General features: G+C 62.6%; 57 protein-coding genes, 1 tRNA gene and 1 pseudogene (1 of these 59 cut by a window edge). 23 read left to right on the top strand and 36 right to left on the bottom strand.

The genetic code is table 11. From position 1 onward, the window contains the following. The 3 genes from JQ597_RS21315 to JQ597_RS21305 all read left to right on the top strand — a co-directional run. Positions 1-590, top strand: partial view of an HD domain-containing protein gene (locus JQ597_RS21315; protein WP_349628866.1) — the 3' portion only. 46 nt of this gene lie to the left of the window's left edge; the window shows 590 of its 636 coding nt (coding positions 47-636); its start codon lies off the left edge, out of view; the stop codon is at positions 588-590. 80 nt (positions 591-670) lie between these two features. Continuing rightward, the gene (locus tag JQ597_RS21310; RefSeq protein WP_212266160.1) at positions 671-1,444 is read left to right on the top strand and encodes a thermonuclease family protein; all 774 of its coding nucleotides are present in this window, start codon (positions 671-673) and stop codon (positions 1,442-1,444) included. A 57-nt stretch (positions 1,445-1,501) separates the two neighbouring features. After that, positions 1,502-3,955 carry a hybrid sensor histidine kinase/response regulator gene (locus JQ597_RS21305; RefSeq protein ID WP_249148079.1) on the top strand — a complete coding sequence of 818 codons (2,454 nt, stop codon included), beginning with the start codon at positions 1,502-1,504 and terminating at the stop codon, positions 3,953-3,955. A 9-nt stretch (positions 3,956-3,964) separates the two neighbouring features. On the opposite strand, the gene JQ597_RS21300 is transcribed toward JQ597_RS21305, so the two are convergent. The 5 genes from JQ597_RS21300 to JQ597_RS21280 form a co-directional block, all read right to left on the bottom strand. Then, positions 3,965-6,679 carry a bifunctional diguanylate cyclase/phosphodiesterase gene (locus JQ597_RS21300; RefSeq protein WP_212266158.1) on the bottom strand — a complete coding sequence of 905 codons (2,715 nt, stop codon included), beginning with the start codon at positions 6,677-6,679 and terminating at the stop codon, positions 3,965-3,967. Between the two features lie 93 nt (positions 6,680-6,772). Beyond that, on the bottom strand, positions 6,773-7,282 hold the full coding sequence (locus JQ597_RS21295; RefSeq protein WP_212266157.1) for a hypothetical protein: 510 nt from the start codon (positions 7,280-7,282) through the stop codon (positions 6,773-6,775). 267 nt (positions 7,283-7,549) lie between these two features. Further along, on the bottom strand, positions 7,550-7,801 hold the full coding sequence (locus JQ597_RS21290; RefSeq protein ID WP_212266156.1) for a DUF2798 domain-containing protein: 252 nt from the start codon (positions 7,799-7,801) through the stop codon (positions 7,550-7,552). Between the two features lie 199 nt (positions 7,802-8,000). Then, the gene (locus JQ597_RS21285; protein WP_212266155.1) at positions 8,001-8,441 is read right to left on the bottom strand and encodes a PPC domain-containing DNA-binding protein; all 441 of its coding nucleotides are present in this window, start codon (positions 8,439-8,441) and stop codon (positions 8,001-8,003) included. Between the two features lie 56 nt (positions 8,442-8,497). Further along, positions 8,498-8,773, bottom strand: a complete 276-nt coding sequence (locus JQ597_RS21280; protein WP_212266154.1) for a hypothetical protein — start codon at positions 8,771-8,773, stop codon at positions 8,498-8,500. A 190-nt stretch (positions 8,774-8,963) separates the two neighbouring features. Here JQ597_RS21280 and JQ597_RS21275 point away from each other — a divergent pair, with 190 nt between their 5' ends. Continuing rightward, positions 8,964-10,802 carry an alkaline phosphatase family protein gene (locus JQ597_RS21275; RefSeq protein ID WP_212266153.1) on the top strand — a complete coding sequence of 613 codons (1,839 nt, stop codon included), beginning with the start codon at positions 8,964-8,966 and terminating at the stop codon, positions 10,800-10,802. 26 nt (positions 10,803-10,828) lie between these two features. On the opposite strand, the gene JQ597_RS21270 is transcribed toward JQ597_RS21275, so the two are convergent. Continuing rightward, positions 10,829-11,206 (bottom strand): tautomerase family protein, encoded by a 378-nt coding sequence (locus JQ597_RS21270; protein WP_212266152.1) that lies wholly within the window; start codon positions 11,204-11,206, stop codon positions 10,829-10,831. 93 nt (positions 11,207-11,299) lie between these two features. On the opposite strand from JQ597_RS21270, the gene JQ597_RS21265 reads away from it, so the two are divergent. Beyond that, complete coding sequence (locus JQ597_RS21265; RefSeq protein WP_212266151.1) at positions 11,300-12,157, top strand: LysR family transcriptional regulator; 858 nt, start codon at positions 11,300-11,302, stop codon at positions 12,155-12,157. Here the strand turns inward: JQ597_RS21265 and JQ597_RS21260 are convergent. The 3 genes from JQ597_RS21260 to JQ597_RS21250 all read right to left on the bottom strand — a co-directional run bounded on the left by JQ597_RS21260 (position 12,135) and on the right by JQ597_RS21250 (position 13,554). Continuing rightward, on the bottom strand, positions 12,135-12,389 hold the full coding sequence (locus JQ597_RS21260) for a hypothetical protein (protein WP_212266340.1): 255 nt from the start codon (positions 12,387-12,389) through the stop codon (positions 12,135-12,137). The genes JQ597_RS21265 and JQ597_RS21260 overlap by 23 nt on opposite strands. Positions 12,390-12,513: 124 nt before the next feature. Further along, positions 12,514-13,125: a LabA-like NYN domain-containing protein gene (locus tag JQ597_RS21255; protein WP_212266150.1), complete on the bottom strand. Its 612-nt coding sequence runs from the start codon at positions 13,123-13,125 to the stop codon at positions 12,514-12,516. Between the two features lie 165 nt (positions 13,126-13,290). After that, on the bottom strand, positions 13,291-13,554 hold the full coding sequence (locus JQ597_RS21250; protein WP_212266149.1) for a hypothetical protein: 264 nt from the start codon (positions 13,552-13,554) through the stop codon (positions 13,291-13,293). A gap of 572 nt (positions 13,555-14,126) precedes the next feature. On the opposite strand from JQ597_RS21250, the gene JQ597_RS21245 reads away from it, so the two are divergent. The 3 genes from JQ597_RS21245 to JQ597_RS21235 all read left to right on the top strand — a co-directional run bounded on the left by JQ597_RS21245 (position 14,127) and on the right by JQ597_RS21235 (position 16,995). Beyond that, a complete protein-coding gene (locus JQ597_RS21245) occupies positions 14,127-15,824 on the top strand; it encodes a PAS domain-containing sensor histidine kinase (protein ID WP_249148094.1) in 1,698 nt (565 codons plus the stop codon). Next, the gene (locus tag JQ597_RS21240; RefSeq protein WP_212266148.1) at positions 15,821-16,486 is read left to right on the top strand and encodes a response regulator transcription factor; all 666 of its coding nucleotides are present in this window, start codon (positions 15,821-15,823) and stop codon (positions 16,484-16,486) included. The genes JQ597_RS21245 and JQ597_RS21240 overlap by 4 nt, the downstream gene beginning before the upstream one ends. Positions 16,487-16,617: 131 nt before the next feature. Continuing rightward, on the top strand, positions 16,618-16,995 hold the full coding sequence (locus JQ597_RS21235) for a response regulator transcription factor (RefSeq protein WP_212266147.1): 378 nt from the start codon (positions 16,618-16,620) through the stop codon (positions 16,993-16,995). Between the two features lie 917 nt (positions 16,996-17,912). Here JQ597_RS21235 and JQ597_RS21230 read toward each other — a convergent pair. The 4 genes from JQ597_RS21230 to JQ597_RS21215 all read right to left on the bottom strand — a co-directional run bounded on the left by JQ597_RS21230 (position 17,913) and on the right by JQ597_RS21215 (position 19,689). Beyond that, the gene (locus JQ597_RS21230; RefSeq protein WP_192733787.1) at positions 17,913-18,092 is read right to left on the bottom strand and encodes a helix-turn-helix domain-containing protein; all 180 of its coding nucleotides are present in this window, start codon (positions 18,090-18,092) and stop codon (positions 17,913-17,915) included. A gap of 145 nt (positions 18,093-18,237) precedes the next feature. Continuing rightward, entirely contained in the window at positions 18,238-18,474 is a 237-nt protein-coding gene (locus JQ597_RS21225) for a hypothetical protein (protein ID WP_212266146.1), read from the bottom strand. An 80-nt stretch (positions 18,475-18,554) separates the two neighbouring features. Then, on the bottom strand, positions 18,555-18,704 hold the full coding sequence (locus JQ597_RS21220; RefSeq protein ID WP_212266145.1) for a hypothetical protein: 150 nt from the start codon (positions 18,702-18,704) through the stop codon (positions 18,555-18,557). A gap of 406 nt (positions 18,705-19,110) precedes the next feature. Continuing rightward, positions 19,111-19,689 (bottom strand): hypothetical protein, encoded by a 579-nt coding sequence (locus JQ597_RS21215; protein ID WP_212266144.1) that lies wholly within the window; start codon positions 19,687-19,689, stop codon positions 19,111-19,113. Positions 19,690-20,083: 394 nt separating this feature from the next. On the opposite strand from JQ597_RS21215, the gene JQ597_RS21210 reads away from it, so the two are divergent. Beyond that, positions 20,084-20,746, top strand: coding sequence for a peroxiredoxin (locus tag JQ597_RS21210; RefSeq protein WP_212266143.1), 663 nt, complete (start codon positions 20,084-20,086; stop codon positions 20,744-20,746). A gap of 100 nt (positions 20,747-20,846) precedes the next feature. On the opposite strand, the gene JQ597_RS21205 is transcribed toward JQ597_RS21210, so the two are convergent. Further along, positions 20,847-22,583 (bottom strand): methyl-accepting chemotaxis protein, encoded by a 1,737-nt coding sequence (locus tag JQ597_RS21205; RefSeq protein ID WP_212266142.1) that lies wholly within the window; start codon positions 22,581-22,583, stop codon positions 20,847-20,849. Between the two features lie 109 nt (positions 22,584-22,692). Here JQ597_RS21205 and JQ597_RS21200 point away from each other — a divergent pair, with 109 nt between their 5' ends. After that, positions 22,693-24,132: a cryptochrome/photolyase family protein gene (locus tag JQ597_RS21200; protein ID WP_212266141.1), complete on the top strand. Its 1,440-nt coding sequence runs from the start codon at positions 22,693-22,695 to the stop codon at positions 24,130-24,132. Position 24,133: 1 nt separating this feature from the next. Here JQ597_RS21200 and JQ597_RS21195 read toward each other — a convergent pair whose 3' ends face one another. Beyond that, positions 24,134-25,009, bottom strand: coding sequence for a DMT family transporter (locus JQ597_RS21195; RefSeq protein WP_212266140.1), 876 nt, complete (start codon positions 25,007-25,009; stop codon positions 24,134-24,136). Positions 25,010-25,072: 63 nt separating this feature from the next. Between JQ597_RS21195 and JQ597_RS21190 the strand changes: the two are divergent. Then, positions 25,073-25,249: pseudogene (locus tag JQ597_RS21190) on the top strand (S-(hydroxymethyl)glutathione dehydrogenase); the annotation flags it as partial. A 40-nt stretch (positions 25,250-25,289) separates the two neighbouring features. On the opposite strand, the gene JQ597_RS21185 reads toward JQ597_RS21190, so the two are convergent. Continuing rightward, a complete protein-coding gene (locus JQ597_RS21185; protein WP_212266139.1) occupies positions 25,290-25,736 on the bottom strand; it encodes a hypothetical protein in 447 nt (148 codons plus the stop codon). Between the two features lie 233 nt (positions 25,737-25,969). Between JQ597_RS21185 and JQ597_RS21180 the strand changes: the two genes are divergently transcribed. The 3 genes from JQ597_RS21180 (at position 25,970) to JQ597_RS21170 (ending at position 26,801) form a co-directional block, all read left to right on the top strand. Next, positions 25,970-26,224, top strand: a complete 255-nt coding sequence (locus JQ597_RS21180) for a hypothetical protein (RefSeq protein ID WP_212266138.1) — start codon at positions 25,970-25,972, stop codon at positions 26,222-26,224. 53 nt (positions 26,225-26,277) lie between these two features. After that, positions 26,278-26,354, top strand: a tRNA-Arg gene (locus JQ597_RS21175). A 57-nt stretch (positions 26,355-26,411) separates the two neighbouring features. Next, positions 26,412-26,801: a hypothetical protein gene (locus JQ597_RS21170; RefSeq protein WP_409363289.1), complete on the top strand. Its 390-nt coding sequence runs from the start codon at positions 26,412-26,414 to the stop codon at positions 26,799-26,801. Positions 26,802-26,857: 56 nt separating this feature from the next. Here the strand turns inward: JQ597_RS21170 and JQ597_RS21165 are convergent, their stop codons facing one another. Further along, positions 26,858-27,331 (bottom strand): hypothetical protein, encoded by a 474-nt coding sequence (locus tag JQ597_RS21165; protein WP_249133835.1) that lies wholly within the window; start codon positions 27,329-27,331, stop codon positions 26,858-26,860. Between the two features lie 97 nt (positions 27,332-27,428). Further along, positions 27,429-27,911 (bottom strand): hypothetical protein, encoded by a 483-nt coding sequence (locus tag JQ597_RS21160; protein ID WP_249148077.1) that lies wholly within the window; start codon positions 27,909-27,911, stop codon positions 27,429-27,431. Between the two features lie 354 nt (positions 27,912-28,265). Between JQ597_RS21160 and JQ597_RS21155 the strand changes: the two genes are divergently transcribed. Next, complete coding sequence (locus JQ597_RS21155) at positions 28,266-28,649, top strand: VOC family protein (RefSeq protein ID WP_192733798.1); 384 nt, start codon at positions 28,266-28,268, stop codon at positions 28,647-28,649. A gap of 9 nt (positions 28,650-28,658) precedes the next feature. Here the strand turns inward: JQ597_RS21155 and JQ597_RS21150 are convergent, their stop codons facing one another. Continuing rightward, on the bottom strand, positions 28,659-29,075 hold the full coding sequence (locus JQ597_RS21150; RefSeq protein WP_249148075.1) for a hypothetical protein: 417 nt from the start codon (positions 29,073-29,075) through the stop codon (positions 28,659-28,661). 256 nt (positions 29,076-29,331) lie between these two features. Between JQ597_RS21150 and JQ597_RS21145 the strand changes: the two genes are divergently transcribed. Beyond that, positions 29,332-29,679 (top strand): GrlR family regulatory protein, encoded by a 348-nt coding sequence (locus JQ597_RS21145; RefSeq protein ID WP_192733799.1) that lies wholly within the window; start codon positions 29,332-29,334, stop codon positions 29,677-29,679. 26 nt (positions 29,680-29,705) lie between these two features. Here the strand turns inward: JQ597_RS21145 and JQ597_RS21140 are convergent, their stop codons facing one another. The 3 genes from JQ597_RS21140 to JQ597_RS21130 all read right to left on the bottom strand — a co-directional run bounded on the left by JQ597_RS21140 (position 29,706) and on the right by JQ597_RS21130 (position 33,795). Continuing rightward, positions 29,706-30,056 (bottom strand): cupin domain-containing protein, encoded by a 351-nt coding sequence (locus JQ597_RS21140; RefSeq protein ID WP_212266135.1) that lies wholly within the window; start codon positions 30,054-30,056, stop codon positions 29,706-29,708. 16 nt (positions 30,057-30,072) lie between these two features. Then, positions 30,073-32,754: a PAS domain S-box protein gene (locus JQ597_RS21135; RefSeq protein ID WP_212266134.1), complete on the bottom strand. Its 2,682-nt coding sequence runs from the start codon at positions 32,752-32,754 to the stop codon at positions 30,073-30,075. A gap of 270 nt (positions 32,755-33,024) precedes the next feature. After that, a complete protein-coding gene (locus JQ597_RS21130; RefSeq protein ID WP_212266133.1) occupies positions 33,025-33,795 on the bottom strand; it encodes a helix-turn-helix transcriptional regulator in 771 nt (256 codons plus the stop codon). A gap of 69 nt (positions 33,796-33,864) precedes the next feature. Here JQ597_RS21130 and JQ597_RS21125 point away from each other — a divergent pair, with 69 nt between their 5' ends. Continuing rightward, the gene (locus tag JQ597_RS21125; protein WP_212266132.1) at positions 33,865-34,287 is read left to right on the top strand and encodes a nuclear transport factor 2 family protein; all 423 of its coding nucleotides are present in this window, start codon (positions 33,865-33,867) and stop codon (positions 34,285-34,287) included. 1 nt (position 34,288) lies between these two features. Here the strand turns inward: JQ597_RS21125 and JQ597_RS21120 are convergent, their stop codons facing one another. From JQ597_RS21120 to JQ597_RS21080, 9 genes are all read right to left on the bottom strand, one after another. Further along, the gene (locus JQ597_RS21120; protein ID WP_212266131.1) at positions 34,289-35,206 is read right to left on the bottom strand and encodes a DMT family transporter; all 918 of its coding nucleotides are present in this window, start codon (positions 35,204-35,206) and stop codon (positions 34,289-34,291) included. 95 nt (positions 35,207-35,301) lie between these two features. Beyond that, positions 35,302-36,126 carry an NUDIX hydrolase gene (locus JQ597_RS21115; protein WP_212266130.1) on the bottom strand — a complete coding sequence of 275 codons (825 nt, stop codon included), beginning with the start codon at positions 36,124-36,126 and terminating at the stop codon, positions 35,302-35,304. A gap of 4 nt (positions 36,127-36,130) precedes the next feature. After that, positions 36,131-37,084: a dihydrodipicolinate synthase family protein gene (locus tag JQ597_RS21110; RefSeq protein WP_212266129.1), complete on the bottom strand. Its 954-nt coding sequence runs from the start codon at positions 37,082-37,084 to the stop codon at positions 36,131-36,133. Positions 37,085-37,156: 72 nt separating this feature from the next. Further along, the gene (locus tag JQ597_RS21105) at positions 37,157-37,609 is read right to left on the bottom strand and encodes a GNAT family N-acetyltransferase (protein ID WP_212266128.1); all 453 of its coding nucleotides are present in this window, start codon (positions 37,607-37,609) and stop codon (positions 37,157-37,159) included. A 28-nt stretch (positions 37,610-37,637) separates the two neighbouring features. After that, positions 37,638-38,516 carry an SDR family oxidoreductase gene (locus JQ597_RS21100; protein WP_212266127.1) on the bottom strand — a complete coding sequence of 293 codons (879 nt, stop codon included), beginning with the start codon at positions 38,514-38,516 and terminating at the stop codon, positions 37,638-37,640. Positions 38,517-38,660: 144 nt separating this feature from the next. Further along, the gene (locus tag JQ597_RS21095; protein WP_212266126.1) at positions 38,661-39,521 is read right to left on the bottom strand and encodes a MaoC family dehydratase; all 861 of its coding nucleotides are present in this window, start codon (positions 39,519-39,521) and stop codon (positions 38,661-38,663) included. A gap of 230 nt (positions 39,522-39,751) precedes the next feature. Next, positions 39,752-40,141: a Zn-ribbon domain-containing OB-fold protein gene (locus tag JQ597_RS21090; RefSeq protein WP_212266125.1), complete on the bottom strand. Its 390-nt coding sequence runs from the start codon at positions 40,139-40,141 to the stop codon at positions 39,752-39,754. Then, a complete protein-coding gene (locus JQ597_RS21085) occupies positions 40,141-41,289 on the bottom strand; it encodes a thiolase family protein (RefSeq protein WP_212266124.1) in 1,149 nt (382 codons plus the stop codon). Before JQ597_RS21085 ends, JQ597_RS21090 begins: the two co-directional genes overlap by 1 nt. 913 nt (positions 41,290-42,202) lie before the next feature. Then, positions 42,203-42,712 (bottom strand): DUF4262 domain-containing protein, encoded by a 510-nt coding sequence (locus JQ597_RS21080; RefSeq protein WP_212266123.1) that lies wholly within the window; start codon positions 42,710-42,712, stop codon positions 42,203-42,205. A gap of 178 nt (positions 42,713-42,890) precedes the next feature. Between JQ597_RS21080 and JQ597_RS21075 the strand changes: the two genes are divergently transcribed. Then, the gene (locus JQ597_RS21075) at positions 42,891-43,493 is read left to right on the top strand and encodes a hypothetical protein (protein ID WP_212266122.1); all 603 of its coding nucleotides are present in this window, start codon (positions 42,891-42,893) and stop codon (positions 43,491-43,493) included. A gap of 266 nt (positions 43,494-43,759) precedes the next feature. Here JQ597_RS21075 and JQ597_RS21070 read toward each other — a convergent pair whose 3' ends face one another. Both JQ597_RS21070 and JQ597_RS21065 read right to left on the bottom strand, forming a co-directional pair. Further along, entirely contained in the window at positions 43,760-47,251 is a 3,492-nt protein-coding gene (locus JQ597_RS21070) for an indolepyruvate ferredoxin oxidoreductase family protein (RefSeq protein ID WP_212266121.1), read from the bottom strand. A 327-nt stretch (positions 47,252-47,578) separates the two neighbouring features. After that, positions 47,579-48,220, bottom strand: a complete 642-nt coding sequence (locus JQ597_RS21065; protein WP_212266120.1) for a trimeric intracellular cation channel family protein — start codon at positions 48,218-48,220, stop codon at positions 47,579-47,581. 162 nt (positions 48,221-48,382) lie between these two features. Between JQ597_RS21065 and JQ597_RS21060 the strand changes: the two genes are divergently transcribed. Then, positions 48,383-48,790, top strand: a complete 408-nt coding sequence (locus tag JQ597_RS21060) for a hypothetical protein (protein ID WP_212266119.1) — start codon at positions 48,383-48,385, stop codon at positions 48,788-48,790. Between the two features lie 84 nt (positions 48,791-48,874). On the opposite strand, the gene JQ597_RS21055 is transcribed toward JQ597_RS21060, so the two are convergent. Together JQ597_RS21055 and JQ597_RS21050 are read right to left on the bottom strand one after the other, a co-directional pair. Then, positions 48,875-49,687: an isocitrate lyase/PEP mutase family protein gene (locus tag JQ597_RS21055; protein ID WP_212266118.1), complete on the bottom strand. Its 813-nt coding sequence runs from the start codon at positions 49,685-49,687 to the stop codon at positions 48,875-48,877. A 66-nt stretch (positions 49,688-49,753) separates the two neighbouring features. Beyond that, positions 49,754-50,062 (bottom strand): NIPSNAP family protein, encoded by a 309-nt coding sequence (locus JQ597_RS21050; protein ID WP_212266117.1) that lies wholly within the window; start codon positions 50,060-50,062, stop codon positions 49,754-49,756. Between the two features lie 158 nt (positions 50,063-50,220). Here JQ597_RS21050 and JQ597_RS21045 point away from each other — a divergent pair, with 158 nt between their 5' ends. The 3 genes from JQ597_RS21045 (at position 50,221) to JQ597_RS21035 (ending at position 51,991) form a co-directional block, all read left to right on the top strand. Then, a complete protein-coding gene (locus JQ597_RS21045; protein ID WP_212266116.1) occupies positions 50,221-50,919 on the top strand; it encodes an ArsR/SmtB family transcription factor in 699 nt (232 codons plus the stop codon). Positions 50,920-51,101: 182 nt separating this feature from the next. After that, positions 51,102-51,365, top strand: coding sequence for a GCG_CRPN prefix-to-repeats domain-containing protein (locus tag JQ597_RS21040; RefSeq protein ID WP_212266115.1), 264 nt, complete (start codon positions 51,102-51,104; stop codon positions 51,363-51,365). A 119-nt stretch (positions 51,366-51,484) separates the two neighbouring features. Next, positions 51,485-51,991 carry a hypothetical protein gene (locus JQ597_RS21035; protein WP_212266114.1) on the top strand — a complete coding sequence of 169 codons (507 nt, stop codon included), beginning with the start codon at positions 51,485-51,487 and terminating at the stop codon, positions 51,989-51,991. A gap of 707 nt (positions 51,992-52,698) precedes the next feature. On the opposite strand, the gene JQ597_RS21030 is transcribed toward JQ597_RS21035, so the two are convergent. Next, entirely contained in the window at positions 52,699-53,013 is a 315-nt protein-coding gene (locus JQ597_RS21030) for a hypothetical protein (RefSeq protein ID WP_212266113.1), read from the bottom strand. 152 nt (positions 53,014-53,165) lie between these two features. On the opposite strand from JQ597_RS21030, the gene JQ597_RS21025 reads away from it, so the two are divergent. Beyond that, positions 53,166-54,413 (top strand): glycerophosphodiester phosphodiesterase family protein, encoded by a 1,248-nt coding sequence (locus JQ597_RS21025; RefSeq protein ID WP_212266112.1) that lies wholly within the window; start codon positions 53,166-53,168, stop codon positions 54,411-54,413. Positions 54,414-54,625 lie beyond the last annotated feature (212 nt).

The following is a 54,625-nucleotide window of genomic DNA, read 5'->3' as shown; positions in this document are numbered from 1 at the left end:
CCGCATCCGCATTGCATTACATCTTGTGGATGTCCAACGACGCATTGATCGCCGCCTATTCGGCTCCGGGCCGCCACTATCACAATCTGGCGCATATCGAGGATTGCCTCGACCTGTTGTCGTCCGTCGATAACCTTTCCGCGGCCGAGCGTGATCTGCTCGTGCAGGCCATCTGGTGGCACGACGCGGTCTACGACCCCAGAAAATCGGACAATGAAGAACAGAGCGCCCTGCTTGCCGAGCAAGCCGTCTCATCGGATATCCGAGAACAAGTCGGCCGGCTGATCCGCCTCACAAAATCCCACCACGTCACGCCCGGCGACCGCCTCGGCGCTATTCTGATTTCGATCGACCTCAGCATATTGGGGGCTGAGCCAGACCGGTACGACGCCTATGCCTCGTCGATCCGCAAGGAATTTTCCCATGTCCCGGATGCCGCCTACCGGTCCGGGCGTTCCGACGTCCTCCGGCGCTTCATGGCAAGGCCCGTCATCTTCCCCTACCCCGATTTTGCAACGCGATACGACCAGCGCGCCCGCGCAAATATGGCGAGAGAAATCGCTTCGTTGAAGGATGGTGACACCTCGTAACGCTGACAGCCCTTGGTTCCGGGATGCCGGCATGTGCTAGAAGGTTCGCGCGGATACGAAAGAGAATTGAAGTGAGACACATGCGGTCACGGGTTGTACTGATTGTTGCGCTGTTATTGGTCTCACTTTCCTCGTCCCGAACTTGGGCCGCCACCGCGACCGTCAGGGATGGCGGCACGCTTCAACTGGGAAACGTTACCTACCGGCTCGACGGGATCGACGCCCCGGCGTTCGATCAGCTCTGCATCGACGAACACGCCGACAGCTGGACCTGCGGCATCGAGGCGCGCGATCAACTGGTCAAGCTGATCGGCGGACGCCAGGTCCGCTGCGACGATCTCGGCGTCGATCCCACTTTCAAGAAGCGGCGCCTCGGCGTGTGCAAGATCGAGGGCGACCCCACCAGCCTCAGCCAGTTGCTGGTCCGCCAGGGCTTCGCCCTGAATATCGACACCTCTGCAACCGGGCGTTTCAAGACCGACGAGGCCCGCGCCAGGGACGATCGTCAGGGACTTTGGAAAGGCTGTTTCGCAGCGCCGCAAGATTTCCGCCGCGGCCAGAAGGACGGCACGCTGCTGGGCGCCGCATGCCGCGCCGACCGCGACCGCCAGATTCGCGAGGCCCTATTCCCCGAGGATTTCGTGATGCCGTCCGGCTGCAGCATCAAAGGCAAGTTCGCGGTCCGGGCCCGCGTCACCGGCAATCTCGGCATCTATCATCTGCAGGCCTGCCGCAGCTATCCGGGACTGACCAATCCGGACCGTTGGTTTTGTTCCGAAGAGGACGCCCAGGCCGGCGGGTTCCGCAGAGCCTATAATTGCCGGCCGCCGCCAAGAGCAAATGAAAGCAAATGATGCTGGCAAACCTTGCGCCTCTTGTGTGAGAGTGCCGCAAGAGGTTTGCGGGCGCGTATGACTCCTCCTGATCATTCCAACCCACTTCCTGAAGCAGCCGCTGCGGAAAGGCTGCGTCAACATCTCGAAGAAATCGCGCGCGAGCGCGACCGGGCTCATCGCGCGCTGCAGGAACGCGAGGCGGAGCTGGCGCGGATCCAGCGAATAGCCGGTGTCGGCGGCCTCGAAATCGATTTTCGCGACGGCGTCAAGAACCACCGCTCTCCGGAATACCTCCTCGTTCACGGGCTGCCGCCTGAGGCGGCCAACGAGACCTATGGGGACTGGGTCAGCCGAATCCACCCCGAAGATCGCGAGCGGACGATCAAACATCTGTTCGGCGTGCTGCGGAGCGAGAGCCAGGACTATTCGGCCGAATACCGCATCATCCGGCCGAATGACGGCGACATCAGATGGATCCGTGTCGTTGCCAAGATCGAGCGCGGCCGCGACGGTCGCGCGCTGCGCCTGGTCGGCGCCGATCTCGACGTGTCAGGTCAAATGCTGGCCCAGGAAACCCTGCGCGAAAGCGAGGAGCGCTTCCGCCTGATCGCCGACAGCGCCCCCGTCCCGATCTGGGTCACCAAGCTCGACCGCACGCGCTCTTTCGCCAACCAGGCCTATGTCGATTTCCTTGGGCTACCGTTCGAACAGGCGATCGGGTTCGACTGGCGCAAGGTGCTGCATCCGGACGATCTGCCGCGCATCCTGCAGGAATCGGTCGCCGGCGAGGCCTCACTGAAGCCGTTCGTGCTGGAGGCCCGCTACAAGCGCGCCGACGGCGAATGGCGCTGGCTGAGATCGGAATCCCAGCCGCGCTGGGACCCGACCGGAAACCACATCGGCTTCATCGGCGTCGCCCACGACATCACCGCCGCCAAGCAGGCCGAAAGCGACCTGCGGAGACTGAACGAAACCCTGGAACTGCGGATCACCGAGCGGACGGCGCAACTGGAATCAAACGAAGCCCAGATGCGCGCGATTTTCGAGACCAGCCATCAATACCAGGCGCTGCTCAATCCAGATGGCAATGTACTCTACGCCAACAAGACGGCGCTCGACGGCATTCGCGCCGACGCCGCCGACGTCATTGGCAAGCCGTTCTGGGAGACGCCGTGGTTTGGCGCCACCGAGGGCATGCCCGACGCCGTCCGCAATGCCTTCATCGCGGTCATGAGGGGCGACGAGGTGAAGACCGAGATGCGGCTGCATCTGCCGGTCGGCGAGCGCTATTTCGACTTCGCGATGCGCCCCTTGCGCGACCAGCATGGCGCGGTCATCGGTGCGGTTCCGGAAGCCATCGATATCACCGAGCGCCGCAAGGGCGAGGAAGCCCTGCGGCAGTCACAGAAGATGGAAGCGGTCGGCCAATTGACCGGCGGCGTCGCGCACGATTTCAACAATCTCCTGACCATCATCCGCTCCGCCACCGATTTCCTGCGCCGCCGCGACCTGCCGGATGAGCGGCGCCGGCGTTACATCGATGCGATTTCCGATACCGTGGAACGCGCCTCGAAACTGACCGCGCAATTGCTGGCGTTTGCCCGCCGGCAGCCGCTCAAGCCCCAGGTGTTCGATGTCGGCGCCCAGGTCGAAGCCGTCGCCCAGCTGGTTCGTCCGCTAGTCGGCCCAAGGATCAGGATCGAGGTCGATATTTCCGCGCCCGACTGCTTCGCGATTGCCGATATCGCGCAGTTCGAGACCGCGCTGATCAATCTCGCGGTCAACGCGCGCGACGCCATGGAGGGCGAAGGCCGGCTCGCGATCAGCGTCAGGAAGGCTCATTCCATCCCTGCCCTGCGTGCCCAGAGCGCGCGCAGCGGCGACTTCGTCGCCATCGCCATGACCGACACCGGCCTCGGTATCACCCCCGAGCATATCGAGGCGATCTTCGAACCGTTCTTCACCACCAAGGAAGTCGGCAAGGGAACCGGGCTCGGCCTCAGCCAGGCCTTCGGCTTTGCCAAGCAATCCGGCGGCGATATCGCTGTTATCAGCGAGCCCGGACAGGGCGCGACCTTCACCATCTACCTGCCGCAGGCCGCGGTGCCGACGCAGGCGGCGGAAGCCGCGGCCGCAGGCCAGGAGCCCGGCCCGCGCGGACGCGGCTACCGCGTTCTCGTGGTCGAGGACAATGACGATGTCGGACAGTTCTCCACCGAGCTGTTGGAGGACCTCGGCTACATGGTGCGCCGCGCCGACAATGCCGACACCGCGCTGGCGATCCTGGCCGAGGACGAGTTTGCCGCCGATCTGGTATTCTCCGACGTCATCATGCCCGGCATGAACGGGGTCGAGCTCGCCGGCGTCATTCGCGAACGTTATCCGGGCCTGCCTGTGGTGCTGACCAGCGGTTACAGCAACGTGCTGGCGGAAAACGCCCATCGCGGCTTCGAGCTGATCCAGAAACCCTATTCGGTCGAGTCGCTGTCGCGCATCCTGAGGAAGGCGATTTCAGACGCGCGGCTGTAGCGGCAGTCGTTACGCCGCATCCGCGGCCGGGCACGCGGCCAGCAGCGCGCGGATTTCCTGCGCCGGGCGCGCCGCGCTGAACAGGTATCCCTGCATCTGGGTGCAGCCCAGATTCTGCACGGTTTCGCGCTGCTGCAAGGTCTCGACGCCTTCGGCCGTCGTGATCATGTTGCGGTCGGCCGCGATGCTCACCACCGCCTTGATGATGGAGGCCGAACTCGAATTGCAGGTGACTTCCTTGACGAAGCTGCGGTCGATCTTGATCTTGTCGAACGGGAAGCGCTGCAGATATTGCAGCGACGAATAGCCGGTTCCGAAATCGTCGAGCGCGATGTGAACCCCGAGCGCGCGGAGCTGGTTCAGCGCAACGAGCGCGGCGTCATCGTCCGCGATCAAGACCGCCTCGGTGATCTCAAGCTCCAGCCGGCGCGGATCGAGCCCGGTGTCGGCGAGTACGGCGGCGACCTTCAGTGACAGCGACTGCGAGCGGAACTGGACCGGCGAGACATTGACGGCGACGCGCACATGCGCGGGCCAGGTGGTCGCTTCGGCGCAGGCGGTCCGCAGCACCCACTGTCCGATCTCCTCGATCAGGCCGGTCTCCTCGGCCACGGGAATGAAATCGGCGGGCGAAACCATGCCGCGCAGCGGATGCCGCCAGCGCAGCAGCGCTTCGCACCCCCTGACCTCGTCGTTGCGCAAATCGACCAGCGGCTGGTAGTGCAGTTCGAATCCGCCATCGACCAGCGCCGCGCGCATATCGCTCTCGAGCTCGCGGCGATGGTTGGCCTGCTTTTCCATGGTCGGTTCGAAGAAGCGATAGGTCCGGCGGCCCGCCGCCTTCGCCGCATACATCGCCAGATCAGCGCTCTTCAGCAGCGCAAACAGATCGGAGCCGTGACGCGGCGCGACTGCGACGCCGATGCTGGCGTCGCTGGAGAGGCGATGGCCGTTGCAATCGAACGGCGTGCGCAGCCGATCGTAAATCCGCGCGACCAGAATGCTGACGTCATTATCACACGTGACGTTACGCTGAACGACGGCGAACTCATCGCCGCCGAGACGGGCGATGAAGTCTTCGGGCCCGACCGACTGGCGCAGGCGATCCGCGACGCCCTTGAGGAATTCGTCGCCGATCAGATGCCCGAGCGAATCGTTGATGCGCTTGAACTCGTCGATATCGATGTAGAGGATTGCGAATTGCGCGGCTTCGGATCCTCCGAGCAGCGCCTCGGCATGGCGCTGGAACAGCGTTCGGTTCGGCAGATTGGTCAGCGCGTCGTAATGGGCGAGATGCTGGATCTTCGCCTGGACGCGCCGCCTCTCCGTCACGTCTTCCAGCGTGGTCGCCCAGCCGCCATCGGGCGAGCGCTGGTAGATCAGCTGGATCGTGCGTCCGTCAGGCGTCGTCGTCTCGGTGATCCGAGCGCCGTCGTCCGTGGGGTTGAGAAATCTTGCGCAATAGGCGTCGACGTCGCCGACAAAGCTTCCCTGCTCCTGGCGATGCAGCACCAGATCGCGAAGATGGCAACCGGGCCTGGCGACATCCGGCGACATGCCGAACATGTCGATATATTGCTGGTTGCAGACGACGAGGCGGGCCGAAGCGTCGAACAACAGCAGACCCTGGGTCATGTTGTTGATGGCGGTGTCCAGATGCTGGGTCTTTTCCGACAGCTTGTACTGGGCGGCCGCATGCTGGCTGCGCAACTGGCGCACGATCAGGAAGATCATGACGACAACGACGATGATCGCGAGCGCCGCCGCGCACAGCTGCAGCTTGGTCTGCGCCCGCCAGTCGGCCAGCGCGGTCTCGGTCTTGGTGGTCGCAACGATCAGGATCGGAAAATGCATCAGCGAGCGGACCGCACCGACCTTGTCCTCATTCTGCGACGAGCTGGTGAAGCGTCCCGAGATGTTGCCGTTCAGCGCGAGCGCCCGCTGAAACGACGGCGACTTGGCGACGTTCACGCCGAGCACCTTTGGGTTTTTCGGATAGCGGGCGATGATGGTGCCGTCACGGTGGATCATCGAAATCGCGGTATCGCTGTCCAGCGCCAGCGACGCGACAAAATCCTCGAAATGCGACGGCTCGACGCCGCGGCTGGCAAAGCCGATGATCTCGCCATCGCGGCCGACGATCTTGCGCGCGAACACCGTGGTCCAGACTTTGGTGACCTTGCTGACGACCGGTTCGACGATCACGTCGGGCGTCGGCTTTCCCGACGTGAATTCCTGGAAATAGCGCCGGTCGGAAATGTTCACGTCCCCCACCGGCCACATATGGGAAGTGTTGATCAGCCAGCCCTTGGCGTTGAACAGGTTCAGGGCGCCGACATGCGGTAACGCCACAAGCCTTGCGCGCACCATCTCATGCGCGCTCAAGGTCGACATTTTCCTTTCGAATTCGTCTGGTGTGTTGACCCCATCTGCCCGGATATAGTTGAGGACGTCGTCGTGCACATGCTGGAGATCGCTGAGCTGCTGGTCGAAATGACGCGACAGCAGCAGCGCGGTATTGTTGAGTTCGCGCTCGGCGACTTCCAGCGCCCGCTCGCGGAATTGCAGCGCGAAATATCCGGTGCCGAGCATGATCGCGATCACCATCGCCGCGGCGCACAGAATGAGCCATTGCACCACGCCCAGGCGCATCCGGGACAGCACGCCGGCGATCGACCGCCGCAGGCTCCCCGCGATGACGCTATCCGATGCACTACCCGGCATTTTGCCTGCCCCCACGGTCGCTTTTGTACGGGAAGACAACCCAAGAGGGCGTTAGCAAAATCAGTTATTGCGGGGTTAAAGCGTGCGCCCGGATCAGGCCATTTCCGGAACTTCCGCCTCTTTCAAACTGCACTCGATCAAGGCCCCGTCGATCGCGAATGCCGAGAATGGCGAAAGCTCTGTCACGACCTGCAGCGCCGCGAAGAACTGCGCATCGCCGGGGCTCTTGAGGAAGAACCGGACATGACCCGCCGACAGCGTGTCGCGCGACAACCAAACGATCCCGGAGAACAGGGCGACCATGGTCTGCGCGTATTGGCCTGCGGTAGCGACTCCGAGTTCATAGAGCGGCGAGACCACGACAAAGCGCGCGCGCAGGATCGGGGTCGGGAATTTGCTCATCATCAGGCGGCTGACCTGACAGGCCGCGTGAATCTTCTCGCCGTCCGAAAGGCAATACAGCGTCGGGTTGTCGCCATCCTTGGTCAGGGCGTCGAACGCCGCGTAGCTTCCGTTCGAAAACGTGGAAAAGTCTTCGCCGACGCTTTCAGCGTCCTTCTTCCATTGCGCCTTGATCGAACGCCAAGACTTGTCGGAGCTCATCGGCTGGAGGCGCATGATTAACCGGTGGTTAACATAGGACGTGATCACCGGTATTTTATAGGCCTCGGCTAAACGTTTGCTTACGGCCTGGGTCCGGCGGCAAATATTTGTGACGATTCGCATTTCTGCTACCTGAGAATGCACCCTACCCGCAGCGCCCCTGCCGACGTGTTCCGCGCGTCAAGCTAGCCGACGGCCCACGCCGGAAATGAGAAAGGCCGGAACGACGACAGCCGTGTCCGGCTGTCGTCGCATCTATCCTTCAGATCACCTGCGTGGGGACACAACAACCACCAGCGCCACGATCCGCCGCACCAGCGGCAATACCGCTAGCAGGGTCGGAAACGCGACCAGCCAGGATATCGCCCACGCACCCGGCCAGGTCGCGAGGAAGGCCGGCGTCGGACCCAGGCTCCTCAATGTCGAAATCATCGACACGACAAACGTCATCAGGACGGACAACACCAAGGGCATCACGACCGGCGCAAAGCGCGCCGGCAACTTTCGAATGGCAAACATGCTCTTCTCTTTGGAAAATCTGGTCAGTCGATCACGAGATAAAGGGCACTGCGCATCTATCCCGACCATGACGGGTGATGCGTTGCCTCACGTGAGACGCTTACGGCGCTTGATAGCGGCGCTGGACAGGTAGTTCAGCCGCGCCATCACGACAAGAAGAATCGGGAACTAGAGCTTACAATTATTCCAAAAGGCAACGTCAGCCGGCATCGATCAGCGCGATCCCCAGATCCGCCCTCTTCTTCCGCCGCAACCTGGCGGGGACTTCGGTCAGGACCACCTCGAGTGTCGGCCGCACCGTGCCGGCAAGCAAATGGCCGCCCCGCGTCGATCCGTCGGACAGTCCGAGCACGATGTGGACGTGAAGGCTGGCTTTGCCGTCATCTCCGACGGCGACGTCGCCGAGCGCGCTCAGGACTTCGCATTGTTCATTGACCTCGATCTTCTTGTAGCTCTTCGTTGCAAAATCGAACCAGCCGACGACGGCCTTTTCGAAGGCGCCGATCGCCGTGACGGACGCCGCCGTCATCTTTGCTTCGTTCGCAAACCGCGTCAGCGCCGCAAACGCTTCTTCGCCGGAATCCAGAATGACGACGTGGATCCGCCCACCGGGATTGTCGGAAACAAGCTGGTTTTTCATATCGATATCCTGCGTTTCGGGGCGCGGTGCATGGCCTCTCATCGGCGAGCGAGCGCCTAGGCCTTCTTGCCAGGCGGATCGCCGCCGTTATCCACGCGGCTCACCTGCTGGGCACGCGCCTTGTCCTTTGGCTGCTCCTGTCCGCGCTCGTCACGGACGATGCCCTGATCCGCACCCTCGTCTCGATCTTTGGCCCGATCCTCGGAGGGTTCAGCCTCACTCTCCGCTTCCCGCAACCGCGACTGGCCTTCTCTCACCAGCAACTCATCGCCGAGCATCTGTCCAATCACCTGCTCGGTTTGCGCCTCTGCTTTCTCTCTGAAGGTGCTCATGGCAATCTCCTTCCATGGAGAACGGCTGAAAGCAGTAATGTTTCCGGCCGAGCCAATCAAAGATCGGCATTCTGAATCGGGTTCCATCGCCACCTGAGTCGGTTCCGCCCCGGTGTAACAATGCTGTCGCAGACCAAAACTAAACGGAGGCGACCGCTATCGCCGGAATGCTTCTGATGGGGAGAGACTGATGCGCCGTACATTCGTATTGCTGTCCGCAAGTCTGATCACGCTGACCGCAAGTGCCGCGTCGGCGCAAAACGCCACGCCGCGCAATTTGATCCTGTTCGTGCCGGACGGCCTGCGCGGGCGCATCGTGACGCCGCAGACCGCGCCCGCGATGGCCGAAATCCGCGACAAGGGCGTCAATTTCAGGAATTCACACTCGCTGTTTCCGACCTTCACGATGGCGAACAGCTCCGCCATGGCGAGCGGCCATTATCTCGGCGACACCGGCACCTTCAGCAACACGATCTATACCGGCTATTCCTCGGTGCCGGCCGGCGACACCGTCGTCCCCTTCATCGAAAACGACGCCGTGCTCGCCGACATCGACGATCATTTCCACGGCGACTACCTCAACGAGGAAACCATCCTGAAGCTGGCGCGCGCGAAAGGTTTCTCGACCGCCGCGATCGGCAAGCTCGGCCCGACCTTGCTGTTCGACCACACCGACCGCGGCAAGAACACGATCGTGATCGACGATTCCACCGGCGGCAAGAACGGCGTTCCCTTGTCCGACGAGATGAAGGAAGCCTTGACCAAGGCCAACCTTCCGCTGGTGACAACGCCGCGCGGCGACAACAGCAAGGCCGGCGACGCCAGGACGCCGGGCACCACATCAGCCAACGTCGCGCAGCAGGCCTACATGGCCGACGTCGCCGCCAAGGTCGTGCTGCCGATGTTCAAGGCGCGCAACAAACCGTTCGTGCTGGTGTTCTGGTCGCGCGACCCCGATGGCAGCCAGCACAATACCGGCGACAGCCTCAACACCATCACGCCCGGGATCAACGGCCCGACCTCGATGGCCGGCATCAGGAACGCCGACAACAATCTGGCGCAGTTGCGCAAGGCGCTGGATGAACTCGGCCTCACCGCCTCGACCAACATCATCGTCTCCTCCGACCACGGCTTCTCGACGATCTCCAAGGAGAGCAAGACCAGCCCGTCGGCGAAGATCTCCTATGACGACACGCCCAAGGACTTCCTCCCCATGGGCTTCCTTGCGATCGACCTTGCGAAAGCGCTGAACCTGCCGCTGTTCGACCCCAACGACAAGAATGCACCGGTGGCCGGTAACGCCCACCCCAGGGCCGGCAACGGCGTGCTCGGCAAGGACCCCACCAAGCCCGATCTGGTGATCGCCACCAACGGTGGATCGGACCTGATCTATATTCCCAGCAAGGAACGCAAGCTCGCCGACCGCACCATCAAGGCGCTGCTGGAGCAAGACTATGTCAGCGGTCTCTTCGTCGATGACGAACTCGGGAACTTCCCGGGCACGTTGCCGATGTCGCAGCTCGGCCTCAAGGGCAAGGCCGTCACGCCGCATCCCCAAATCGTGGTCAATTTCCGCTCCTGGTCGTCGGGCTGCGACGAGCCGACCAATTGCTCGGTCCAGATTGCCGACACGATCCTGCGCCAGGGCCAGGGCATGCATGGCAGCTTTTCCCGCGGCGATACCCTGAACTTCACAGCGGCGATCGGGCCGGACTTCAAGTCGGGCTATGTCGACGCTCTGCCCGTCAGCAACGCCGATGTCGGTGCCACGGCGGCGAAGATCATGGGGCTAACGCAAAAGCCCAAGGGCACTCTGATCGGCCGCGTCATGACCGAAGCGATGCCCAACGGCGCGACGCCGCAGGCCTATACCGGCACCGTGACGTCGAGGCCGTCAGCGAATGGCTTGCGCACCGTGCTGAACTTCCAGCGCGTCGGCACCCAGCGCTATTTTGACGCCGCAGGCTTCCCCGGCCGCACACTGGGACTGGAAGTGGACGGCGGCAAACAGAAGACGGCGGCGAGATAGTCCGCCCTCCCAAGCCGCGCAGCGCCTCACGCGAATTGCGCGAGCCCGTGGCCGACGGACCAATTCTCCTTCGCGGCGTCGAGCACGTTCACGAACACGTCCTCCGGCCGTATGCCGGGGCGCTCGCCAAGCAAATCCGCGATCCGCCGGAACAGCGCCTTCTTCTGTTCCGCGGTGCGGGTGTCGAACACGGTGATCTGGATAAACACGAGATCGTCACTCCGGACGATGCCAAAGGCGGTGCCGTAGCGGAAGTTCGCTGCGTCATGCTCCGTGATGGTCATGAACTGGTCGTCTTCGGGCACGTTCAACGCTTCGCGCATCGCGCGATAAAGGCTGTCGAGAATCGCCTGGCGGTAGGCTGCCGGCTTTCCGGCGCGCAGTGAGATGTGAAGCAGCGGCACAGCTGATCCTTTCCATTTTGTCCTGACCTAGCTAAACGCCATCCGACTATTTTGATATGCTATGGATACTGATATCAGCTATAATCGTTGGAAATGACCGAACGCCCCCTCGACCTGGATGCCGTCCAGGCTTTCGTCCGCATCGCCGAACTTGGCAGCTTCACGCGCGCGGCTGAGGCCATGCGGACGACGCAGGCTGCGGTCAGCCTGAAGCTGAAGCGGCTCGAAGAGAGGTTCGGCTGCCGGCTCATCGAGCGGACGCCCCGCTACGTGCAGCTTTCGGCGCAGGGCGCAGCCTTTCTCGAACACGCCCGCGAACTGCTGGCGGTGCACGATCGCGCGCTCGCCGTATTTGCCGGTGCCCGGCAGCGCCTCACCATCGGCATCAGCGACCATGTTGCGGGGCCGGAGCTCCCGGCGCTGATCGCACGCATGAACGCGCAAGACCCGCAGCTGTTGATCGAAATCCGGATCGGGTCGTCGGGCGACCTGCTGCAAAGCTTCGACCGGCGCGAACTCGACACGGTGATCGTCCGCCTCGAGGCCGGGCGGGACGACGGGGAAGTTATTACCGAAGAGAAATTCGGCTGGTTCGCAGCGCCTGGCTGGCAGTATCGCGCGGGCGAGCCCTTGCCGCTTGCCACGATGGCCGAGCCCTGCGGCGTGCGTGCGATGGCCGGGCGGCTGCTCGATGCGGCGAACGTGCCTTGGACGGAAATCTTCGTCGGCGGCGGCGTTGCGGCGGTCGCAGCCGCCGTCATGGCCGGGCTCGGCGTTGCTGCATTGGCGCCGCGCATGCTGCCATTCGGCGCCGTTGAGGTCGGGCCCAAGCTCGGGCTTCCCGATCTGCCGCGCTTGCCGGTCCTGCTGCACTCCAGGGTCAAGGACGGCCGGCCGCGCGATGCGCTTGCCGCGCTTTCGGCTGCCTTCAGGAGCGTGGTCCGAGGTTAGCCAACGCCTCTGGTTCATGGGGCAAGACGCTGGCTCGCGAACTCGCGTCCGGCTCAAGCCGCTTCGCCGACGGCTGGCGCAGCCACTTCAGCAGCTCGCGGGCGCTGAAGGCGATCACCACCTCATGGTGCCGCATGCCCTTGCCGCCCTTGACGAGGCCGAGATCCCGCACCAGGCAAAAGCGCCCGCTGCTCATGCGGGCCAGGCGGCAACCTTTGAAGAAACCGAACATCGCACAATGATGCATCGGGACGCGATCGCGTCAATTCTTGACGGTACGCGAATCCCTTTTGCGCGCGGGGATTCGTCGTTGGAACAAACACAGCACGGATGAGCGGGACGACATCCCGAAGGCATCATGACCTGAGGTCATTTCCATTGATCGTCGCGTGCGACGGAAATTGCGACGATTGCTGGCGTATCTCACGTGCCACCGGCCGCTCAGACGGATCACGCCCGAGCACTGGCTTCAATTCGGCAAGATCGATGAAGGCGTCCGCCTGACGCCGCAGGTCGTCCGCCACCATCGGCGGCTGGCTGACAATGGTAGAGATGACGGTCACGTGGACACCGCGGCGCTGCACCGCTTCCAGCAGCGAGCGGAAGTCGCCGTCGCCCGAGAACAGAAACATCCGGTCGACATGATCGGCAAGCTCCATCGCATGGACGGCGAGCTCGATATTCATGCTGCCCTTCACCTTGCGACGGCCGCTGGGGTCGATGAACTCCTTGGTGAGCTTGGTGACGACGGTGTAGCCGTTATAGTCGAGCCAATCGATCAGGGGGCGGACCGATGTGTATTCCTGATCCTCGATAATGGTCGTGAAATAGAACGCCCGCAGCAGCGTACCGCGGCTCTGGAATTCCTTGAGCAGACGCTTGTAATCGACGTCGAAACCAAGCGCTCTGCAGGTCGAGTAGAGATTGGCGCCATCGATAAACAGCGCGATCCTGTCGGACGATAACATCAGGCACCAGCCCCCCAATTTGAGATGCGCAGCTCAGCAGAGTGACCAGCTTCGGCTCTGCGGACAAGTTGAAGGACACCGTAGCTGGCCGACGCGGGTGGCGTTGACGCCCCGGAGCAAGGGATCGTCGATGCACCACGCGTGGTTCGGGCGTGCCTTGTCAATCTAGCGGGTCTTTTCATGATTAGTCCACTTCGAGCCGCCGAGAATGGTCGCACTCGCCTCAAGGAAGGCAAGATAGTTTTCATAGCAAACCAAAACGCCAAAATCGACCAGATCAAGCGCGGCCTCCCATGAACGCTCGCCCGGCACGGATCGCGCGCCTCCAAGAATAACGTATGGTTGGAAGCTGGTGCTGTCCTGCCGGCGTTTTGCACCCGGTCGAATATCGTTCGAGCAGTGGATCAATTGCAGGCTTGGCTTTGGCATCTCAATCCCCGAATTTGTGGCGGCACGAGACGGCGGTCGTTACGCAAGCGATGTTTACAATGCGGCTATCCCGGACAGCGGCGCCGAGGTTCAACGTTCAATCAGCAAGAGCGATGGCGCGAGATTCCTGCTGCCGCTCGGCTATCGCGCCAGCCTAGTCACCGAGACTCGCCGAACCATTGAACGGAGGTTGATATGCACGTTACATTTGGGTGAGAGGAGCATACTTAAGTTTAGGATCAGCCGCCCGAGCCTTGCGAGGGACCAGGAGTGCCACCTCCTCCGCAGCGATATCCAGTTGTCGACATTGCGCGTTCCGCGATCGTCAACCGGCGCTTGCAGGCGCGACGAACGGCCGCGACCGTCAAGCGCTCTGAGCCACCTGCGTATCGCGATGCACCATACCTCCGGGCCTGGAAAAGCTGCTAGGATACGGCTCATTCGTGGGGTCACGTGTTGCCGTCGATGGTGATGATCACCTGACGACGCGGCGCGGGGCCGGACGGCCCAATGCCATGCGTAACCAGATACTAAAATCCCGGCGCTCGGCCGAGCAATCGCTGCTCGGCGGCATGGCTTTGGCATCGTTGACGGCGGCTTGCATCTGGCTCGTGCTCGGTCCCGCCCCGGAGGTTGCCGACTATCTGATTGCCGTCGTGCTGCTTTTCGCCCTGTTTCTCGCCTCATTGATCGTGATGCACCTGGTAGGCAGCACCCGCAGGCAAATGGAAGCCGCGCTTGAGAGCCGGGCAAGCGCCGAACAACGCGCAATAGAAGCCCTGCGCGAGAGCGAGGCGCAGTGGAAGGAGGTCTTCGAGCACAACCCCGTCATGTACTTCATGGTCGATGCGGAAGGCATCGTCCTGTCGGTGAACACTTTTGGCGCCGCCCAGCTCGGCTATCTCGTCAGCGAATTGCGGGGACAACCGGTGCTCGGCGTCTTCTTTGAAGCAGACCGGGACGCGGTGCGAAAAAGCGTTGAAATCTGTCTGGCGCATATCGGGCAAACGCACAGTTGGGAGATCCGAAAGGTCCGCAAGGACGGTTCGGCGCTGTGGGTTCGTGAAAACGCGAAAGCCGTGCGACGGCAGGATGACCGGCTGATCGTCCTGATCGCATGCGAGGACATCACCGAGCGCAAGGAGGCTGAAAACGCCTTGCGGCAGAGTGGGAACTATTTGGCCGAAGCACAGCGATTGAGCCACACCGGCAGCTTCGGCTGGCGCGTCGCCACCGGCGAAATTATCTGGTCGGACGAAACCTTCAGGATATTCGGCTTTGAAAAGGCACCTTCAGTCGCACTCGACATGGTCATTCAACGCATTCATCCCGACGATCGAGCGGGCGCGCAACAGACCATCGACCGGGCGTCCCGCGACGGCAGGGATTTCGATCACGAATATCGATTGCTGATGCCCGGCGGCTCGGTCAAATATGTCCATGCAGCCGCGCATGCCGTAACCGATGCATCTGGTGGCATCGAATTTGTCGGCGCGGCGACAGACGTCACGGCACGAAGGCGAGCCGAGGAGAAACTGCACGAGGCACAGGCTGAACTGGCGCATGTCACGCGCGTGACGGCGCTCGGGGAGCTGGCCGCGTCGATTGCCCATGAAGTGAACCAGCCGCTTGCCGCCGTCGTCGCCAACGCCTCGGCCGCGCTGCGTTGGCTCGACCGCGATACTCCCGAACTGCAGGAAGCGCGCAGCGCTCTGGGCTCGATTGTCGATGACGGCAACCGGGCGGGCGAAGTGATCCAGCGCGTCCGCGGGCTGGTAAGCAAGACCGCCGATCAGAAAGCACCTCTCGACATCAATGCGGTCGTCAATGAGGTGGTCACCTTGCTGCATCGTGAACTGTTCAGCCACCGGATCGTGCTGCGGAAGGAACTCGCTCCCGCTCTCGGCCAGGTCCTCGGCGATCGGATTCAGCTGCAGCAGGTCATCCTCAACCTCGTCATCAACGCCATTGAAGCGATGCAACCGGTCACCGACCGACCACGCAAGCTGGCGATCCGGACGCACCAGGAGGACGCCGACCAGATTCTGGTCACGGTGACAGACTCCGGTGTCGGATTAGCCGTTCAAAATGCTGACCGGCTGTTCGCTCCCTTCTTCACCACCAAATCCGACGGCATGGGCATGGGCCTGTCGATCTGCCGATCAATCGTCGAGTCCCATGGCGGGCGACTGTCGGCCTCCATCAATGTCGGGCCCGGCGCGACGTTTCAGTTCAGCCTGCCGATGCATCAAGAGGACCATACGCCGTGACCGGCCGCTCAAACTCGCCTCGCAACGTTGGCGGCCCGGACGAGCCGATCGTCTATGTTGTCGACGATGACGTGTCGGTGCGTGAAGCGCTCCGGAATCTTTTCCGCTCGGTGGGCTTGCGGGTCGAAGTGTTCGGTTCGGGCGCTGAATTTCTGCAGAGCAAGCTTCCGGACGTTGCGAGCTGCCTGATCCTTGACATCAGACTGCCTCGACTGAGCGGTCTCGACTTTCAGGCCGACCTTGCCAAGGCAGGCATTCACATTCCCATCGTCTTCATGACGGGCCACGGCGACATCCCCATGACGGTCAGGGCCATGAAGGCCGGGGCTGTCGACTTTTTGACCAAGCCGTTCCGCGATCAGGACATGCTGGATGCCGTGACGGCGGCCATCGAACGCGATCGAAATAGCCGGAATGAAGCAAAGATCCGCTCCGACCTGCACGCGCTGTTTGCGACCTTGACTGCCCGGGAGCGCGAGGTGATGGCGCTGGTCACGACCGGGCTCATGAACAAGCAGATCGCGGCCGAAATCGGCATTGCCGAGATCACCGTGAAGATACACCGCGGAAACATCATGAGAAAAATGGCCGCGAAATCGCTGGCCGAGCTGGTGAAGATGGCCCAGGCGCTCGAAATACAGCGCCCGGCACCGCCGCAATAGCGGCGGGTCGTTGAGCGATCCCCCCGTCCTGCAAACCTAAGTATGATTTTCCGCCCCCGATTTGCGACGCACTCTGCCCTCAAGCGGCTTGCAGCAAGAGGCATTCTGCCAGCACGTCAGGAAGCACCGCTTTGGCCCACCCACCCGTAATTTCAATCATTGACGATGACGGCTCCGTTCGCACCGCGACCTACAATCTCGTGAGAACGCTTGGATACGTCGTTCACACCTTTGAATCGGCCGGGGCGTTCCTGCGGTCGCCTCATCTGCATGACACCTCGTGCGTGATAGCAGATATTCAAATGCCGGTCATGAGCGGTCTCGAGCTGCAAGCTCACTTGGTTGCCGACGGATACCGTCTGCCATTCATTTTCATCACGGCTTTCGCGACTGAGAACGCGCGCATGCAAGCACTGAAGGCCGGCGCGAGCTGCTTTCTCACCAAACCCTTCACGGGCGAGGCGTTGATCAACTGCCTCGACGCCGCACTGCGCGGGCACGGCGCGTAAAAACAGCCGATGACCCGATCCGATCGGGTTAGCACGGCATCTGGCGCCGCTATTCCGATCGGTCCGGCGACAGGGCCAAAACAACAATTCCATCCCACCGAAATGACGGTTTCGAGCCGGTCATACCTAGGGATAAGCCGATCAACCATCTAGACAAGTTGTATATGGGGCGGGACGGAACGAGAGTGAGGCATCGTCGCCCTCCGGTAAATCCGACGGCACGACAACCAGTACACCACGATCAGTGAATGGCAATTCCTCAGGAGGAGGTCGCCATGCGTACAGGCCCACGCTGTTCCGAATGCGACAGTGAAGAACCCAAGATAGTATGTCTGCGAAATCCGGCGCGTGAACGTTACTGCGGACGTTCTTGCCTCGGCCAAGGCCAGGAAAAATTCATTCGCTTGATCCTGCGAACGAACGCGGAGGCCGCATCATGACAAATCGTTGCGACAATCCGAACTGCGACCGCCCCTTCGGGCTGGTCCGTTTCAGCTGGCGCTTCGGGCAGTTCTGCTCGTCCAGGTGCCGCGAGCACTGCAAGCGTCAGCGGGATCGTAACAAGGCCTACTGGAGATGGCTCTACAAATGCCCCGAGCCGTCTGTCGCAAACCAAAAATAATCCAGCGATGCGGCAGGTCCGGACTGCAGACCGCCTCTCGGACGTAGATGAGCCGAAACCGTTGAGGTGAAAGTTGTCGATAGAGTAAGCGGAGGAGCCATCATGACAAGCGCGCAAGCGATGTTGATCGGAGCACTACTCGCCTGGACGCCTTCGGTTCTTGTGCTCGCCTGGCTCTTGCGGGACATTCGAGACACACGCGGCCAGGATTAGCCGCGATCCAGATTCGAGCCGACATCGATTTTCGGCGCGGCGACTTGTCGTCCGCGCCGCGCCATCATCCGGCGAGCCGCCATCATCCGGCAAGCCAACGTCCCTTGTGAATGTCGAATTTCACCAGACCTTCGTCGCGCATTTTCAGAAGCAGCGACTGGCAGGCTTCCTCATTCGGAAGATTGGCGCGTTTCATGATCTCGTAGACCTTGAGCGGCTTCTCGCGAAGCGCATTCAGGATATTCTCGCGATCCTTGAGCATGACTATTTCCTGTTGACCAAAATCGACATTGATTGTTGAACGAACCATAGCGTTTTCGAGCGAAGTGGACACCGGTTCGCATAGCAATCAAGCTTACGCAGATTGCGTAGACTTATCTGCGTAGAAAACGCGTCAAAACAAGAATCTAGACCATGGCCAGTTTGATTTGACCATCGTCAAGGACTCCGGTCGCGAGAGCCTCGCGCGCCCTGCGTTCGATAACGGGCCAATTGGTGAGCAGATATTTGTGGGCCAGCGCCTGCGTCGGAAGATCGGTTTGCAGAAGGCAGCGCTGCCGCGAGTTCCCGTTCGCGATCTGAAAGGATACCGCTTGCGGCCCCTCGATGATCTCTTGTTCGGTGGGTTTGGCAACCAGCCGCATACGCTATTCCCTGTGAAACTTGTCAGGCCAAGCTGTTCGGATCGACCGCAACTGCCGCGGATATATCGTCGGGCGGCCCGTCAGGGCTGCTCGTTCTCGACCTTCGGGGAGCGTTTCGGCTTTTTGTCAGCACCGGGCTGCGTGTTGCGGACCGCGTCGGTCAGCATCTCCCGCAGTTCCGCCTTGGTCTTCGGTGGTTGCCGCGCGACAGATGCTTTCCATTGTGCCATGGGACTCTATATGGGGTGCCGGATCGGGAATTAAAGGCCTCTGGCCCGCGATGTGGTGCAATGCCCGTTCGAGGTCGGACTGGAAAGCGGCGGCTCGGGCAACGGCTTGGGCACAACGTCCCGCGAGAATGTCGAGCTGTGTTTGCCGTGCCGTCATTGCCTGCGACAAACGCAAAGCGTTTGCGCAAGGGAGCACTTGCGACGAAGCAATCCATTCTTTGCGTGGTGCGATGGATTGCTTCGCGGAGCCTGTCATCGGGCGCGCATTCGCGCGACCCGTTGGCTCGCAATGACGATTTAGTAGCCGCCGTGCTCCGTCAAACAAAAACGGAGCCGCCCTGCTCCGTCAAACAAAAACGGCGGGGAAAATCCCCGCCGTTTTGAATTCAACGATGCAAGAATGACGTTACATCATCCCCATGTCCAGCATGCCCGGCAGCTGCGCGAGCGGCAGTGCGGCGGCGCCGACCAGGGTCGCGACCATCGCCGCCAGCGCGTGGTTGGAGCGGCGCTTGCCGCGCATCTGGGCGGCAATCCACTCCAGCACCTTGGTGTCGATGTTGACGGCCTTGGCCGGGGCCCAGCTTTCGATGTCGGTGTCCGGCGACAGGGCAATCGTGCGCGGCGGCACGGGCAGGCCAGACTCGGACGCCGCATGATGAGCGACCGCCTTGGCGAGCAGATCGTCGAAACGGCCGCCGTCGCTGCGCTCGGCGGCGGCGTCGCTGATTTCGAACAGCGCCTCGGCTTCGGCGCGGCTGACCGGCTGATGCTCGACGGCGGTCGCGGTCAGGATGCGGGCGCACCAGGCGGCATCATCGGCATCGAGCGCGCGGGAAAAATGGATACGGCCCTTGGTGGTCGGGCCCTCGCCGGTGATGACGCCGTCGCGCACGATGGTCAGCGCATGGGCGGCGGTCTTGCGGCAGGAAGGCTGGAGAACGGCGAACGCTTCAATAGATTTGGTAGTACTAGGGGCAGACATAGCTTGCACTTCTCAATTTCTTTTTCTGGTCCAGCATTGCGATGCCGGCGTAAACGAGTGGTTAACGATTCGGAACTTGCATTCCGAGATTTTTAGATGGTTGCCAATTAGTCGCTGTGACTGATGTCACGGTTCGGTTGAACGACCGATGAACGTCCCCGGCAACCGGGACCGGGGTCTTGCGGACCATAAAAGGCGATATCGGGGCGATCCGGGCGATTACCGCCGCTGTGGATTTTTCGTCGCAGGGGCGCAGATCGAAAGAAGGTGCTAGGAGTTCCCTATTCGCGGAGAAGGATCTCTCCTTTTTTGGCCGGAGGTTCACTTCCACCCTGCTAGGGCTTATACAGATCAACAGAAATTCTCCTGCAACTTTAATGAGATGAGGTGTACCATGGCACTCCAGATTGGCGCAGTCGCCCCGGACTTCGAAGCCCAGACCACCGAGGGCAAACTCAAATTCCACGACTGGATCGGCTCAAATTGGGCGCTGTTGTTCTCGCATCCGAAGGATTTCACCCCGGTTTGCACCACCGAACTCGGCGCTCTCGCAAAGTTGAAGCCTGAATTCGACAAGCGCGGCGTCAAGCTGATGGGGCTCAGCGTCGATCCCGTCGACAAGCATTCGAAATGGTCCGAGGACATCAAGGAGACGCAAGGCGCGGCGCCGAACTATCCGATGATCGGCGACACCGATTTCAACGTCTCAAAACTCTACGACATGCTCCCCGCCTCCACCTCGGGGGATGCCGCAACGCGGACCGCTGCCGATAACCAGACCGTGCGCAACGTCTTCATCATCGGACCGGACAAGAAGATCAAGCTGGTGCTGGTTTATCCGATGACCACGGGCCGCAATTTCCAGGAAATTTTGCGCGTGATCGATTCCCTGCAGATGACGGCCAAGCATCGGGTCGCGACCCCGGCCGACTGGAAACAGGGCGAAGACGTCATCATCGCAGGCTCAGTCACCGACGACGAGGCCAAGACGATCTATCCGCAGGGCTGGAAGTCGCCGAAGCCCTACATCCGGATCGTGCCGCAGCCGAAACAGTAACGGTTCATCGCGCTTTCAAGGCGTCAGAAAAAATATGACGCCGGTTTTGATGTCATCAGAACCGGCGTCAAGGAAAAGATTGGTAGCAGCCAGATTGCGATCAGGCCGCGCGAACGCGGTCCAGGAACTTCTCGACCTCGGCCTTCAGATGCAGGCTCTCGCCCGACAGCGCCTGCGCCGAGGCAAACATGCGGTTGGAAGTCTCGCCGGTCTCGCCCGCGCCCTGCGCAGCGTTGCGGATGTTGACGGCGACGTCGGCGGTCCCGCTCGCGGCGGCCCGGACGCTCTGGGCGATGTTCGCCGTCGCACCGCGCTGTTGTTCGACCGCGGCCGAAATCGAGGTCGCGATATCGCTGATGCGCTCGATGGTCTGGCCAATCGCCTTGATCGCGCTGACCGACTCTTCGGTCGCAAGCTGCATGCTGCCGATCTGACTCGAGATCTCCTCAGTGGCCTTGGCGGTCTGGCCGGCGAGGCTCTTGACCTCCTGGGCCACCACCGCAAACCCGCGGCCGGCATCGCCGGCGCGGGCGGCCTCGATGGTCGCGTTGAGTGCCAGAAGATTGGTCTGCTCGGCGATCGAGGTGATCAGCTTCACCACGTCGCCGATCCGCGCGCCCGCCTCCGACAGCTCGTTGATGCGCTGGTCGGTGGCCGCGGCCTGCTTGACCGCGTCGGCCGCGATCCCGTTCGATTCCTGGACGCGGCGGGTGATCTCGGCAATCGAGTTGGAGAGTTCATCGGATGCAATTGCTGCGGTGCGGACATGCTCGGAGGCGGTCTCCGACGCTCCCGCCGACTGGCCCGAAAGCCCGGCGGTGGTCCGCGCGGTCTCGGTGAGTTGCTTGGCCACGCGCTCGAATTCACCCGAGGAATTCAGCACCTTGTCGAGGATACCGCCGACGCTGGTCTGGAACTCGTCGACGAACCCGCGCAATTCGGCCTTGCGCTGTTCGACGGCGGCAGCCGCCGCCGCGGTCTGTTCATCGCGAAGCCGGCGGCGCTCGAGCGAGTTGTTCTTGAACACCGCTACCGTGCGCGCGATCTCGCCGATCTCGTCCATGCGCTCGTGGCAATCGATCTCGACGTCACTGTTGCCGTTGGCGATGGCGGTGAGCGAGGCCGTGACCGAGATCAGCGGCTTGGTCACGCGGCGCACGATCAGCATCGTCAGCAACATCACCAGAAGCGCTGCAATGGCCGCTGCGATCGCCATGTTCTGAATGGCATGCGACAGCATGGTCTCGAACTGCGCCATCGGAATGCCGACATAGAGAACGCCAATCACCTTTCCGGTCGAATTCGCGATCGGGTAATAGGCCGTCATGAACGTCTTGCCGAACAGCGTGGCCGGCCCCTTATAGGCCTCGCCGCGACGCAGGATCGGTTGTCCGGGATGGTCAGGTGCAAGCTGGGTGCCGACGGCGCGGTCGCCATTTTCCTTCTTCACGTTGGTGGAGCGGCGGACGAACTGGTTGCTGGCCTCGTCGTAGACGAACAGCGTCGCGTTGCCACCGACATAGCCAACCGAGCGATCGACGATCGCGTGGTCCTTGAATTCTGGCATCTTTGCCGCTTCGGCCTTGGCGACCATGCCGTCTTTCAGCGTGATCTTGGCGTCGGGGTAGGTCTCGGCAAAGGACAGCGCCAGCGTTCGCAGATTGACCTCGATGTCGCGAAGCGCCCGGTCGCCGAACTCAGAGTTGAGCGACCAATAGGCCGCGCCCACCACCAGCGCGGTATTCACCGCGATCAGGAGGACGGCCGAGATGACCGCTTTGGTGCCGAGACGAAGCTTCAGCGACGGCAGGAATTTTCCAAACGACGGCATGGACATGTGCAATTTTCCCCAAAATCTGGCTCAATTTGACGGTTCTTGCTTACGATCGCATTAATGGATGCAACCCTAGGCAAAGGCTTGGGAATTTGATGAAATCTATACGCGCATGACGAGTCTTCGCCCGGCCATCGTCTGGTACCGCGAGGATCTGCGCCTTTCAGACCACCCCGCCCTGCATGCGGCCGCCAAAGCACAAGCGCCGGTTGTATGCATTTTCGTGCTCGACGAGAGGACGCCGGGCGTTCGTCCGCTCGGAGGTGCTGCCCGCTGGTGGCTGGCGCGGTCGCTGCGCGCCTTGCAGGAGAGCCTCCGGGATCGGGGCGCGTCCCTGGTATTGCGCCGAGGGTCGGCCTCCACGGTCATTGCCAGCCTTGCGCGCGAGGTCGATGCCGGCGCCGTCTATTGGAACGAGATTGCACAGGCACCCCACCAGCGGGTGGCGGATCAGGTCGCGGCGGCGCTCGGTGGTGTTGCCACTCACAGATTTCCCGGCGACCTGCTGGTGGCGCCGAGCCAGATCCGCAACAAGGAGAACCGCGGCCTGCGGGTGTTCACGCCGTTCTGGCGGCGGGTGCAATCCCTCGGCGATCCGCCAAAGCCGCTGCCGGCGCCGAAGAAGCTGAACGGCAAATCCGATATTGCCAGCGATGCGCTGGAAGACTGGCATCTCGAACCAACCCGCCCCGATTGGGCTGGCGGCTTGCGCGAAAACTGGCGGCCTGGCGAAGCCACGGCGCAGGCGCGGCTCAAGGCATTCCTCGCCGGCGGTATCGCCGGCTATTCCGGTGATCGCGACCGCCCCGACCGCGAGGGCACCTCGCTTCTGTCGCCGCATCTTCGCTTCGGCGAGATCAGCCCGCGTCAGGTCTGGCACGCCGCAAGATTCGCCGCCGCCGAGCACCCTCGCCTGTCATCCGATATCGATAAGTTCCTCAGCGAACTCGGCTGGCGCGAATTCTGCCGTCATCTGCTCTATGACGTACCGGATCTCGCAACGCGCAATCTGCAGCCATCGTTCGACGCGTTTCCCTGGAAGCACGACACCAAGGCATTGCGCGCGTGGCAACGCGGGCAGACCGGATACCCCATTGTCGACGCCGGCATGCGCGAACTCTGGCACACCGGCGTGATGCACAACCGTGTGCGGATGGTGGTGGCCTCGTTCCTCGTCAAGCATCTCTTGATCGACTGGCGCGAGGGCGAGCAATGGTTCTGGGACACGCTTGTCGATGCCGATGCCGGCAGCAATCCGGCCAACTGGCAGTGGGTCGCCGGCTGCGGCGCCGATGCCGCCCCCTACTTCCGCGTGTTCAATCCAATCCTGCAGGGCGAGAAGTTCGATCCCGATGGCGTTTACGTCAGGCGCTGGGTGCCGGAGCTGAAGCAACTGCCTGACAATTTGATCCATCAACCCTGGACCGCGACACCGCTTGAACTGGCAAGCGCCGACATCGAACTCGGCAAAAACTATCCGCGGCCGATCATCGAGCACAAGGTTGGTCGTGAACGCGCGCTCGCGGCCTATGCGAGCATTCGCAATCGCTGAACTAGGCAGTGCGCCGGTTGACCAGAAACACCGCAGCCGCGCACGCGGTCATGCCGACAAGCGCGATTCCATCGAGCTGCTCGCCAAACAGCACATAGGCCATCAGCGCCGTCACCGCCGGCACCAGATAGAACAGGCTCGCCACCGACGTCGCGGCCGAGCGGCGGATCAGCCAGTACAACAACCCGATCGATCCGATCGACAGCACCACGACCAGCCAGCTCAGCGCGAGCACGAACTCCGTGGTCCAATGCACCACATTGTTCTCGAACAGCCATGCCCCGAGCCCGAAGAAGATCGTAACTGCGATGTATTGCACGAGATTGCCCGCACGCCAGTCGATCGCGTTGCAGTACCGCCGCTGGTAGAGCGTGCCGAGCGTAATGCTGATCAGCGACACGCCGGAGGCAAGCCAACCCCAGCCCGCGTCGCCGCTCATCGGCCGATTGTGCAGGATCAGCACCACGCCCGCTAGCCCAAGCAAAAGTCCGGCCCATTGAATGGCCGTGACGCGCTCACCGAGCCAGCGGTTGGCGATGGTCGAGGTCAGGATCGGCTGCAGGCCGGGGATCAGCGCGGACAGCCCCGCGGGAATCGAATGCGCAATCGCAATCGCGGTGCCGCCGAGATAGAACCCGTGCACCAGAATGCCGGCGACGGCGCTGTGGAAGATGCCGATCCGATCCGGCCAGCGGGGCCGTGCGATCGCGACGATGCCAGCCATCAAGGCGACCACCAGCGCCATCCGGATCGCGAGATAGGTCAACGGATCGGCGTTGTTGACGACGTATTTGGTGGCGATGAAGCCTGTGCTCCACAGCACGACGAAAATCGCCGGCGCCGCCCGCGCGGCAAGATCTTCAAGGTCACGGTTCATTTGCGAAAGCGTAGTGCCCGATCATATGCCATGCGGCAAGGACTGATCGCGCGGATCCGTCGCACCGCGTTCGGCGGCGCGCGCGGCCGCACCGACGTGCCGAAGATCGTCGACTGGTACATGCAGGGCAAGATCCAGATCGACCCGATGATCACGCATGTGATTCCGCTGAGCGAGATCAACAACGCGTTCGAACTGATGAAGCGCGGGGAATCGATCCGTGGCGTGGTGACGTTTTAGGGAGTGGTGATGACACACAGCCAGCGCGATTGCGCTCGGTTCAAAACGCTTCCGGACAGGGATCGACGATCTTCCAGAGCTCGCCACCGTTCTTGATCTTCTTCATCTCGGTGGTGAGCCCGCCATTGCGGCGGATCCAGTCCTTCACAGTATCCGGATAATAGGACATCAGGTCCGACGTTCCGTCGGAGCTCGTGACCTTGATGCCGAAGGTGAAGGCCTTGTCGTAATAGGCCTGGTGGAAGCCGAGGCTTGCCTTGGGCGTCACGCAGATCTTGTTCATCGGCACGATGCCGAACACCAGTGTGCAGGCCGAGTTGCAGATGCCGTCGATGATGACGCGTTCCTTGCGCTCGCGGATCCGCTTGTACTTCGTCTTGTATTCCTCGACGTAGCCGCCATGGTCGCGCGTGATGTGCAGATCGGCCCGCGCCGGGGTCGCGACCAGAACCGAGAGGGACAGCAGGGCAAGGGACGTGATGCGCATGGGTCGATTGGGAACCAGATAGCCTTGTCAAAGCGGAAGGTGGTCCTTGAGGTCCAGACCACACCGCAGAACCTTGGCCGGACTGTGTTGGGATTTCGTTAAGCATCCTTTAGGGGCCAAAAATAGGCAAGCTTCCGCCAGTTTTCCGGAGCTTTTCCTGTCGTTTTGCGTAAAATTCCCCCCGAACCGGCCAAAACTGTCTAGTTTCCAGTGGGATTTTCCGGAGAATCAAAATGCCCAAAGCCAAGTCTTTAATCGCCGCCGCCCTCTTTGCTGCCGCGGCCCTGGCGCCGAGCCTGGCGGACGCCCGCCATAACCGGCACCACCGCCAGCACTGGCCGTTGCCCTACCCGATCAGCTACCTGCACAATTACGGGCCCGGCCCCCAGCCCGGCACTTTTGCCTATTATGACGGCCCCTCGACCAACCACTGCCGCCAGGGCGCGGCCGCCTACATCGGCCAGGGCGGCCGGCACCCCTGTTACTAAACGTTCCGCTGCTGGCCCTGCCCGGACAAGTCTGATAATCGGGCGGGCTACAGGCACTCGTAGCTCAGCTGGATAGAGCATCGGATTTCGATTCCGAGGGTCGGGAGTTCGAATCTCTCCGAGTGCGCCATTTCGGCGCAAGGCCGGGCCGCCCACCACGCATTCGAGAGCGATTGATATGAGAAAGATGATCCTGGCGCTGGCGATCCTGTATCCGGCCGCGGCGTTTGCTCAGGGAACTGCCACGCCCGCCCCCGCGAACCCGGCCCCTCCTCCGACGGTTGGCGACAAACCGCTGGTGCAGGTCGGGTCGAAAAAACCTCCTGCCGAGAAGAAGTCGGCAAAGGCGGCGCCCGCCAAGCCCCTGTCCATCGCGCAGAAGCTGCAAGCCTGTCAGGATATCGACGACGCGACAAAGGAACGCCTGACCTGCTATGACGGCGTCTATGCGCCGCAGCCGAAACCCAAGCCGCCGGCCGCCAAGAGCGCCAGTGAATGCCGGTTCGTGAAGGAGGAAGACGAGCGGCTGACCTGCTTCAACCGTTTTGTCGATAAAATCCCGCAGTTGCCACGGTAACCGTCAAAACCGCCCGGTCTGAGGGCGGCGCATGTCGCAGGCGGCGCATGAGACCCTTACCAGGTGTTGTTCCCGAATAAGCCAAAGCCAAAGTGCTGCTGCTGGGCAACGCGCACCGGCGACGGCTGAACCGAGCGAGCCTTGGCGACCTTGCGCTTGCGCGGAGCCTGCGGCTCAACCTTCTTGGCTTCAGCCGGTACGAACTGGGCAAAGGTGTCACGCACCCGAGCCTGGGCGTTGATGTCGGCAATCGGCGCAGCCGGAGCCGCCGCAACCTGGGTGGTCACAGCCGGCGGAACAATGGTGGGAAGGCTCATGTCATAAACCACGCGTTCCGGCGGCTTCTGGTCGGAACGGATCCGCACCACGGTCTTGTCGATCGAGCCTGTCGAATTGCTGGCCACGGCGACCTGTTGTGGGGCAAAGGCATCGAGCGCGAACAACAACGCGAGCAGCGCTGCGCCGACAAACAGGAAATAACGCGCTACGGGCATTGGCGTGGCTCCCCCCGCACCATTCGCGCGGTTCATTCGCCTAACTGGAGATATAGTGATTAGTTCCTGGGGCATCCCCAAGGTTCAACGGCGGCGATCACATTTTCGGGTTCGCAAGGTTGGGTTCGCAGCGCTAGGTTCGACTTGCCGTCACCAGCGCACATTTCGCCTTGTTTGCGTTAACATTGACGAAGCCGACCAGCACACTTGAATAGTGCTTCCGGCTCCTGGTGTTCACGGTGTCCGGGATCACCCGCCGCCGCTCGGTCAAATGGCTGCCGTCCCTGCGGGTAAAGGCACAGGCAATTTCGACATCCTTCACCGGATAATCATTGGCGTTACGCAGCGTGAAGGTAACGAGCGCCTTCGAGCCGAGGCCGCCCCTTCGCCATGATTGCGAGGAAATCCTCAAACCCTCGATCGGCGACTTCGATTCCGGCGCAATCGACAACGGTGCGGTCACCGCGGCGGGCGTCGCCATCTGGTCCGGATTTGCCAAGGAACTCGCGGCGGGAGCCGCCCCATCTTCGACCAGGGATACATTCTGCGCGTAGGTGGTCGGGGGAGGTTCCGCTGTGGCGTGGCCCTCGGCGTCGCTCGGTCCGGGAAGCATCATCCAGATCGTGCATCCCGCGATTGCGATGGCCGGCAAAACGAGCAGTCGCGCTTGCGGGGCTCCGAACGACCGTCCAGCGATCATCATGGCGATGCCCTCACCCGGCGGCGATATCGGTCGCCGCACCCGCACATGAAAAAGGCCCCACGGGCGTTACACCGTACGGCCTCTCACACGACTGCCGCTGTACGGTTCCGCCGCTAGCTCAATAATCACCCACGGCCCGAATGGTTGCACGCAAGCTCGACAATTCTGCGGTGCCAGGTGCACGACAGGGGATGGAATTGCGGACGGCCGGCCGCTAGATTGGCGGCGCTGCAATGCTAGCCGCGAAGACGCTTGGGGGAGACGAATATGCCGACAGTAACTTGGGACCATGTCCATTTGCGCAGTCCCGATCCGGAAGCGACCGCAGCCTGGCTTGCCGACATTCTGGGCGGCGAGATCGTCCGCGGACCAGGCAGGATCGACGTCAAGCTCGGCGGCGCCAACGTGTTCATCGCCCCTGTTGCGGCCGGAGACGGCGTCAACACGCCGCCGGTGACGCCGTATCAAGGCCTCGATCATTTCGGGCTGACGGTAAAGGACATCGACGCCGTCGCCGCCGAGATCAAGGCCAAGGGCGTCGAGTTTACCAAGCCACCGACCACGATCCGGCCCGGCGTACGCATCTGCTTCATCCGCGGACCGCAGGGCATTTCCATCGAGCTGCTGGAGCGCGACCAGAAATACGCGTGATCCACCGCGCTACGTCATTGATCCCGGCATAAAGCAGCGGATGGTCAATCCGGCGTAGCCACGAATCGGCCACACCATGGTTCGGCCGACGCGGTTGGGTTCCGTAATCACCGCGTCTTCGGGCACATCGAACCATTCGCCCTCGATGCGCACGCGGTAACGGCCGTTGCTCGATTCCCAATCGACATCGCTGACTGCGCTGCCGTCGGCATCGGAGCAACACGGCCCCTTCCCGCTTCTCAGGGAGTCGAACCATTCCTTGAGCGGCGAAGGGGCGTAACGGCCGTCCAGATCGCGCGTATGCCCGACCTGCGCGGCAATCGCCCACAGCGCCACGACACCCGATCTCAGCAGTGTCTTTCGCCAGCCCGCATGGCGGTTGCCCGGAGTTCCGCGGTTGTCATTCGGTGGTAAGACGCGGCGCATGGCCGCCGGAATTGATCCAGTTGCTCACCTGTCTGTTGCTCCACACCCACCGGCCGGTGCGCAACAGGCGATGCATTTCGCGGGCCAACCTGATTCGGAACCCGCCGCCAGTCATCCTCGTGTCATGGCGGCGTTGGGCTCGCGCCAGTATATTTGCGGCCGGTATTTTGCGGCCTGCCACGTTGACGCCGCGGGTTCCGCTTTGGCATAAAAGATAACCGGGTTCCGTGGGCGCGGAGGCCGGGATTGGGACGTCATGAAGAACGGTCTGTATTCGATCCACGTCAGCCTGCTGGACGGGCGATCCGGCAAGGGCAGCGGTGTGATTCTGTTCCGGGATGGCCAGATCCTCGGCGGCGATGCCTATCTGTTTTACACCGGCAGCTACACCGTGAAGGGCGATACCTTCAAGGGCGAGGTGCTGGTGCAGCGTCACACGTCGAGCCCCGATGCCAATCCGCTGTTCGGCGGGCCGGCCCCCGTCGGCATTGGCGTATCCGGCACCTTCACCGATACGCGCGGAACCATGAACGGGACGGCGCTGGTCGGCAAAGCCAGCCAGATTTTCGGCGCCACGCTGCGCAAGCTGGCCGATACCAACTAGGCTAACCGCCGCTCATCGGTAGAATATCACACCCTCCTGCGCGGTGCGGCTGTTGCAGCATCGCCGGTGTTGGGCGTGCCGGTGGGCTCGATCAACAGTAGATGGACCTCTTCCCTCGCAACGGGCCGATGCTCGACGCCCTTGGGCACCACATACATCTGCCCCGACCCGAGCGTGATCGTTCGATCGCGCAGCTGAATATCCAGCACGCCCTTCACGAGAAAGAAATCATCCGTGTCATCGTGCTTGTGCCAGACGAATTCACCTTTCACTTTCACAACCATGACGTCGCAATTGTTGAACTGCGTAACCGTGCGTGGCGACCAGTGCTCGGAGAATGTGGACAGCTTCTCCGACAAATCAATTCCATTGCTCATCGATGGTACCTGATTGCTACTCCGCCGCCATTTCGAGCGGCGCGATGCGCGGCAGGATCATCTGGATCCGCGTGCCGCCTCCCGGCTCCGAATCAAGGTCGAGCCGCCCGCCTAACCGGTTGGTCACGATGCTGTAGACGATGTGCAGGCCAAGCCCGGTGCCGCCCTGGTCGCGCCGTGTCGTGAAGAACGGATCGAACGCGCGGCGACGAACGTCGAGGGTCATGCCGCATCCATTGTCGGAAAACAGAACCTCGACATTGTCCTTGCCTGACTCGCGCACCTGGATATCGACCGTGCCCGGCTTGCCGTCAGGGAACGCGTGCGCCACCGAATTGAGAAACAGATTGGTCAGCACCTGTCCGTAGGGCCCGGGATAGCTGTTCATCGTCAGGTTAGGCTGGCAATCGACATTGAGCGTCAGATTGTGTTTGCGAAGGCCCGGCCGCAAGCTCATCACCACCTGCTCGGTGAGATCGCCAAGATCGAAGCTGCGCTGGTCGGAATAGTTGCGGTCGGCGGCGACCTGCTTGAACGACTGGATCAGTTCGGCGGCGCGATTCAGATTGGCGACGAGTTGCGATGACGCGTCGCGACTGGTTTCGAGAAAATCGGTCAAACTGGAACGCCGCAGCTCGCCACGCGCCACCTCGGCGGTGAAATTCGCCGCCTTGCGCTCCAGCGCGGAGGCGACCGTGAGACTAATGCCAACGGGATTGTTGACCTCGTGCGCGACGCCCGCCACCAGCCGCCCGAGGGCTGCGAGTTTTTCGGCTTCAATCAGCGAATTCTGCGTTTCCCGCAAATTTCGCAGCGCGCCTTCCGCGGCGTCCTTGGCCTTGCGCATCTCGAGTTCGACGCGCTTGCGCTCGCCGATGTCGAGCGCGACCGTGACGATGTTCTCGATCTCGCCCGACGCGTCCAGTAGCGGCAGCTTGTTGACCAGCCATTGCCGCATATTGCCCGTGGAATCCTTGTACTCTTCCTCATAGAAGCCGAGTTCGCTGCCGCCGGCCAACACCCGCTTGTCCGGCTCATCGGTCTTCGCCGCGCCATAGCGTGACATCAGGTCGGCCGTGGTGCGACCGATGGCTTCCCCAGGCTCGATGCCAAAAATACCGGCCATGTAGCGGTTCATCAGGAGATAGCGGAGCTGCTTGTCCTTGACGTTGATCACCGCGGGCACGGTATCGATCACCTGCTGCAGCAAACGGCGGCCTTCGGCGATCGCGTCCTCGGCCCGTTTTTGGTCGGTGATGTCGCGGACCGTTCCCTCGTAACGGACCAGTTCGCCATCCTCGTTGCGCACGGCGCTGGCGCTGTCCGAGAGCCAGAGCACCGTCCCGTCGCGCGCGCGAACCTGGTATTCGTACTCGCGTACCATGCCGTCGCGTTCCATCAGCCGCTCATATTCAACCCGCGCCTGCGGATCGACATAGACGGATTCGGAGACGTCGCCGAGGCCGTTGATCAGATCCTGCGGCGTGGCGTAACCCATCATCCGCGCCAGCGCCGGGTTGGCGTTGAGCAGTGCGCCTCCGGGCGTGGTTACGTAGATTCCGTCCACCGACGCCTCGAACAATTTTCGATAGCTTTCCTCGGCGAGACGCTGTTCGGCCAGCGCGCGTACCGCCGCCTCGCGCGCCGCGTCGGCATCGACCAGCGTCTGGCGAAACACTTCGGCGGCTCGCGCGATATCGCCGATTTCGTTGTCGACATCGGTCTGCGGGATCGAGGTGTTCTTTTCGCCGCCGGCCACCTTGCGGATCGAGGTTGCGATCGTCGCGAGCGGACGCACCGTGCGCCTGACCACCAGCAGCGAGGCGAACAGCCCGATCAGGACACCGGCGGTGCCGAGCACGATGCTCTGCCATTTTGCTTCCGTCAGCGTCCGGGCGAAATCGCGGGACAACACATGGCCGCGACGCGCGCTGACCTCGCGCAACAATTCGGTGACGCGCTGGATCAGGCGGCCCTCCGCGCCCAAGACCTCCTTGTCGATGTCGGATATCTGCCGCTCGCGGGTCGAGATGTTGATAATCGCGAGGGCATAATCATCGACGGCCGCGCGAAGCTTCGGCTCGGCCATCGTCATCGAGCGCATGCTTTGCGCCGCCAGTTCGGCGGCGGAGGGATTTCGCGCCAGCAAAGCCGAGGTAATCTGGCTTTGGGTCTGAAACAGGGCCGACGCGATCAGTGGATCGGGGGTGTCGGCGATCGCGGCATCGAATTTCTCGCGCAGCGGCGGCAGCCCGACAATCAGCTCCGCGCGGCGGTTGATCAGGGCAGAAATACGTTCGATGCCGCTGCGGTAGGTCGACAGGCGCTCGGTGACGCCGTCGATCATGTCCTGCTGTTCGGGAGCAAGCTCCAGCCGGGTTTTCTTCAGGACCTCGCCGAGCGAGGTCGCCGCCTCGCCGACCTGGACCGATTGGGTGCCGGGGTCGGTGACGAAATCCCGGGCCGCCAGACGCAACTCGTTCATGCGCCGGTCGATATCCTCGGCGAGGTCGCCGACGCTTTGCAGCCGCTGCAGCTCGCCGAAGGTCGCATCGATGTGGCGGATGGCTATGACGCTGGCGGTGGAGGTGATGATAATCACCGCCAGCACCAGCATGAAACTGCCGAATGTCAGCTGGCCGATCGACAACGAGAACGATCGCGTCATTGGCGAATTCGGCGGCAATTCAGAGGTCATGTTATTGAGGCCGGGCTCCTATCGGCCGCAATATACGACGTTATTCGGGTCGTGGGGAACATGCTGAAATAGCTCGCGAAGCCGGCCAGACCGGCCGGGCGGTGATCCGAGGCTCCCCGGGGGTCACGCCGGCGTCACACTCCCCGGTCCTGGCTGCTCCAATACGGGATTCCAGCCGCGGCGGGGGCTTTGGCCAGTGCGGCAAAATGGCCAGATCTCGAGCCTCGGTCGGCGTGATGCCGGCCTCCTTTGACCTCCTTGGCCCCTCCCTTAACCGTCCACGGGCCGCAAGGCTTTCAGCAGGTCGGACGGCATCATGCCGAACATGTCCCGAAAGGCGCTGCTGAAATGCGCCGAACTGGCAAAGCCGGCGGCGTGGGCGGCTTCCGTCAACGATGAGCCCTCGCCGCAGGCGCGCACCGCAGCGCCCATCCGGATCCAGATCCGGTAGCGCCGGAGCGGCACGCCGGTCTCCGCCTTGAACAGATGCAGGAATCGCGATGCTGACAGGCCCGCATGTTCCGCCAACTCCGTCAGGCGGTGCGCCCGGTGCGGCTCGTCCCGCATCAGCCGCAGCGCCGCCGAAATCCGTGCGTTGGCTTTGGTGCCCGTGCCCACGCCCAGCAGTTCGCTGAGCGACAAACATCCGTCGCGCGCCGCGATGCGGTCTTCGGCAAGGCCGGTCATGATCTCGATCACCGCGGATTCTTCCCGCAGTTCAAACGCCGCTCGCGCGCGCGTATCCGTCATTCGCGCCAGCAATGCCTTGAGGTCGCGTCCGAGCGGGTCGACATAGAGGAACGCCATGCGCCCGCGCGCGATCCGCAGATGATGCAGGCTGTTGGGCAATATCAATACGCTACGGGTGGAACGATAGTCGGTCGCGGTGTCCGTGGGGTCGTCGGCCACTTCCAGCGCCGCATCGAGGCCGATGGCAAGTACGGCGGTCGCATTGCGGTGCGGCGTCAATCCGAAGGCCGGGCCGAGATAGAGCACGCGGGCGCCCCACCCCAACAATTTCGCCTCGCCGATTGCGCGCATAGCCAGTTTCTGAAAGCCCGGATGGTTCAGGCGAATTTAGGGTGCCGGACCGCAACAGGACCCAGCACGATGACAGATAAGCCTGATGAGACCGACAGCCAAGCCGCGATCGAGCGCAACCGAGAGGCCGTGACGCGCTACGCGCGCGCCTGGCTTGCCGGCGACCGGGCGGCGTTGGCCGCCTGCTACCACGACGATTTCACGCTGCACTATTTCGGCCGCAACCCGCTCGCCGGCGACCACAGGGGCAAGATGGCCGCGCTCGCGATCCTGGCCGAGGTCACCCGCCGCACCAGCCGAAAATTGCTCGGCATCGTCGACATCATGGCCGGCCCCGAGCGCGGTGCGCTGCTGGTGCGCGAGCGCTTTGAGCGCGACGGCAAGGCGGCGGAATTCGAACGGCTGCTGGTCTATGCCGTGCGCGATGGGTTGCTGGGGGAATGCTGGGTCTGGGACCAGGACCAGGCGGCGGTCGACGCCTATCTCGCGTGAGCTACGCCGGCACCGGTTTCGTCCTCCGCGCCGGGATCGTCATCGCGGCAACGCCGACAACCACACATGCTAACCCGATCCATACCGTCGAGCTCAATTGCTCGCCGAGGAAGGTCACGCCGAACGCCACACCAATGGGCACGCGCAGATAGGCCTGCGCGGTGGCGCCGACTGATCCGAGCGTCTGGATCAGGCGGAAGTAAATGACGAACGCGAGCGCGGTCGAGAACACGGCGATTGCGAGCAGCGCCAGCAGCGAATGCATCGACGGCGCCAGCGTCCAGGGACGGTCGACAACGAGACTGAGTGGAATCAGGATCGCGGCGCCACAGAGCAGCGATCCCGCCGCCGGCGCCATCGGATCGAGCCCTTTGAAATTGCGGCCGAGAATCGCCGCGCCCGCGTAGCAGACCGCGGCAAGCACGCAGACGATCTGCGCGATCAGTTGCTGGCCAAGGCCGGCCAGCGCCTGCACGCCAACGATCAGGCAGATGCCCGCCATCCCTGCGATGACGCCGATCAGCTTGCGCGACGTCACCGGTTCATGACGGGTCACGGCAACTGTCAGGATGAACGTGAATATCGGCGCGGTCGAATTGAGGATGGTGGCGACGCCGGCGTCCAGCGCCTGCGAGCCCCAGGCCACCATGGTCCAGGGAATGACGCTGTTGAGGCAGGCCTGGAACAGGAAGCGGCGCCAGTTCGCAGCGTCGGTCGGCAATTTCACTCCGCGCCAGTGCATGATCGCAACCAGCAGCAGCCCCGCAATCAACGTACGGCCCGCGATCAGCGTGATCGGCGGGATCGTCTCCACGGCTACTTTCAGGAACGTGTACGACGCGCCCCATAGCGTCGCGAGCAGGAGAAGCAGCCCCAGTTCGCCCACGATCCCCCGGTGCTGCGGTTGGCTTTCGCCCATGTCGGTGATTCCGGTCCTGATCCATGCCAGGGCCGGACATTACAGACTGCAGACCTTACGATACTTCGTTCATCACCGAAGTGTGCATGCGTGCCTCAACCGACCGAGCCGACCTCGAACACGTCGCCGTCATAGCCGGCCTCGAGCGGGATACGCAGCTGACGGCCACCATTGTTCCTGGTCATGATCGGCGTCACCGTGACGACGGACTTGCCTCTGGAATCCTCGAGCGCGGCCTGCACGCTGTCCTGTTTGCCGAGCTTGATCAGGTTGCGCGTGGTCGGAAACGGCAGCTTGAAGCGGCCGGTCTCGCCGCCTTCCAGCGCCTCGCGCGGCGACACCCAGATTGAATCGGTGGATTCCTTGCCGTCATGGGCGCCGACCTGTTCGGGCGGTGCGGCGGCGAGGAAGAACCAGGTATCAAAACGCTTCGGCATGCCTTCCGGGGTGATCCAGTGCGCATAGGGCACGAGTTCATCGAGCGCCAGCACCATGCCGTTGTCGGTCAGAACTTTCAGGAAGCTGATCTTGCTGTCGCAGAGATCGGCGCGATGTGCGGTCTCGATCTCGCTGGCCCTGACGGCGTCGACCAGCGTCTTCGATCCCTTCGGCCGCGCCAGCAGGATGCCGCTCTCCTCAAAGGTCTCGCGGATCGCCGCGATGCGGAAGCTGAGCGTGGCCTCGTCGAGCCCCTCGCCGCCCGAATATAGTTCAGGCGCCGCGATGATCTCCTGGTCGCCCTTGTCGACGCTGCCGCCGGGAAACACCAGCGCGCCGGAATTGAAGTCGATCTCATAATGGCGAACCATCATGAAGACCTCGATTTCGGCGCGGCTCTTGCCGTCGCCCTTCTGCGCCGTGGCGTCGCGCAGCAACAGGATGGTGGACGCAGGGCGCGGTGCTTTGGCGGGTTCGGTCATCGGATCAACCCGCCGCGCTGGATTGCGGTTGCAGATTGGCGCGGCGATCGACCCGCGCCACCCGCGACAGCAGATATTCGACTTCGGCCTTTGCCGTCGCGGTGATGGTCGCTCCCGGCTTGCGCTGCGCGCTGGAGGCAATCACGCCGCGCTTCTGCAGCACATATTTGCGCACGGCGAGACCGGCGCCCGGCTGCTGCTCGTAACGGATCAGCGGCAGATGCGCGTCGAACAGATCGTGCGCGGCGTCGCGCTTGCCCGCCTTTTGCAGTTTGACGACATCGATCAGCAATTCCGGGAAGGCGTAGCCGGTCATCGCGCCATCGGCGCCGCGCTCCATCTCGAAATCGAGGAACATGCCGCCATTGCCGACGAGAATGGACATCGGCTTCAGCGAGCCGTCCTTCTGGAAGCCGCGCAGCGTCGAAATCTTCTCCAGCCCCGGCCAGTCCTCATGCTTGAGCATCACGCAGGACGGCGAATCCATCACGATCTTGCGGATCACAGCGGGCGTGAACACGACGTTGAGCGTCAGCGGATAATCCTGCAGCACCCAGGGAATGTCATCGCCGATGGCTTCCTGCGCCTGCTTGAAATAGCCCGTGATCTGGTCGTCGGTCCGCAAATGGGGCGGCGGCGCGATCATCACGCCGGCAGCGCCCGCATCCATCGACGCCTTCGCCAGCGAGCGCATGGTAGCAAAGCCCGGCGCGGAGACGCCGACGATGATCTGCATGTTCTTGGCGCGCTTGACGAAGCGGATCGCGACCTGCTCGGCTTCATCAGCGTCGAGCTTCGGCGCTTCGCCCAAAATGCCGAGCACGGTGACGCCGTCGCAGCCGACTTCGGCATAGAAGTCGGTCAGGCGGTCGATCGATTTCTCGTCGATGCGGCCGTCATCGTGAAACGGGGTCGGCGCAATCGCAAAGGTGCCTGCGGCCTGGGCGGTGAGCTTCATGGTCAATTTCCGTAGTTAGGAGTGAGCGAGCGGTATCCCTTGATCCAGTGATACCACCTACTGGCTGATGTCTCAAAGCGAGAGATTGAGCCTGGGAATGAACCTGCCGGGGATCGAGCCGGATGGAACAACGCCATCGTCGACCGCCCCCATGCGGCGGTAGAACGGGGCCGCGTCCGGATCGGCCTCGATCAGCATTGTCGTGGCCCCGGCGGCGCGTGCCGTGGCCTTGGCCCAATCGAGCAGCTGTCGGCCGGTGCCGGCGCGAAGCATGCCCGGTTCGACAAACAGCCTTTCGAGCTGCGCGACATCGCCTTCGGATTTTACCTCGGCAACGCCGGCGAGACGGCCATCGACTTCAGCGACCTGCACACGGGATGACATGATGGCCGCAGGCGTCATCGTCAGCTCCCTTCGGCAAGCCTGCATGAAGGCCGCGTCATAGCCCCAGACGGCCTTCGAGCGCAGGCACAATTCGGTAAGTGCCGGCGCTTCCTCGGGACGGGCGGGCCGAAGTGCGAGCATAGCGCCTCCTTCGGGGATGGGACGAGCGTCAGAAGCGACGCGCGCCCATCTTGATCTGTTCCTCGGAGAAGAAGATCTCCTTGGCGTGCTCGACGATATCCTGCGCCTTCCAGGCCTCGCCCGGCGGCTTCCAGCCTTCCATTTCCATCATCCGCATCTCGCGGACGCCGCGGGGACCGGAAACACCGAGCGTCTTGCCGGTCTGGTCGCCCGACAAATCGCTGACCATGTAGAGCACCGCCGGCGCGATGCCGTCGGGCCCAAGGGCCGCCTTTGGGTTCTCGATGTAGCGCGGCAGGTCCGCGGTCATGCGGGTTAGCGCACCCGGAGCGAGCGTCCAGATCCGGATATTGTATTTGCGGCCCTCGATCGCCAGCACATTCGACAGTCCCCAGATACCGCCCTTGGCGGCGCCGTAATTGGTCTGGCCGAAATTGCCGATCAGGCCCGAGGTCGAGGACGTGTTGACGATGACGCCGCCGCCGTTCTCGCGCATCCATTTGAACACCGGCTGGGTGCAGCAGAAGGTGCCTTTGAGGTGCACCCTCAGCACCTTGTCCCAGTTGGCCTCGTTGGCCTTGGCGAAAGTCTCGTCGAGCAGAATGCCGGCGTTGTTCACCAGGATGTCGGCGCGGCCGAAATTCTTGATGGCGTCGTCGAACACCGACTGACCACCAGCCATGGTCGAGATGTCGGCACCGTTGGCGACCGCGCGGCCGCCCTCGGCCTTGATCGCCTCGACCACCTTCTGCGCCATGGACTGGTCGCCGCCGGAGCCGTCGCGGGGACCGCCGAGATCGTTGACCACGACCGCCGCCCCTTCGCGCGCGAACAATTTGGCGTAGGCCTCACCCAGCCCGCCGCCCGCACCGGTGATGAGCGCGACCTTGCCGTCGAGTAATCCCATGGTGGTTCTCCTTTTTGTTTCTCGTGTCCCGGACGCGGTGCGGCACGAAGTGACGCTCCGCAGAGCCGGGACCTATGGATGCATGGGCTCCGGCTCTGCAGCGCACCGCTTTCGCGCTGCGCTGCGTCCGGGGCACGAGACCTCTTATCCCAGCACCGTCTTGCCGCTCTTGATGACGGTCACGCCCCGCGCTTTCACCTTGGCTTCGAACGAAACGACGTTGCCGTCCTTCCACAATTCCATCGTCACGGTCTCGCCGGGATAGACCGGCGAGGAGAATCGCGCCGCGTGCTGCCGGAAGGCGGACGAGTCATAATCGGCATAGGTCTGCAGCACGCCGCGGCAGGTGATGCCGTAGGTGCACATGCCGTGCAGGATCGGTTTTGGGAAACCGGCCTTCCTGGCGAATTCGGGATCGCTGTGCAGCGGGTTGCGGTCACCACACAGACGATAGACCAGCGCCTGATCCGGGCGCGTGGAAATATCGACGATCTTGTCGGGCGCTCGGCTTGGCACCTTGTGCGGCTCGGGCTGGCCTTCGGACGGCCCGCCGAACCCGCCATCGCCGCGCGCGAAACGCGAGGCGACCAGTGTCGCAAGCTTCTCGCCCTTCTCGTCCCTAAGCACGGTCTGGTGGCGGATCACCGCGCCCTTGTCCTTGCCCTTGTCGAACACGTCGAGCACGGTCGAGTCGGCCGTGATATGCGCCGCGCCGGGCAGCGGCTTGTGGAAGGTGATGTCGCGCTCGCCGTCGACCACCATCACGCGATTGAGATTCATCTCGCCGGGACCCGCCCCCCAGGCCGCCACCGAGGCGAACGTCGGCACCACCTTCAGCGGACGCGGCGTCAGCGTGCCCTCGTTGACGAAGGCCAGCTCCTTCTCGTCCATCGGATCGGCGCCCATCCCGATGCCATAGGCGTAGAGCATCACCTCGCGGTCGGTGTAGGCGTATTTCTGGCCGAGATTTTTCAGGGCCATCAGCTCTTCATACTTGATCGGCATCTTCGCGCGTCCTTCCCGAATTCTTTCTTTTCACCGGCGCCCGTTAATGCGCCCTCTCCCCTTGTCGGAGAGGGCAGCACCGGCGCTCGTTACAAACTCACTTGGGTGAGGGGTTGCTTCACCAGGCACATATGCCCGCGGATAGAACCCCTCATCCGGCGCTTCGCGCCACCTTCTCCCACATCCGCCTTCGCCAAGGCTTCGGCGGACACGAGGGGAGAAGGGAAGAATTAAGCCGGCGTGAAGAACGGCAATGGCGCGCCGTCGGTCGGCTTGAACACCACTTTGACCTTCTGGCCGATCTTGAGCTTGTCCATGTCGCAATCGACGATGTTGGTCTGCAGCGACGGGCCTTCTTTCAACGTGACATAGGCGATCGCGTAAGGCCCGGTCGGGGATTTGCGCATCAGGCTGAAGGTGTAGATCGTCGCCTCGCCGGAGCTCTCCTCCCATTCGGTCTTGTCGGAGAAGCAGAACGGGCAGATCGAGCGCGGGAAGAAATGCGGCTCGCCGCAGGCGGTGCATCGCTTGATCATGAACTTGCCCTGCTTGGCGGCTTCCCAGAACGGCGCGGTTTCGGGATTGCCTTGCGGCACGGGGAGTTTCTTTGCTTCGGCCATCACGCACGCTCCAGAATGCAGGTTGAGGCGGCATGGCGCACGCCGAGAAGTCCGCCGGTGCCATGGGCCACCGCGAGATCGCAGTTTTGCACCTGCACCTTGGGATGCGCTTCGCCGCGCAGCTGACGCACCGCTTCGATGATTTTTGTCATGCCGCCTCGGTTGACGGGATGGTTGCTGCAGAGGCCGCCGCCATCGGTGTTGAACGGCAGTTTGCCGACGCCGGAAATCAGATTGCCGTCGGCGACGAACTTGCCGCCCTCGCCCTTCTTGCAGAAGCCGAGATCCTCGAGCTGCATCAAGACCGTGATGGTGAAGCTGTCATAGATCGAGGCGTATTTGATATCCTTCGGCGTGACGCCCGCTTCCTCGAAGGCGCGCGGGCCGGACCAGACGCCGGCAGAATAAGTGAGATCGAGATCCTTGCCGCCGCGCGGGCCCTTCATCGCCTCGCCGTGTCCGATCAGGCGCACCAGCGGCTTCTTCAGGCTCTTGGCGATTTCCGGCGTGGTGACGATCAGCGCGCCGCCGCCATCGGTGACGACGCAGCAATCCATCCGATGCAGCGGATCGGAGATCATCGGCGAGTTCAAGACGTCCTCGACGGTGACGACTTCCTTGAGCATCGCGTGCGGGTTGTACTGGGCGTGATGCGAGGCCGCGACCTTGATCCAGGCGAGCTGTTCGCTTGTCGTGCCGTAGTCGTGCATATGGCGCATGGCACACATGCCGTAGGCATTGTGGGTGGTCGCGCCATAGGCGGCCTCGAAATCGGCCTCGGCGCCGGCGGCGCGCGGCGGCATCGGGCCGGTGCGCGGCTTGCCGGCCAAAGTGATCAGCGCGATCGAGCACTTGCCGGCAGCGATCGCCTCGGCGGCGTGGCCGAGATGGATCAGATAGGAACAGCCACCGGTATCGGTGGAATCCATGTGGCGCACTTTGAGGCCGAGATAGTCGACCATCGGCCAGAGGCCGCCGGGGGCATCGCCGGCGCAGAAATAGCCGTCGATGTCGGCCTTGGTGAGCCCGGCGTCCTCGATCGCGCCCTTGGCGACCTCGGCGTGCAACTGCGCGGTGGATTTATCGGGTGCGTGCCGGGTGGGATGCTCGTAGATCCCGGCAATGTAGGCTTTGCCCTTGATGGTCAAATCATTCTCCGCTGGCGTTTCTTATTTCCAAGGTTTTTCTGGCCTGTCGGGAGGGCCTTGGCAAGCGAGGAAATATTCCGTCAGGCGAGACGGTAGCGACTGGACTCAAGTCGGGATGATTATGGGCGAACATCGTATCAGGTCGGGATGCCGACGCTGGCGAAATATCCAGATCGTCGTCCCGGCCTAGTGCGCATTTGCGCACGGGGGCCGGGACCCATACCGCGTGATCTCTCAATGCAGGCTCGGTAGCAGAGACCTTCCGCAAAACTATTCCCTGTGGTTATGGGTCCCGGCCCCGGAGCGCAATTGCGCCCTAGGCCGGGACGACGTGGACGTGGTTTCGCATTCTCGCGGCGCTGATCGCCCGAAGTTTTACAAATCGTTTCGCCCTTCAAAACAGAGGGCGCAGGGAATGCCGGATGCGCGCTGCACCCGCGGTCTCATGTGCAGTGTGCACAAAAGAGTGCGCACATGAGCATACAGGGCAGCGGAGGCGATCCGACATTCCCTGCGCAATGGCTTTACGGCTTATGCCGTGCTCTCCCCGGAGACGAGTTCCTGGTTGACTCCGTCACTGCCGTTTCCGCTCACGCTTCTCCGACAGCTTGACGCCTGCAACAGGCGCCAGGACCACACGGTTTTGCCGTACGCTTAATCCACGCCGTCGTCAGACGTGAACCATGCGTCCACCGCGACCCGCCCCTCGTTGTGACGATGGCCAACGCCCCTCTGAGTGGGACGGGATGGGCAGAATGTGCCGGTGATTTGGATCGAAGGAAAGGGGAATATTTTTGATTTTCGGAAATTTTGGACTTGACACGATTTCGATAAATCAGAACTGATTTGCCCGTCGGGTTGATTTGTCGCACCCGCTCTCTCACGCCGTCATTGCCCCGGCTCGTCAGGTAAATCAGTTGGAGCGATCGCGCAAACCGAACCAACTGCCGGCGGTCAAATCGGGTTGAGCCACTCGGAAATCCGCTGACGATCCCGGCGTCCACGGAAACTCCCCGCCTCGATCCGGGAACACCAGCTGAAGACACTCGAAATTGTCGTTTCCATAAAACCATCTGCTCCAACCGAGATGGGCTTGATAGTGCTCAAGCGACACGGGAAGAAGCACGGCCGCGGCATTTTCAAATATCTCACCGGTTGTTTCGCCAACGGGAAAACGCCGTCCCGCTTCGAGTTCGCGATAAATGGTCCAGAACGTATCCTGAGCGTTCTCTTTTGACATTGAGAACAGGATCACCTCCGGAAAGCCGAACTTCAGCCAGAAGCCGGTCGTGTAGGAGAACCCGGGTCCCTCATCGTCTGGCATGACATGCGTAGCGCACCAGCCATGTTCGCGAACTCGCTGAGCGAACTTCTGCTCATGCTGATCCAGCCGCTCAGGGTTGGCATCAAGGGCTGTGGGCATGGTCTGCACCTTTGTTCATGACGAGCGGGCGATTGGGATTGGCACTGGCTTAGCCACCATGCCACGATTCATAAAAAATGGTGGGCTAGCCGCTCTGGCCGTTGGGAACCAAGACATGCTACCTAGCTTCGCTATCTTTAGTTGAAACGGGAGTCGCGGCATGACGCGAGCACGGACGATGTTCGCCATGGCCGGGGCGATCGCGATGATGGGCTTGGCGCAGGCAACCGACGCACTTGCGCAGCAGGCGCGCCCGGACCTCGTCGATCCCGTGCATCGTGGCTATTATAAACGTCCGGGACCCGGCTTTGCCTGCGTGATCGGACCGTCGGAAAAATTGTCTCCCGAGCAGATCAAGGCGCTGTCGGAACACGCATGCATGCGCATCGGCCCGCTGGTCGTCGGCATGGCAGCGGCTGCAGTCAAATCCGCGCTGGGACAACCCAGCCGCCAGATCGAGGGGCCGAAGGGCACAACGGTCTGGGTCCATTTCCTGGGCAACGCAAATGAAGAACCGTATCTGCTCGCCTCGATCTGGAAGGACAGGCTGGTGGCCATCCAGGTAACGGGCCGCTCGCCGGCCGACAAATACGGTTTCAACGGCCTCACCCTTGGGGCGACGGCCGATAATGTGACCAAGCAACTCGGCAAGCCGATGCTCGTTGGGCCCAGCTCTCAACCGAACACCGATGTGTGGTCCTATAAGCCCTGGACGTTTTCAATCGAAATGAGCGGCGGCCGGGTGACGTCGATCCGGGTTGCTGATCCACAGTTTGATTAGCAGGCGCCATCAACGTCATAAAACGTTGACGGTCATGGATTATGACTATCAACCATAGCGCAGCAATGCGCGCCAGTAGTGTCGCGAAGGGCGGATGTACCCCTCGTGACAGTGAAGGCCTCCAGCTTCGGCTCGGAGGTCTTTTGCGTTTTAGGCATGCTGGAGCTCCAGCATTCGCAAAACTGCGATCGGTGGCTATGGGTCCCCCGATGCGCAATTGCGCATCTGAGCTCAAGGCCGGGACGACGATGTCGTGAGGGCTCGCCCTACTCCGCCGCGATCTGCCTTGGCGCCGGCGGCGGGTTGACGAGGTCGGCGGCGAGTTGGGTATAGCGGGCCTTGGCGTCGTGCACGGCCTTTTCCTTCACCGGGCCGTAGCCGCGGATGCGGTCGGGCAGCGAGAGGATTTCGATCGCGGTGTCGAGCGTGAGCGGCGACAGCAGGCCGAGCACGGTTGCGATGTCCTTCTCGTAGCCTGCGATCAGGTCGCGTTCCATCTTGCGGTCGGCGCTGTGGCCGAAGATGTCGAACGCGGTGCCGCGCAGGCCCTTCATCTTCGCCAGCATCCGGAACACCGGCATCATCCACGCCCCGAACGCGCGCTTCTTCGGCCGGCCCAGCGCATCGAGGCCGCCACCGAGGATCGGCGGCGCGAGGTTGAAGCTGAACTTGAAGTCGCCCTCGAACTGGTCGCGAAGCTGCTTTTCGAAGCGGCCGTCGGTGTAGAGCCGTGCGACTTCGTACTCGTCCTTGTAGGCCAGCAGCTTGGCATAGTTGATCGCGACCGCACGCGGCAAGGCCTCGTCGTAACCGCCATCGATGGCGGCGTCGCAGACCTTCTTGACCAGCGCCTGATAGCGGGCGGCGAGTTTTGCGTCCTGATACTCAGTCAGGAGGCTGCTGCGGTGGGCGATGATCTCGTCGAGCGACATCGCGTCCAGCGTCTTGGGGGCGAGGCTCCCGTCCTGATCCTTCATCATCGCGATCAGCTTTGCGGGGTCGTGTGCGGCCAGCCGTCCGAGCTGGAACGCCTGGATGTTCAGCTTGATTGCGACGCCGTTGACCTCGATCGCCTGCTCGATGGCCTTGGCCGACAGCGGCAACAGGCCCTTCTGATAGGCAAAGCCCATCATCATCATGTTGGTGGCGATGGAATCGCCGAGCAGCATTTCGGCAGGCTTGGTGAAATCGAAGAACGACGAATCCTTGCGTAGCGCGGTCTCCAGCACGTGGTTGACCTTGCGGGCCTGGAAATTGAAATCGCGGTTGAGGATGAAATCGGCGATCGGAATGAGGTGGGTGTTGATGATGCCGGTGGTGCGGCTGGATTCGCAGAGCGTGATGGTTTCCTTGGAGACGGCCACCACCTCGTCGGCCGCAAGCACGAGATCGGCGGTGCCGGTGACGATGCGCGAACAGGTGACGTCGGCGGTGTGTTCTGACAGACGCACATGGCTCAGCACCGCACCACCCTTTTGGGCGAGGCCGGACATGTCGAGGATCATGCTGGCCTTGCCCTCGATATGCGCGGCCATGCCGAGCAATGCACCGATGGTCAGCACGCCGGTGCCGCCGACGCCGCCGACGGCGACGTTATAGGGACGGTCCAGCGCCGGCCTTGAGGCAGGCTCCGGCAGCTCGCCGATGTCGCCAACGCCCGCCGCCGCGCGTTTGCGCATCTTGCCGCCGTCGATGGTGACGAAGGACGGGCAAAAGCCCTTTACGCAGGAATAATCCTTGTTGCAGGTCGACTGGTTGATGGTGCGCTTGCGCCCCAGTTCAGTCTCCAACGGCTCGACCGAGATGCAGTTCGACTGCACCGAGCAATCGCCGCAGCCTTCGCAGACGGCCGGATTGATCATAACGCGACGCGCCGGGTCTTCCAGCGTGCCACGCTTGCGGCGGCGACGCTTTTCGGCGGCGCAGGTCTGCACGAACACGATCGCGGAGGCGCCCTTTACCTTGCGCAGCGTCTTCTGGACCGTGTCGAGTTCGTCGCGATGCGCGGTCTTGACGCCGGGCGCGATCTCGGAGGCCGGATAGGCGTCGGGATTTTCCGAGACCAGATAGATTTCGCGGATGCCTTCGGCGTGAAGTTGGAAGGTGATCTGCTGCGGCGACAATTCGCCGTCGACATGCTGGCCGCCGGTCATCGCGGTCGCGTCGTTATAGAGGATCTTGTAGGTGATGTTGGCGCCGGAGGCGACCGCCTGGCGGATCGCGAGGCTGCCGGAATGGAAATACGTGCCGTCGCCGAGATTGGCGAACACGTGCTCTTCCTTGGTGAAGGGCGCGACACCGACCCAGGGCACGCCCTCGCCGCCCATATGGGTGAACGTCTCGGTCGAGCGGTCCATCCACAGCGCCATGAAGTGGCAACCGATGCCGGCAAAGGCGCGGCTGCCTTCCGGCACCTTGGTGGACGTGTTGTGCGGGCAGCCCGAACAGAAATACGGGGTGCGGGTGATCGGCGCCACCGCCTGCATCTGCGTTGCCTGCCGGCCGTTGAACCAGTCGGCCTTGGCGCGGAGCTGCGCTGCGATTTCGGGGTTGAGATTAAGTCGAAGCAGTCGCTCGGTCAGCGAGCTCGCAAGCGAGGCGACGCTGAGCTCTTCGGCAAACGGCAGGAAGCGCTTGTCGTGATCGTCCATCTTGCCGATGATGCGGGGACGGACATCGTCGCGCCAGTTGAACAGCTCCTGCTTGACCTGGTTCTCGACGATCTCGCGGCGCTCTTCGATGATGAAGATTTCTTCGAGACCCACCGCGAACTGCCTGACCCCTTCCGGCTCCAGTGGCCAGGGCATGCCGATCTTGTAAAGCCTGAGACCAATCTTGGCGGCGATTTCAGGCGTGATGCCGAGTTCGCGCAGCGCCTGGCGGATATCCTCGTAGCTTTTGCCGGACGCCATGATGCCGTAGCGGGCGTTCGGCGAATCCATGGTGACGCGGTTGACCTTGTTGGCGCGGGCAAAGGCGATCGCGGCGAAGCCCTTGTAGTCCTGCAGGCGGCGGTCCTGCGCAAAGCGGTCATCGGGCCAGCGCAGATTGAGGCCGCCCTCCGGCAGTTCGAAATCGGTCGGGATCACGAACGGCGTCATCTCGTCGGTGAGGTCGATCTCGGCGGTGGTTTCCACCGTCTCGGTGATCACCTTCATGCCGACCCAGCAGCCGGAGTAGCGCGACATCGCGATACCCAGCAAACCCATCTCGATCATTTCATGGATGCTGGAGGGATAGAGATAGGGCATCAGCGCCGACATGAAGGCATGGTCCGACTGATGCGGCACGGTGGAGGATTTGGCGCCGTGGTCGTCGCCCGCGAGAACCAGCACGCCGCCGTTCTTGGCCGAGCCTGCCGCATTGCCGTGACGGAACACGTCGCCGCAGCGATCGACGCCGGGGCCCTTGCCGTACCAGATACCGACCACGCCATCATAGTTGGCGCCGGGCGACAGATTGAGCTGCTGCGAGCCCCAGACCGCGGTGGCCGCGAGATCCTCGTTCACGCCGGGCTGGAATTTGATGTTGTATTGCTCGAGATGCTTGCGGGCGGCGAACAGCTGCTGGTCGTAACCGCCAAGGGGCGAGCCGCGATAGCCTGAAATGAAGCCAGCGGTGTTGAGCCCCGCGGCGCGGTCGCGGCGGATCTGCGCCATCGGCAGCCGCACCAGCGCCTGGATGCCGGTCAGGAAGATATGGCCGCTTCCTTGGGTGTATTTCTGATCGAGACTGATCGGACCCTGGTTGATTCCCATTTAAGCCCTCTTTTGCCAGCCGCTTTGATCGCCAAGACGATTTCTGAGCAAGGCTGTGTTTTATGTAGGCGTCAGAACTTCTTAGAACCAGTCTATGTCGGATTTTCCGCTTCCCGCACCACAAATCTCGGCAAGTCAGCCGCGCGATCAAAGATCGCAATTTCGTGCCGGGAAGAACGCCGGCCGGTTTCGCTTTGTGTCGCCGGACCGCCCCGGCACGAAACGGCATGACGTCGCCGGCTGCCCTGCGTTTGGGGATAACGCCCCAGGCGGCCTTTGGCTGCAGGCGATTCTGGCTAAAGCGTTATGGTGCGCTGCGTTCGTCGGTCAGCGCTGATCGCCGCCGAAGACGAATTTCGGCATTTCCCATTTGTAGCGGATCGCGAGCAGCCGCAGCGTCAGCCCGAGCACGAACGTCAATCCGGTCCAGAGCTCGTGATTCAACTGCAATCCGAAGGCGGTGACGTAGAACAGCCCGGTGACGACGGAAACGCTGGCGTAGAGTTCGGAGCGAAACAGCAGCGGCACGTCGTTGCAGAGGATATCGCGCAGCACGCCGCCGGCGCAGCCCGTGATCATGCCGGCGACGATCACGATCGGCAGCGGCGCGCCGACTTGCCGGGCGACGTCGCAGCCGGCCATCGTGAACACCACGAGGCCGATCGCATCGAGCACCAGGAATGCGAGGTTGAGCCGGTGCACATGGCGCGCAATTAGGATGGTCACGAAAGCCGCAATCGCGGTCAGCGCCAGGTAGGACGGGTTCTTCACCCAGACCAACGGGTAGTGCCCGAGCAGCACGTCACGGATGGTTCCGCCGCCGAGCGCGGTAATGCAACCCAGCATGCATACGCCGGCCCAATCCATGCTGCGGCGCCCGGCGGCCAGGGCGGCCGTCATCGCCTGCGCGGTCAGGGCCACGTAAGACAGCAGGTGCAGCACGGTATCGCTGGGCGGCAGGGCCCACATGGCAACCTCTTATGCAGCCTCTTCGCAACCTCGTGATCCTATGGAACCTGCGAATCACGGGTTCCATCATTAACCGGTTGCAAGATTGACGCGGAACATCCGGTCGCGCCAGCCATTGTATCTCCGCTAAACACTTTGGGGTTCTAACGGAGGAACTGATTGATGACCTACAATCCGAACGACCCGTATCGTGCCAATCTGAGTGATGACGAGATCCGCCGTCAGGCACGTATGAACAGTCTCGACAACGAGATACAGGCCGACCCGCAGCTCGCCGAGGCTCCGGCCAACGGCACCAAGATCGCGATGTTCGCGATTGCCATCGCCGTGGTGATGGGTGCGTTGTTCTATGGTCTGAACAATACCAGCGTCAACGAGGCCGGCACCACGCCGTCCAGCCAGACCGCGCAAACACAGCCGGCTACCCCCGCGGCGCCTCCGGGCATGCGTGACGTAACGCCGAAGTCCAACAACCTGCCCGGCACGACCACCGGTGCTGCGCCGCCGCGTCCGGCAGCGCCCTCGCCGGCGGCGCCGCCCGCTCCGGCCGACGCACCGGCCAAGCAGTAACGGCTGAGGCAAGCGTAATCTGACGAGTGATATGAAACGACAGCGCAGCGGGCATTTCGCCCGCTGCGTTTTTCTTTGAAGGTGTTAGCTGAACATCTTGTTGAGTTCGCCGCCAGGATAGCCGTTCGCGAACTCCGTGAACGTGCCCTGCTCCGCCATCTCCTTCGACGCCTTCATGAAGCCGGCCCACGCCATCCGCGCGAGCGCACCGCCGACGCTGATACGGCGGACGCCGAGATCGCCGGCAATTTTCAGCGAAGGCCCGGCCGCGCCGACCAAAAGATTGACCGGTCTTGGCGCGACCGCTTTCACGACCGCCGAAATTTCTTCCGGCGTCGAGATGCCGGGCGCATAGAGAACGTCGGCGCCGGCCTCAGCATACGCGGTGAGCCGGTCGATCACGAGCTTCATGTCCTTCACCCCGCGCAGGAATGCCTCGCAGCGGCCGGTGAGCAGCACGCCGCTATTGTCGGCGTCGATCGCCTGGCGCGCCGCCCTGATGCGATCGATAGCGAGCTCACGATCGAACAGCGGCTTGGCATTGTCGCCGGTGAAATCCTCGATCGAAAGGCCGGCGATGCCGGTCTTGACCGCGCGCGCGACGTTGACGCCGACCTTGTCCGCCTCATGCGCAAAGCCGTCCTCGAAATCGGCATTGACGGGAATGTCGACCGCAGCAGAGATCGCGGCGAGATGATCGCAGACGTCGTCGACGGTGACGGCATTGTCGGCCTTGGCGATGGCCCAGGCAAAACCGGCGCTGGTGGACGCCAGCGCCTTGAAGCCGAGATGCTGCAACGCCTTCGCGCTGCCGGCGTCGAACGGATTGGGGATGATGAAGCAGCCGCTCTCGTGCAACTTCTTGAAGGCGGCGCGTTTGTCAGCAGTTGTCAGCATGGTCACTCCCCGAATTGTTTGTTGGCGCGGCCAACATAGGTACGCGACACCGCCTCCGCCAGACGCTCACGCCACGACCTTGCGCAGGAACGTGCGCTCTTCGGCGAGGATGAACTGGTTCTCCTCGGCGAAGCTGAAATTGGCCATGCCTTCCTTGTCGGCGCGCAGCCGCGCCCGGTAGCTCTCGTAGGCCGCGAGGCTGTCGAACGAGATCAGCGCGAAGGCGATGTTGTTGGTGCCTTCATGCGGCATCCAGTAGCCGATCAGGTCGCCGCCGCATCGGGGAATGATGGTGAGCCAGTTTTTCGAGTATTCCTCGAACATCGCACGCTTAAACGGATCGAGCTGGTAACGGATGAAGACGGTGATGGTCATGTGGGACTCCGGTCTTTGTTGTCGTCATTGCGAGCACAGCGACTAAGCAATCCATTCCTCCGCGTGTGGCGCGATGGATTGCTTCGCTTCCCTCGCAATGACGTTCGAGGCGACACTACCCGCTTGATCGTCGTCGATGCTTCGGCTATCATCGAACTATGAAAGCAGGCCCCGACATCGCAATGGTTGCCTCCCTGGTCGGCGATCCCGCGCGCGCGAACATGCTGACCGGGCTGATGACCGGGCGCGCGCTGACCGCGACCGAGCTGGCGCACGAGGCCGGGATCACGCCGCAGACGGCGAGTTCGCATCTGGCCAAACTGGAAGCCGGCGGGCTGATCGAGCAGGAGAAGCAGGGCCGTCACCGCTACTACCGCCTCGCCGACCCCGATGTCGCCGGCGTGCTCGAGGGCCTGGCGGGGCTTGCCGCCCGTGCCGGCCACATGCGCGTGCGCACCGGGCCAAAGGATCCGGCGCTGCGCCGGGCGCGGATTTGCTACGACCACCTCGCCGGCGATCTCGGCGTGCAAATGCTCGACAGCATGAAGAAGCAGAAGCTGGTCCGGCAAAGCAAGGAGACCATCGAACTCACCGGTGAAGGCAAGCGCTTCATGGCGAAGTCGCTGCAGATCGACGCCGACACGCTGGCGCATCCGCGCCGGCCGGTTTGCAAGGCCTGCCTCGACTGGAGCGAACGGCGGCACCACCTCGCCGGCACGTTGGGTGCGGCGGTCATGAGCCGGTTCACCGAATTGAACTGGGCCGCGCGCGATACCGCGCCGGGCAGCCGCGTCGTCAATTTCACGCGCAACGGCGAGAAGCGGTTCGCGGCGCTGTTCGGCCCGAGCGAAGCTTAATTCGTGCAGCGCGTTTGTTTACGAATTGGCCGCAAATGAGGCGCGGCAACGGGAATGTGACAGCCGCTCAACCGGCAATTTCTTGCTGCTGTTTCACGAATCGACAACATTCATTTTCTATTCAGGTCTCCGTGACTAGGTTCGGAACCGCGCCGCATGGCGGCTTAAAATCGGGAGAAAACATGAAGTACCTTTTCGCTGCAGTCTTGGTCGCAGCCTCGTTTGCGAGCTTCAGCGCGGCCAACGCCGCGGGCGGATGCGGCCCTGGCTATTATCGCGGTCCCTATGGCGGCTGCCAGCCCAAGCGCGCCGTTGTGGTGGCGCCGCGCGCCGTCTACGTCGCGCCGCGTGCAGTTGTGCGGCCCCCGGTTGTGGTGGTGCGGCCCGGCGGCCGGGTTTGCCCTTACGGCATGGTCTGGGCCTACGGGCGCTGCCGCGTTCGGTAACATGATTTAATTCGGCAAAAGGCCCCGCTCCGGCGGGGCTTTTTTATGGTCAGGACCAAATTGAACGTGGCGGCTTGTCACGCAGACGAAGCGGGGTGCACGTTTCCAGGCAAGCAGCCATGAATTCCCTCCGCTCTGTCGCCATTGCGCTCGCGCTGGCCTGCCTCACCCTATCGGCGCATGCCGAAGGACCACCCAAATTCGCGGACCATCCGGCCAAGGTCTACGCCGGAAAAGTCGCAAAACCGCGCCTGGTGACGCCGGATTTGCGCGCCCGCCGCGAGACTTTTCTCGCCGCGGCCGACGACGGGAAGATCGATGCGGCGGGCCGTTACATCGTGGTCAAGCTGCCCTGCGGCTCGACCTGCGTCGCGCCCACATTGCTCGATGCGCGCACCGGCAACATCATCGAGCTGTTCACGATCTCGGGCTGGCACGAGGTGTCAGATGATTTCGATCCCGTCGTCAGCCGCGCCAACAGCCGCATGATCGTGTTTCGCGGCGCCCGCAACGAAAAGGGTATCGTCGGAAACCATTTTTATCTGATCGAGGATGGCGGAAGGCTGAAGCACCTTCACACGCAGGACACGCAGGCGAATTTCGAGACTTCGCCGAAAATCAGATAGCCGGATGGGATGAAGTCCACGCCGAGCCGAACAAGGCAGGGACGGCAAATGCCATCCCCGCCCCGGACCCGCGAACCTTACCAGTAGCGGCGACGCCAGTAACGACGGCGCCAGTAGCGGCGACGCCAGCCGTAATGCCTGCGGCGCCAGCCCCAGCGCCTGCGGCGCCAGCCCCAACGACGACGGCCCCAGCCCCAGCGACGACGGCCCCATCCGCGGCGTCGGCCCCAGCCACGGCCACGACCCCATCCGCGGCCACGGCCACGGCCTCGACCCCCGCGCACTTCCTCTGGCTGAAGCCGATCGACCTCATCGCCAGTCGTGACGGCGGGTTGCGCATCCGGATTGGCAGGGAGTTGGCCATCCGGAACCAGCGGCTGCGGCGTCAGCGGGGCGGCCTGTGCGCCGGCCGCAAGTGCGACACCACCTGCTACAAATCCAAAGGCGAGTTTCAGAAAGTGCCGGCGCTCCATGACATCTCCTCCTCTGCGATCGGTTGGATTGAGCAGGAGAGTTTCGGTGCGCCGAGATGAATGGCAGCTGAACTGCGCGTTCAGGTTTTGCCTGTCGCCACGAACGTCGTCCCGGCGAAGGCCGGGACCCATACGCCGCGGCCACTGTTGCTGGAAAAGGAAGATCACCACCAGCGTGCGCAACAACTGCCGCCGGTGGCTATGGGTCCCGGCCTTCGCCGGGACGACGGTGAGCTACTTCCCAAACTCCTCGGCCAGCACCAGCACCTCGCGCGTGCGCGTCACGTCGGGCCAGTCGCGGTTGAAATCGGCGATCAGCCGGGTCATGTCAAGACCTTTGGTCGCGCGGTCGAGCGCGGCCTCGTCGGAAAACTGATACATCGCGTGATGCAGTTCGGGATCGCTGAGGCTCCAGTAGCGCCACGCTTTCTCGGCGCCGAACGATTTGACCGCGTCCGGCAGATGCTCGCGCGAATACCAGGCATCGAACGCCTGACGCTTTGCGGCATCCGTCACGGTGGCGCGGACGACGAACAGGGCTTTCGGCATTTCGGTTCCTCCCGATTGTTATTTTGCGTAAGATCGCCACCGTGCGACCGCGCGAACTGTAGATAAACGCCAAGCGAGCGCAACCCCACACGCAGACGTCATAATGTCGTGGTGATATCCGTTTTTTACTCCGCCACTTCCGAGGTTCGTTCATGCACTCTCGCCGCCTTCTGGTTCTATTCTCCGCGGTCGCGCTGTTTGCGCCCGCCGCCCCCGCCGCGGCGCAAAGCGTGCCCCTGCCCCGCGAGGCGCAGATCGGCCCGCGCCCGTTCTACCTCGTCGACAAGATGAAGGATGGCCCGCTCAAGGAAAAGCTCAGCCAGTGCACCGGCCCGTTCCACAAGACCGACTTTTCGATCGGCCATCGCGGCGCGGCCATGCAATTTCCCGAACATACCAGGGAATCCTATACCGCCGCAGCCCGGATGGGCGCCGGCATCATCGAATGCGACGTGACCTTCACCAAAGACCGCCAGCTGGTCTGCCGGCATGCACAATGCGATTTGCACACCACCACCAACATCCTGTCGGTGCCGGCGCTCGCTGCCAAATGCACGCAAGGTTTCAGCCCGTCCGACCCGGCCGCCGGCAAGAAGGCCTCCGCCAAGTGCTGCACCAGCGACATCACGCTCGCCGAGTTCAAGTCGCTGACCGCGAAGATGGACAGCTTCAATCCTGATGCCACCAACGTGGCCGATTACCAGAACGGCACGCCGCGCTGGCGCACGGATCTCTACGCCGCTTCCGGCACGCTGATGACGCATGACGAAAGTATCGCGCTGATCAAGAGCCTCGGCGCCAAGTTCACGCCCGAGCTGAAGTCGCCCGAAGTGCCGATGCCGTTCGACGGCGACTACACCCAGGAGAAGTATGCCGCGCAAATGCTGCAGGCCTACAAGGCCGCGGGCGTTCCGGCGAGCGACGTGTTCGCGCAAAGCTTTAATCTTTCCGACGTGCTGTTCTGGGTAAAGGCCGAACCCGACTTTGGTGCGCAGGCGGTCTATCTCGAGGACCGCTACGAGAAGCAGGGTCTTGATCCCGGCAAGCCCGAGACCTGGAAGCCGTCGATGGCCGAGCTGAAGGCATCGGGCGTCAGAATCCTGGCGCCGCCGATCTGGACCATGCTGACGCTGAACGACAAAAAGGAAATCATCCCGTCCGAATACGCCAAGGCCGCGAAGGCCGCCGGCCTCGATCTGATCGGCTGGTCGCTGGAGCGCGACGGGCCGCTCAACAAGGGCGGCGGCTTCTATCATCGCTCCATCAAGCCAGCCATCGACCGCGACGGCGATACGCTGACGGTGCTCGATGTCCTCGCAAAACAGGTCGGCATCCGCGGCATGTTCTCGGACTGGCCGGCGACCACCACGTTCTATGCGAGTTGCATGGGGATGAAGTAACGGCACTCGCCGGAATCATAGGGTGGGTTAGACGCAAGCCGTAACCCACCGATGCGATGCGGCGAACAAAATTGGTGGCCACCCTACGGACCTGATCTGAGTCTCGTCGTTCCGGCGAACGCCGGGATCTACCGTGTTAGCTGTCAAGAGGCGTTAGCGCCTTTCCAAGGCTGTCCGGACCTGATTACGGCATTGGCGAAGACGACAAGGCG

The organism is Bradyrhizobium sp. AUGA SZCCT0177 (genome assembly GCF_018130125.1).
Lineage (GTDB): Bacteria > Pseudomonadota > Alphaproteobacteria > Rhizobiales > Xanthobacteraceae > Bradyrhizobium.
This window is presented reverse-complemented; position numbering and strand designations above follow the sequence as displayed.

What these genes read in the sequence shown, in the direction of transcription:
- JQ597_RS21035 (WP_212266114.1), top strand. Translation starts at nt 51,485, where the DNA reads ATGAATTCCCTCCGCTCTGTCGCCATTGCGCTCGCGCTGGCCTGCCTC.
- JQ597_RS21135 (WP_212266134.1), bottom strand. Translation starts at nt 32,754, where the DNA reads ATGACCTCTGAATTGCCGCCGAATTCGCCAATGACGCGATCGTTCTCG.
- JQ597_RS21150 (WP_249148075.1), bottom strand. Translation starts at nt 29,075, where the DNA reads ATGCGCCGCGTCTTACCACCGAATGACAACCGCGGAACTCCGGGCAAC.
- JQ597_RS21265 (WP_212266151.1), top strand. Translation starts at nt 11,300, where the DNA reads ATGACCGAACGCCCCCTCGACCTGGATGCCGTCCAGGCTTTCGTCCGC.
- JQ597_RS21025 (WP_212266112.1), top strand. Translation starts at nt 53,166, where the DNA reads ATGCACTCTCGCCGCCTTCTGGTTCTATTCTCCGCGGTCGCGCTGTTT.
- JQ597_RS21225 (WP_212266146.1), bottom strand. Translation starts at nt 18,474, where the DNA reads ATGCGGCTGGTTGCCAAACCCACCGAACAAGAGATCATCGAGGGGCCG.
- JQ597_RS21115 (WP_212266130.1), bottom strand. Translation starts at nt 36,126, where the DNA reads ATGACCGAACCCGCCAAAGCACCGCGCCCTGCGTCCACCATCCTGTTG.
- JQ597_RS21260 (WP_212266340.1), bottom strand. Translation starts at nt 12,389, where the DNA reads ATGTTCGGTTTCTTCAAAGGTTGCCGCCTGGCCCGCATGAGCAGCGGG.
- JQ597_RS21220 (WP_212266145.1), bottom strand. Translation starts at nt 18,704, where the DNA reads ATGGCACAATGGAAAGCATCTGTCGCGCGGCAACCACCGAAGACCAAG.
- JQ597_RS21120 (WP_212266131.1), bottom strand. Translation starts at nt 35,206, where the DNA reads ATGGGCGAAAGCCAACCGCAGCACCGGGGGATCGTGGGCGAACTGGGG.
- JQ597_RS21300 (WP_212266158.1), bottom strand. Translation starts at nt 6,679, where the DNA reads ATGCCGGGTAGTGCATCGGATAGCGTCATCGCGGGGAGCCTGCGGCGG.
- JQ597_RS21030 (WP_212266113.1), bottom strand. Translation starts at nt 53,013, where the DNA reads ATGCCGAAAGCCCTGTTCGTCGTCCGCGCCACCGTGACGGATGCCGCA.
- JQ597_RS21200 (WP_212266141.1), top strand. Translation starts at nt 22,693, where the DNA reads ATGACGAGTCTTCGCCCGGCCATCGTCTGGTACCGCGAGGATCTGCGC.
- JQ597_RS21050 (WP_212266117.1), bottom strand. Translation starts at nt 50,062, where the DNA reads ATGACCATCACCGTCTTCATCCGTTACCAGCTCGATCCGTTTAAGCGT.
- JQ597_RS21095 (WP_212266126.1), bottom strand. Translation starts at nt 39,521, where the DNA reads ATGCCGATCAAGTATGAAGAGCTGATGGCCCTGAAAAATCTCGGCCAG.
- JQ597_RS21105 (WP_212266128.1), bottom strand. Translation starts at nt 37,609, where the DNA reads ATGCTCGCACTTCGGCCCGCCCGTCCCGAGGAAGCGCCGGCACTTACC.
- JQ597_RS21075 (WP_212266122.1), top strand. Translation starts at nt 42,891, where the DNA reads ATGTTCGCCATGGCCGGGGCGATCGCGATGATGGGCTTGGCGCAGGCA.
- JQ597_RS21090 (WP_212266125.1), bottom strand. Translation starts at nt 40,141, where the DNA reads ATGGCCGAAGCAAAGAAACTCCCCGTGCCGCAAGGCAATCCCGAAACC.
- JQ597_RS21040 (WP_212266115.1), top strand. Translation starts at nt 51,102, where the DNA reads ATGAAGTACCTTTTCGCTGCAGTCTTGGTCGCAGCCTCGTTTGCGAGC.
- JQ597_RS21140 (WP_212266135.1), bottom strand. Translation starts at nt 30,056, where the DNA reads ATGAGCAATGGAATTGATTTGTCGGAGAAGCTGTCCACATTCTCCGAG.
- JQ597_RS21295 (WP_212266157.1), bottom strand. Translation starts at nt 7,282, where the DNA reads ATGAGCTCCGACAAGTCTTGGCGTTCGATCAAGGCGCAATGGAAGAAG.
- JQ597_RS21065 (WP_212266120.1), bottom strand. Translation starts at nt 48,220, where the DNA reads ATGTGGGCCCTGCCGCCCAGCGATACCGTGCTGCACCTGCTGTCTTAC.
- JQ597_RS21130 (WP_212266133.1), bottom strand. Translation starts at nt 33,795, where the DNA reads ATGCGCGCAATCGGCGAGGCGAAATTGTTGGGGTGGGGCGCCCGCGTG.
- JQ597_RS21055 (WP_212266118.1), bottom strand. Translation starts at nt 49,687, where the DNA reads ATGCTGACAACTGCTGACAAACGCGCCGCCTTCAAGAAGTTGCACGAG.
- JQ597_RS21060 (WP_212266119.1), top strand. Translation starts at nt 48,383, where the DNA reads ATGACCTACAATCCGAACGACCCGTATCGTGCCAATCTGAGTGATGAC.
- JQ597_RS21110 (WP_212266129.1), bottom strand. Translation starts at nt 37,084, where the DNA reads ATGAAGCTCACCGCCCAGGCCGCAGGCACCTTTGCGATTGCGCCGACC.
- JQ597_RS21310 (WP_212266160.1), top strand. Translation starts at nt 671, where the DNA reads ATGCGGTCACGGGTTGTACTGATTGTTGCGCTGTTATTGGTCTCACTT.
- JQ597_RS21100 (WP_212266127.1), bottom strand. Translation starts at nt 38,516, where the DNA reads ATGGGATTACTCGACGGCAAGGTCGCGCTCATCACCGGTGCGGGCGGC.
- JQ597_RS21285 (WP_212266155.1), bottom strand. Translation starts at nt 8,441, where the DNA reads ATGAAAAACCAGCTTGTTTCCGACAATCCCGGTGGGCGGATCCACGTC.
- JQ597_RS21045 (WP_212266116.1), top strand. Translation starts at nt 50,221, where the DNA reads ATGAAAGCAGGCCCCGACATCGCAATGGTTGCCTCCCTGGTCGGCGAT.
- JQ597_RS21165 (WP_249133835.1), bottom strand. Translation starts at nt 27,331, where the DNA reads ATGAACCGCGCGAATGGTGCGGGGGGAGCCACGCCAATGCCCGTAGCG.
- JQ597_RS21195 (WP_212266140.1), bottom strand. Translation starts at nt 25,009, where the DNA reads ATGAACCGTGACCTTGAAGATCTTGCCGCGCGGGCGGCGCCGGCGATT.
- JQ597_RS21205 (WP_212266142.1), bottom strand. Translation starts at nt 22,583, where the DNA reads ATGTCCATGCCGTCGTTTGGAAAATTCCTGCCGTCGCTGAAGCTTCGT.
- JQ597_RS21210 (WP_212266143.1), top strand. Translation starts at nt 20,084, where the DNA reads ATGGCACTCCAGATTGGCGCAGTCGCCCCGGACTTCGAAGCCCAGACC.
- JQ597_RS21170 (WP_409363289.1), top strand. Translation starts at nt 26,412, where the DNA reads ATGATCCTGGCGCTGGCGATCCTGTATCCGGCCGCGGCGTTTGCTCAG.
- JQ597_RS21080 (WP_212266123.1), bottom strand. Translation starts at nt 42,712, where the DNA reads ATGCCCACAGCCCTTGATGCCAACCCTGAGCGGCTGGATCAGCATGAG.
- JQ597_RS21125 (WP_212266132.1), top strand. Translation starts at nt 33,865, where the DNA reads ATGACAGATAAGCCTGATGAGACCGACAGCCAAGCCGCGATCGAGCGC.
- JQ597_RS21180 (WP_212266138.1), top strand. Translation starts at nt 25,970, where the DNA reads ATGCCCAAAGCCAAGTCTTTAATCGCCGCCGCCCTCTTTGCTGCCGCG.
- JQ597_RS21070 (WP_212266121.1), bottom strand. Translation starts at nt 47,251, where the DNA reads ATGGGAATCAACCAGGGTCCGATCAGTCTCGATCAGAAATACACCCAA.
- JQ597_RS21185 (WP_212266139.1), bottom strand. Translation starts at nt 25,736, where the DNA reads ATGCGCATCACGTCCCTTGCCCTGCTGTCCCTCTCGGTTCTGGTCGCG.
- JQ597_RS21230 (WP_192733787.1), bottom strand. Translation starts at nt 18,092, where the DNA reads ATGCTCAAGGATCGCGAGAATATCCTGAATGCGCTTCGCGAGAAGCCG.
- JQ597_RS21145 (WP_192733799.1), top strand. Translation starts at nt 29,332, where the DNA reads ATGAAGAACGGTCTGTATTCGATCCACGTCAGCCTGCTGGACGGGCGA.
- JQ597_RS21275 (WP_212266153.1), top strand. Translation starts at nt 8,964, where the DNA reads ATGCGCCGTACATTCGTATTGCTGTCCGCAAGTCTGATCACGCTGACC.
- JQ597_RS21290 (WP_212266156.1), bottom strand. Translation starts at nt 7,801, where the DNA reads ATGTTTGCCATTCGAAAGTTGCCGGCGCGCTTTGCGCCGGTCGTGATG.
- JQ597_RS21255 (WP_212266150.1), bottom strand. Translation starts at nt 13,125, where the DNA reads ATGTTATCGTCCGACAGGATCGCGCTGTTTATCGATGGCGCCAATCTC.
- JQ597_RS21160 (WP_249148077.1), bottom strand. Translation starts at nt 27,911, where the DNA reads ATGATGCTTCCCGGACCGAGCGACGCCGAGGGCCACGCCACAGCGGAA.
- JQ597_RS21280 (WP_212266154.1), bottom strand. Translation starts at nt 8,773, where the DNA reads ATGAGCACCTTCAGAGAGAAAGCAGAGGCGCAAACCGAGCAGGTGATT.
- JQ597_RS21250 (WP_212266149.1), bottom strand. Translation starts at nt 13,554, where the DNA reads ATGCCAAAGCCAAGCCTGCAATTGATCCACTGCTCGAACGATATTCGA.
- JQ597_RS21245 (WP_249148094.1), top strand. Translation starts at nt 14,127, where the DNA reads ATGGCTTTGGCATCGTTGACGGCGGCTTGCATCTGGCTCGTGCTCGGT.
- JQ597_RS21155 (WP_192733798.1), top strand. Translation starts at nt 28,266, where the DNA reads ATGCCGACAGTAACTTGGGACCATGTCCATTTGCGCAGTCCCGATCCG.
- JQ597_RS21305 (WP_249148079.1), top strand. Translation starts at nt 1,502, where the DNA reads ATGACTCCTCCTGATCATTCCAACCCACTTCCTGAAGCAGCCGCTGCG.
- JQ597_RS21215 (WP_212266144.1), bottom strand. Translation starts at nt 19,689, where the DNA reads ATGTCTGCCCCTAGTACTACCAAATCTATTGAAGCGTTCGCCGTTCTC.